This is a genomic window from Jiangella rhizosphaerae (genome assembly GCF_003579925.1).
Lineage (GTDB): Bacteria > Actinomycetota > Actinomycetes > Jiangellales > Jiangellaceae > Jiangella > Jiangella rhizosphaerae.
This window is the reverse complement of record NZ_QUAL01000050.1, coordinates 1-57,671: the sequence shown is the minus strand read 5'-3', so window position 1 is coordinate 57,671 and position 57,671 is coordinate 1. Positions and strand designations below refer to the sequence as shown.

Below are 57,671 nucleotides of genomic sequence, written 5' to 3'. Positions count from 1 at the left end.
CCGTGACGGCCGCGTCGGCGAGCGCCTCGACCAGCTGCCCGAAGCCGGTGCGCGGGTAGTAGTAGCCACCGCCGGTCGCCGACGTGCCGCGGGTGCGGCTGCGGCGCAGCGCCCGTGCCGCGACCCGCCAGGTGCCGAGCCGGTCGGTCTGCCGCCGCGCCTGGTCGGCGCTGATGCGGTCGCCCGGCATGCCCCACAGCTTCTCGGCCAGCGGCCCGTAGACGCTCTCGTAGAGCGCCGGCCCGACGCGGCTGCGCACCAGGCCGCCGTAGGTCTCGCTCTCCTCGCGACGGAACCGCGACACCGCGGAGTCGCGGGCGACCTTCGCGAGGAACGACGCCGGCAGCCGCCGCGCGACCTCGTCGGCCCGCAGCGGGAGCGCCAGCCACTGGTCGCCGACCCGGATGCGGCTGTTCCGCCGCCGCTGCTGGAGGTCGTCGCCGAGCAGGGCGCGCAGGTCGTGCAGGAGTGCCGGCGCGGTGTTGGGGTCGAGCCGATGTGACCCCTGATCGACGCGCACGCCGCCCACCTCGAACGACGCGGCCAGCCCGCCCACGTGGTCGGCCCGCTCGAGCAGCGCCACCTTCATGCCGCGCTGGGCAGCCCGCCACGCGGCGGCGAGCCCCGCGGGCCCCGCGCCGATCACGATGAGATCGTACGAGCCGGTCATGTGAAGGCTCAGCCTAACGACCCCGCCTCCGCGACACGCCGCCACCCGCGCGGAGGACCGTCACGGACGCGAACTGTGACGCCCTAGCGTTGCGGTCATGGTCACCGCCGACGCCGCCCTCGCCGACGCCGTCCGGACGGCGCTGCGCGAGGTCGCCGACCCCGCGGCCGCCGAGCCGATGCGCGCCTACATGAAGTCGGAGATGCCCTTCCTCGGCGTCCCCAAGCCGGTCCGCACCGCCGCGCTCAAACCGGTCTTCGCCGCGCACCGGCTCGACGACGGCGACAGCTGGCGGGCCGCGGTCCTGCGGCTCTGGGACGGCGCGCAGTTCCGCGAGGAGCGCTACGCCGCCGTCACGCTGGCGCAGCTCGAGCCGTACGCCGCCTTCGCCACCCGGCCCGGCACCCTCGACCTCTACGACCACCTCGTCGTCACCGGCGCGTGGTGGGACCACGTCGACGAGGTCGCCATCCGCTCCGTCGGCCCCGTCCTGCGGCTGCACCACGACACCGTCGCCCGCGCGATCAGGCGGTGGGCCCGCGACGCCGACCGCTGGCGCCGTCGGGCGGCGGTCATCTGCCAGATCGGCGCCAAGGCGCGGACCGACACCGCGCTGCTGGCCGAGGCCGTCGAGGCCAACGCCGCTGACAAGGACTTCTTCCTGCGCAAGGGCATCGGCTGGGCGCTGCGCGAGTACGCCAAGACCGACCCCGGCTGGGTGCGCGCGTTCGTCGCCGCGCACGAGGCCGAGCTGTCGCCGTTGTCACGCCGCGAGGCACTGCGTAACATCGACCCACCGAGTATTGTTACTCGTGGGTAGCTTCGATCCGAGGAGGGCCACGTGCCACGCTCCACCAGGCCTGTTCGCGACGTCCTGTTCGTCGACGGCGTCCGGACGCCGTTCGGCAAGGCCGGCCCCAAGGGCATGTACCACGAGACCCGCGCCGACGATCTCGTCATCAACTGCATCCGCGAGCTGCTGCGCCGCAACCCGAGCCTGCCGCCCGAGCGCGTCGACGACGTCGCCATCGCCGCGACGACGCAGCTCGGCGACCAGGGCTTGACCATCGGCCGGACGGCCGCGCTGCTGGCCGGGCTGCCCAAGTCGGTGCCCGGCTACGCCATCGACCGCATGTGCGCCGGCGCCATGACGGCCGTCACGACGACGGCCGGCGGCATCGCGTTCGGCGCCTACGACGTCGTCATCGCCGGCGGCGTCGAGCACATGGGCCGCCACCCCATGGGCGAGGGCGTCGACCCCAACCCGCGCATCCTCGCCGAGAAGCTGGTCGACCCGTCCGCGCTGGTCATGGGCAGCACGGCCGAGAACCTGCACGACCGCTTCCCGCACCTCACCAAGGAGCGGGCCGACGCGTTCGCCGCGGCCAGCCAGGCCAAGTACGCCAAGGCGGCCGCCGACGGCAAGATCCAGCCCGACCTCGTCCCCGTCGCCACCCGCAGCGTCGAGCAGGGCTGGGGCCTGGCGACGGCCGACGAGCCGCCGCGCCCCGGCACCACCGTCGACGACCTCGCGGGCCTCAAGACGCCGTTCCGCCCGCACGGCCGGGTCACCGCCGGCAACGCCGCGGGCCTCAACGACGGCGCCACGGCGGCCCTGCTGGTCAGCGACGACGCGGCCGCCGAGTTCGGGCTGACGCCGAAGATGCGGCTGGTCTCGTACTCCTTCGCCGGAGTCGAGCCCGAGGTCATGGGCGTCGGCCCGGTCCCGGCGACGGAGAAGGCGCTCGCCAAGGCCGGCCTCACCATCGACGACATCGGGTTGTTCGAGATCAACGAGGCGTTCGCCGTGCAGGTGCTGGCCTTCCTCGACCACTTCGGCATCGCCGACGACGACCCACGCGTCAACCCCTACGGCGGCGCCATCGCCGTCGGCCACCCGCTCGCCTCGTCCGGCGTCCGGCTGATGAACCAGCTGGCCCGCCAGTTCGAGGAGCACCCCGAGGTCCGCTACGGCGTCACCACCATGTGCATCGGCATCGGCATGGGCGGCACCGTCGTCTGGGAGAACCCCCACCACACCGACTACGCCCAGGAGGCCGCGGCCTGATGACCACCGACCTCGCCACCGTCTTCCCCGACGAAGTCGTCACCACCTCCCACGTCCGCTTCGTCGAGCTGCCGCTGGGCGCCGGCAAGGCCGCGCTGATCACGCTCGACAACGGCCACGACCACACCAAGCCGAACACGCTCGGCCCGGCCACGCTGCTGGGCCTGGAGAAGGCCATCGACACCGCCTACGCCGAGCCGGGCGTCGTCGCCGTCGCCGTCACCGGCAAGCCGTTCATCCTGGCCGCCGGCGCCGACCTCAAGGGCATGGCGCTGGTGACGGAGCGGTCGCAGGCGGTGGCGCTCGGGCAGCTCGGCCACCGGGTGTTCGGCAAGCTCGCCGACGGCCCGGTGCCGACGTTCGCCCTGATCAACGGCCTGGCGCTGGGTGGCGGGCTGGAGATCGCGCTGCACTGCACCTACCGGACGGTGTCCAAGGCGGCGCAGGGCATCGCGCTGCCCGAGGTCTTCCTGGGCCTCGTCCCGGGCTGGGGCGGCGCCTGGCTGCTGCCGAACCTCATCGGCGCCGACCGCGCGGTCACCGTCATCGTCGAGAACGCCCTCAACCAGAACCGCATGCTGCGCGGCCCGCAGGTGGCCGAACTCGGCATCGCCGACGTCACGCTCGACGGCGCCGACTTCCTCGAGCGGTCGCTGCACTGGGCGGCGCAGGTGCTGCGCGGCGACGTCGAGGTCTCGCGGCCGGACGTCGACCGGTCGGAGGCCGCGTGGGAGGCCGCCGTCGCGCGCGGCCGCGCCGCCGCCGACGGCCGGCTGCACGGGGCCACACCCGCGCCGTACCGCGCGCTCGAGCTCATCTCCGCCGCGCGGACGGCGACCCGCGAGGAGGGCTTCGCCGCCGAGGACGAGGCGCTCGGCGACCTCATCATGGGCGACGATCTCCGTGCCGGTGTCTACGCGTTCGACCTCACCCAGCGCCGCGCCAAGCGGCCGGCCGGCGCACCCGACAAGGCGCTGGCCCGTCCGGTCACGAAGGTCGGCATCGTCGGCGCCGGGCTCATGGCCAGCCAGCTGGCGCTGCTGTTCGTCCGCCGGCTCGAGGTGCCGGTCGTGCTGACCGACCTCGACTCCGAGCGGGTCGAGAAGGGCGTCGGCTGGGTGCACGCCGAGATCGACAAGCTGGCCGCGAAGGGCCGGCTGTCTCCCGACGCGCGCAACCGGCTGACCGCACTGGTCAGCGGCTCGACCGACAAGGCCGTCTTCGCCGACGCCGACTTCGTCATCGAGGCCGTCTTCGAGGAGATGAAGGTCAAGCAGCAGGTCTTCGCCGAGCTGGAGGCCGTCGTCTCCCCCGAGTGCGTGCTCGCGACCAACACGTCGTCCCTGTCGGTGACGGAGATGGCGTCCGGCCTGCAGCACCCGGAGCGCGTCGTCGGGTTCCACTTCTTCAACCCGGTGGCCGTGCTGCCGCTGGTCGAGGTGGTCCGCGCCGGGGCGACCGACGACGCGACGCTGGCGACGGCGCTGGCGGTCGGCAAGACGTTGAAGAAGTCGTGCGTGCTGGTCAAGGACGCGCCGGCGTTCGTCGTCAACCGCGTGCTGACCCGGTTCATCGGCGAGATCACCCGCGCGGCCGACGAGGGGACGCCGTTGGAGGTCGCCGACAACGCGCTGGCCCCGCTCGGCCTGCCGATGACGCCGTTCGTCCTGCTGCAGCTCGTCGGCCCGGCCGTCGCCCTCCACGTCGCCGAGACCCTGCACGACGCCTATCCCGACCGCTTCCCGGTGTCCGAGAACCTGCGCCGGCTGGTCGCGGCCGGCAAGCCCGGCATCTGGTCGTGGAACGAGCAGGGCAAGCCGTACCTCGACGACGCGACCGCCGCGCTGTTCGAGCAGGGCGACGTGGTGCTGACGGCCGACGAGGTGCGCGAGCGTGCGCTCGCCGCCGTCGCCCAGGAGATCCGCCTCATGCTCGACGAGGGCGTGGTCGCCGAGGCGCAGGACATCGACCTGTGCATGCTGCTCGGCGCCGGCTGGCCGTTCCACCTGGGCGGCATCACGCCGTACCTCGACCGCAGCGGCGTGGCCGAGCGCGCCACCGGCCGGCGCTTCCTCCCGCCCGGCGTCGCCAGCGTCGTCCGGAGCTGACGCCGGCACCCCCGGCGGGCCGGCGGCGGGACAGATCGGCGCTTAGCGCGACGGCGACTGCAGCGGCGACGGCGGGTCGGCCGAGGGCGGTGCGGTCGCCTCCGCGGGCGGCGGTTTCTCGCCCTCGCCGGGCGATACGACGCCCTCGGTCAGTTCACGCGCCCGGGTGACTCGTCGCCAGGCCAGGACCGCCGCCACGATGGCGCCCGTCACCGGGACGGCGAGGAACAGCCCGACCAGGCCGAACGCCGCGGCCGCCGCCGTGGTGAGGATCAGCGTCACGACGGGGTGGAAGTTGAGCGCCCGTGACATGAGCAGCGGCGACAGCACGTTGCCCTCGACCTGCTGCACGATGATGACGATGACCAGCGCCCACAGGGACGTCGTGAACCCGCCGGAGAACAGCGCCACCAGCACCGCGACGGCGCCGGCCAGCGTCGCGCCGACCAGCGGGATGTAGGCCATGATGAACGTCAGCGCGCCGATCGGCACGGCCAGCGGCACGTCGAGGATCAGCAGCCCGACGCCGATCAGCACGCCGTCGACCAGGCCGGTGAGGGTCGAGGCGTAGAACCAGTTGCCCGCGGTGCGCATCGACGCCCGGAAGGCGGCGTCAGCCGGATCGCGGTGGTCCGGCGCCAGCGCGCCCACGAACTGCTTCCACAGCTTGTCGCCGCTGGTCAGCGCGAAGATGGCGAAGAACGTGGCGATGAGGATGACGGTCGCGAAGTTGCCCACCAGCGACAGGCCGCCCACGGCCGCGCTCGTGACGTCGCCGAGCACGTCGCCGAGCCTGGACTGCAGTTCGCCGAGGAGATCCTGGACGCTCTGCGTGTCCATGCCAAACGGCCCGCCCTCGAGCCAGTCGTTGATCTCGTTGATCGAGCCGGTGACGGCGTCGACCATGCGCGGCCAGGAGTCGACCACCTCGGTGATGACGAACACCAGCAGCCCGGCGAAGAAGGCCAGGAACAGCAGCACGCACAGCAGCGCCGCGAACACGGCCGGCACGCGCTTGCTGCGCAGCCAGCGGGCCAGCGGCCACAGCAGCGCCACCTCGGCGAAGCCCAGCACGACCGCCGTCGCGATGAACTGCACCTGCAGCACCAGCCACATCGCGGCGGCGACGGCCACGCCGATGACGAGCAGGCGCCCGGCGATGACGGCCTCGGGCCGCAGCCAGTCAGGGTCGGGGCGGCGTCCAGCGGGAGTGGTGGCCACCGATCACACCGTCGTCGTGCGGTCGTGCGGCGTGCTGTCGAGCGCCGCGACCAGCCCGGACACCTCGCGCGCCAGGTTCTGCGCCGTCAGCCCGGCGGCGGCCAGGATCTCGTCGCGCTTGGCGTGGTCGAGGAACTGCTGAGGCAACCCGTAGTCGCGCAGCGGGACGGTGACGCCGGCGTCGCGCAGCACCTGGGCCAGCACCGAGCCGACCCCGCCGACGCGGCCGTTGTCCTCGACGGTCACCACCAGCCGGTGCCGCCGCGCGAGCTCGACGAGCGCGTCGTCGAGCGGCTTCACCCAGCGCGGGTCGACGACGGTGACGCCGACGCCCTGCGCCTGGAGCCGCTTCGCGGTGTCGACGCCGACCTTGCCCATGGCGCCGACGGCGACCAGCAGCACGTCGCGGGTCTCGCCGCGGGCCAGGACGTCGACCGCTCCGATGCGCTCCAGCGCCGGCACGTCGGGCCCGACCGCGCCCTTGGAGAACCGCACGACCGTGGGCGCGTCGTCGACGTCGAGGGCCTCGGCGAACTGCTCGGCCAGTTGGTCGCCGTCGCGCGGCGCGGCCAGCCGCAGCCCCGGCACGACCTGCAGGATCGACAGGTCCCACATGCCGTTGTGCGACGGGCCGTCGTTGCCGGTGACGCCGGCGCGGTCGAGGACGAACGTCACGCCGGCCTTGTGCAGGGCGCAGTCCATCAGCACCTGGTCGAACGCGCGGTTGAGGAACGTGGCGTAGACCGCGACCACCGGGTGCAGGCCCATGGCCGCCATGCCGGCCGCGGACGTGGCCGCGTGCTGCTCGGCGATGCCGACGTCGAAGCAGCGGTCCGGGAACGCGCGCGCGAACGGCTCCAGCCCGGTCGGGCCCAGCATGGCCGCCGTGATGGCGACGACGTCGGGCCGCTCGCGTCCGGCACGCACGAGCGCGTCGCTGAACACGTCGGTCCACTCGCGCACCGGCTTGCCGGCGGGGGCGCCGGTGACGGGATCGAACGGCCGCGGGCTGTGCATCTGGTCGGCCTCGTCGCGGACGGCGGGGTCGTAGCCGAACCCCTTCTGCGTCAGGCAGTGCACGAGCACGGGTCCGCCGAACCGCTTCGCCTGGGTGAGCGCCTGCTCGACCTGCGCGCGGTCGTGGCCGTCGATGGGCCCGATGTACTTCAGGCCGAGGTCCTCGAACATGCCCTGCGGCGCCAGCAGGTCCTTCAGGCCCTTCTTGACCCCGTGCAGCGCGTCGTAGAGCGGCTGGCCGACCAGTGCGGTGCGGCCCAGCGTCCGCTTGACGACGTCGAGCGCCTGCTCGTAGCGCGGGTCGGTGCGCAGCCCGGTGAGGTGCCGGGCCAGCCCGCCGACCGTCGGCGAGTACGACCGGCCGTTGTCGTTGACGATGATGACCAGCGGCCGGCGGTCGGGACCGGTCTGCGGCCCGCCGGCGATGTTGTTCAGCGCCTCCCAGGCCATGCCGCCGGTCAGGGCGCCGTCGCCGATGAACGCGACGACGGTGCGGTCGCGCTCGCCGCGCACGGCGAACGCCTTCGCCATGCCGTCGGCATAGGACAGCGCCGTGGAGGCGTGCGAGTTCTCGACCCAGTCGTGCTCGCTCTCGGCCCGGCTCGGGTACCCCGACAGGCCGCCGGACTGCTTGAGACGGCTGAAGTCGTGCCGCCCGGTGAGCATCTTGTGCACGTAGGCCTGGTGGCCGGTGTCGAAGACGATGGGGTCGCGCGGGGAGTCGAACACCCGGTGCGCCGCGATGGTCAGCTCGACGACGCCGAGGTTGGGTCCGAGGTGACCGCCGTTGGAGGCGCAGGTCGCCACCAGCCGGTCGCGGATCTCCGCGGCCAGCGACTCGAGCTCGTCATCGGACAGCGCCCGCAGATCGCGGGGGTCCTTGATGCGGTCGAGAAGTCCCACGCGTGCCGCCTCCAAGTCGCGCCGGTGCTGACTGCCGAGTCTAGATGGCGAACGGCTTTCGATCACGTTCAGGTGTCGTTGTTGAGCACGCGCCGTGCGGGCCACTACCCTGCCGCTGTGTCTCACGAGGAACGGGCGTGGGGGCCGGTCGGCCGACTGGGACGCCGGGCCACCGGCTCCATCATCGCCGGAGTCGGCAGCCTGCTGTGCGCGCTGAGCGCGTACATCGCGTGGTTCGACGGCCGCGCGCCGCACGACCTGCCCATCCGGCACCTGGCCGAGACCGGCGCGCCCGGCCTGGCGACCGGCTACTGGACGTCGGTCGCGGCGCCGCTGGCGGTCGTCGGCGCGCTGGGCGCGCTCGGGGCGCTGATCCGGTTCCGGTTCCTGCTCGGCCTGGCCTGGATGGTCGGGGTCGCGACGCTCGCGCTCTGGGGGCTGATGCGCGCCATCGGCACCGCGACGGACAACGCCCCGGCCGGCGTCGGTGCCGGCGCCGGCGTGTGGGTGTGCGCGGCCGGGCTGCTGGCCATCCTCGTGGGCATCGTCGTCATGGGACCACGCAAGGAAGAGGTCGACGCCCCGCTGTCGATGTTCGGAGACGACAGCTGATGCCCTGCGGCGCCGGGCGGGCCTGACCGAGCTGCGTCCGGCGGGAGCGGTTCGCGCCTGCTGGGCGGCCGGGCCGGTCGGAGCCGGGCCCGTGGGCGGCGGCTGGGCGGCCCGCCTGCGAGTTCGTCGTCACGGGGCGAGCGGCGGCACTTCGCCGCTCTGACGTGCGCGGCCTCGGCGGGCGTGGCACAGTGGAGTGGCGGACGGCGCCGCACGGCGCGAGGCCGCGGACGAGTCGTCTGGACCCTCGACGAGGAGGCGATCCACATGACCACACGTCAACGTGCCGCCGGCGCCGTCGTCGCCGTGCTCGGCGCCCTGGGTGTCACGGCCAGCGCGTATCTCGACTGGTACGGCGGTCGCGATGCCACCGAGATCCCGCTCGAGCGGCTCTTCCAGACCTCCGTCTCCGGTGCGCCGTCGTCGTACTGGAACTCGATGGCGCTGGCACTCGCGGTGGTGAGCGTGCTGGGCGTGGTCGGCGCGCTCCTGCTGTCGCGGTTCGTCCTGTTGCTGGGCTGGCTGATCGGCGCGGCGACGCTGGTGCTGTGGATCGTCATGTCCGCCAACGACGACTCGCTGTCGGTGTCGGCGGGCGACATCCAGACCGGCGCCTGGGTCTGCGCGGTGGCGCTGCTGGTCCTCCTCGCCGGCATCATCGGCATGGGCCGCGGCCGACGGGCCCGCGACGACACCGCCGAGCGCGTCGACCCCGTCCCGCCGCCCGCCCCCTGACGCCCCGGGCCCGGCGTCACGTCTTGGGTCTGGGTCACGTGTTGGGTCTGCGTGGCGCTCAACGGCCGGATTCGTCCGGAGGACGCCACTCAGACCCAGGACGATGCGGCGCCTGGCCGCGCCACCACGGCACCGGCCGAGGGCGCACCGGGCACCGCTCGATCACCCGGGCGAACCGCTGCGCCAGCAGCGCGCGGTCGTGCCGGGCGAGCTCCCACCCGTACCGCACGACGTCGAGGCCTGCGTCACGGAGTCGCCACTCGCGTTCCCTCTGGTCGGCGATGACCCGACCGGCGTCCAACCGGCCGTCGTACTTGAACGACCCGTCGCCTTCGAACGCCAGCCACCGGTCGGGGAGCAGGTGGTCGAGTCGATATCTCCGTCCGCCGGCCTCGACCCAGGCGTTGGACACCGGCACCGGCAGTCCGTGCTCGAGGAAGGTCAGCCGGCCCAGCGTCTCCAACGGGCTCTCCGCGAAGCCGTCGGCCTGAGCGACCACCAACGCCGCGGAGCGGATTCCACGCCAGCGTGTCTGGAACTCCACCACCGCTCGCAGGTCCGCCGCCGTCACGCCCGCGGACAACGCTGCGTCGGCCACCACCAGCGCCTCGGCGTGCGGTGACGTCCGGGCGATGTCGACGACGGTCCGTGGCAGGGACGTCACGCGGCATCCGTTGGCGTACGCGCGATGGTGCGGCGGGAACGCCACGGGCCGGAGCCGCCCGGCGACGTTGTCGCTCGGTGCTCGGGCGCCGGCCGGAACCACCGCCAGCGGCTGGGACGGCGGAGCGCCGACGGCCGGCAACCCGAGCACCGCCACCGCCGACCAGCCGGCGGCCGCGGCGGGCGGGCCGCAGGCCAGCGTGAACGCACGTGACCGCTGGGCGAACGCCGCCCACTCGACGGCGCCCATGTCATCGGCCGCGGCCGCGTACACGCCCTTCGCGAGGCGGACCAGGAGCCCGGAACGCGTCAGCCGCACCAGCCGCGACCTGCTGATACCTCGCGATTCGGCTTCGGCGACGCTGAAGACGCCGTGCCCCGCGCGGAGCAGGCGGCTGACGTCGTCGGGCAGCGTTCGCATGCCACCAAGATCAACAGATCCGAGCGGCGGTCGCCACCGCCGAACCCGGAAATGTGGACGACACGACGTCGCCGGCCGGCCTGTGGACGACAGACCGGCCGGCGACGGGTGACGATCAGAGCAGGCTGCGCAGCACGAACTGCATGATGCCGCCGTGGCGGTAGTAGTCCGCCTCCCCCGGCGTGTCGATGCGCACCACCGCGTCGAACTCGACGTCGCCGGCCCGCACGCGCACCGTCGAGGGCGTCTCGCCGTCGTTGAGCGCCGTCACACCGGTGATCTCGAACGTCTCCTCACCGGTCAGCCCCAGCGACTCGGCGTTCTGACCCTCCGGGAACTGCAGCGGCAGGACGCCCATGCCGATCAGGTTGGACCGGTGGATGCGCTCGTACGACTCCGCGATGACCGCGCGCACGCCGAGCAGCGCCGTCCCCTTCGCCGCCCAGTCGCGCGACGAGCCCGAGCCGTACTCCTTGCCGGCCAGGATGACCAGCGGCACGCCGGCCTCCGCGTAAGCCACCGACGCGTCGTAGATGGTCGTCACGGGCGCGTCCGGCTTGGTGAAGTCCCTGGTGAAGCCGCCCTCGGTCCCCGGCGCGATCTGGTTGCGCAGCCGGATGTTGGCGAACGTCCCGCGGATCATCACCTCGTGGTTGCCGCGCCGCGACCCGTACGAGTTGAAGTCGCGCCGCTGCACTCCGCGCTCGGACAGGTACGTCCCGGCCGGCGAGTCGGCCTTGATGGCGCCCGCCGGGCTGATGTGGTCGGTCGTCACCGAGTCGCCCAGCTTGGCCAGCACCCGCGCGCCGGAGATGTCCGTCACCGGCGACGGCGTCACGCCCATGCCCTCGAAGTACGGCGGCTTGCGCACGTACGTGGAGTCGGCGTCCCAGGCGAACGTGTCGCCCGACGGCGTCGGCAGCGACTGCCACTGCTGGTCGCCGGCGAACACGTCGGCGTAGTCGCGGGTGAACATCTCGCTGGCGATGGCCGACTCGACGACCTCCTCGATCTCCGCCGGCGACGGCCACAGGTCGCGCAGGTAGACGGGCTCGCCGTCGTTGCCGGTGCCCAGCGGCTCGGTGGTGATGTCGATGTCCATGCTGCCGGCCAGCGCGTACGCGACCACCAGCGGCGGCGACGCCAGGTAGTTCATCTTGACGTCGGGGTTGATGCGGCCCTCGAAGTTGCGGTTGCCCGACAGGACGGAGACGACGGCGAGGTCGTTCTGGTCGACGGCGGCCGACACCGCCTCGGGCAGCGGGCCGGAGTTGCCGATGCACGTCGTGCAGCCGTATCCGACGAGGTGGAAGCCCAGCTTCTCGAGGTACGGCGTCAGGCCGGCGCGCTCGTAGTAGTCCATGACGACCTTCGAGCCGGGCGCGAGCGTCGTCTTGACCCACGGCTTGCGGTTGAGGCCGCGCTCGACCGCCTTCTTGGCCAGCAGCGCCGCCCCGATCATGACCGACGGGTTCGACGTGTTCGTGCAGGACGTGATGGCCGCGATGACGACGGCGCCGTGGTCGATCTCGCACTCGGTGCCGTCGTCGAGCGTCACCGTGATGGGCGCCGACGCGCGGCCCTCGGCGTTGACGGCGGCGGACGCCAGCGCGGGCGCCGGCTCGTCCTCGCCGTTGGCGCCGACCGCGATGGGGTCGCTGGCGGGGAACGACTCCTCGACGGCCTCGTCGAGCTTGGTGTGCGGGCCGTCGTCGTGCGCCACGTAGTCGCGCAGCGAGGTGCGGAACGCCGTCTTCGCGTCGGTGAGCGAGACGCGGTCCTGCGGGCGCTTCGGGCCGGCGATGGACGGGACGACGGTGCCGAGGTCGAGCTCGAGGTACTCGGAGTACGTCGGCTCGTGCGCGGGGTCGTGCCAGAGGCCCTGCTCCTTCGCGTACGCCTCGACCAGCGCGACCTGCTCGTCCGACCGGCCGGTGAGGCGCAGGTAGCGGACGGTCTCGTCGTCGATCGGGAAGACGGCGATGGTGGAGCCGTACTCGGGGCTCATGTTGCCGATGGTGGCGCGGTTGGCCAGCGGGACCTCGGCGACGCCCGGGCCGTAGAACTCGACGAACTTGCCGACGACGCCGTGCTTGCGCAGCATCTCGGTGATGGTGAGGACGAGGTCGGTGGCGGTGGCGCCGTCGGGCAGGCTGCCGGACAGCTTGAAGCCGACCACGCGCGGGATGAGCATGCTGACCGGCTGGCCGAGCATGGCCGCCTCGGCCTCGATGCCGCCGACGCCCCAGCCGACCACACCCAGGCCGTTGACCATGGTCGTGTGGCTGTCGGTGCCCACGCAGGTGTCCGGATAAGCAACGGTCGTCGCGCCCTGTGTCCTCGTGTAGACGGTGCGGGCCAGGTGCTCGATGTTCACCTGGTGCACGATGCCGGTGCCCGGCGGGACGACCTTGAAGTCGTCGAACGCGCCCTGGCCCCAGCGCAGGAACTGGTAGCGCTCCTTGTTGCGGCCGTACTCGAGCTCGACGTTGCGGACGAACGCGTCTGGCGCGCCGAACACGTCGGCGATGACTGAGTGGTCGATGACCAGCTCGGCGGGCGCCAGCGGGTTGATCTTCGACGGGTCGCCGCCGAGGTCGCTCATGGCCTCGCGCATGGTGGCGAGGTCGACGACGCACGGCACGCCGGTGAAGTCCTGCATGACGACGCGGGCCGGCGTGAACTGGATCTCGGTGTTCGGCTGCGCGTCGGCGTCCCAGTCGACCAGTGCGCGGACGTGGTCGGCGGTGATGTTGGCGCCGTCCTCGGTGCGCAGCAGGTTCTCCAGCAGGATCTTCAGGCTGTACGGCAGCCGGCCCACGTCGCCCGCGGCGGCCAGCCGGTACACCTCGTACGAGGCGTCACCGACCTGCAGGGTTCCCTTCGCACCGAAGCTGTCCTTGCTGGTCACGTTCGATCCCCAACCTCTCGCGTCATGGTTCGCTGCGCTCAATCGTCGCGCACGGCGGGGACGCCGGCGCGCTGAGGCTCGCCTAACAGGAAGTCTCTTGACTTCAAGATATCACGTCGAGATTTCCTTCGCCCCCGCTGTCACATTCGGCCTTCCCGATTGACCCATAGGAGGTGTGAAGACATGGATGCTGCTGTGGATGGTCGTGCTGGCTGTGGCCGGGTGCGCGGGTGGCGTGCGCCCGGCCGCCGACGACGTGGGGCCGCTGGCCGGTGCCGCTCCGGCGGTCGCGAAGGTGGGTGCCGCGACGGGGTCAGGGTCGCCCTCGCGGCCGGTTCCGGTCGAGGTCACGCCGGGCGCGGCGGTGTTGCTGCCGGCCGATGACGTCGGCCGGATGGAGTCGTTGACGCCGCCGCTGCGGCTGGTCGCGCCGGCCGCCACGGTGACGGTGGAGGCGGCGGGCGAGTGGGACCTCAGCGCCCGCGACGACGGTCTCGTCGCGCGGGTGTGGCGGGTCAGGCTCGCCGCTCCCCCGCCGCTCGCGCCGTCGGCCGATCCGTTCCTCACCGGCACCGGTTCGGACCAGCCGCCGCGCGACGCCGCGACGACGCTCTGGCTCGACACCGGATCCGAACGACTGCCGGTCACCCGCCAGGGCGTCGACGAGCCGGTGGTGCTCCCCTGCGACGAGCTGCCCTGCGGCGACCGCCGGCCCGAGGTGCACCTGCTGGCCGCCGCGACCGCCGACGACGCCGCGCCCGCCCTGGTGGCCACCGTCGACGGGGTCGACCAGCGGCTCGACCTCCGCACGGGCGACGTGACGTCGTCGGTGTCCAGGGTCGCGTACGACCGGCCCACCAGCGTGCCGGTCTCGGTGCCGGTCTGGCCGCCGCGGACCATAGCCGTCCGCACCGAGGCGCAGCTGGAGGCCGAGTTCGGCACCGGCGCCGGCGACCTCACCCGCGGCGGGCTCGACGTCGGCTACGGCGGTCATGTCGCCGAGGCGTACCTGTCGCCGTTCGATCGCTACGAGGGCTGGGCGCCGCCGGGACACGCGTGGCTCGTCATCCGGGTCGACGACCACCTCCGCCAGCCCGCCAACACCTCCTGGCGGGCCGAGCTCGACGCCGCCGCCAGCTGGACCGTCGCCCACGACGCCGGCCTGGCGACGCCCGCCTACCCGCCCGCGCCCTCGAACGTTCTCGCCTTTCTGGTCCCCGACGACGTCCGTTCGGTGACCCTCGCCTACCGACCCACCGGCACTGTCGGACTTCCGCTCGACGCCCAATACGAGTTCCGGGCACCCGAACCGCTCACCGCGGAGGTGCCCCTCCCATGACGACCACGAGCTCTGTCCCGGCTCTGCCGCAGGGTGCGGCCGGGGCATCACGCCGCCCCTGTGGCCGGACGCACGACGTGCTCTCCCCCGCACGCCGAGCGTCTGCGGCCGGTGGCCCACGCCTGTGGCCCCGTCGCGCCAGGTCCCCGTGGAACGCCGCCGCGCTACGCCACCCGTGCGCACGTGATCGGCCGGGCGAACGGCCCGCCCGAGGGGGTCCGCGCAGGGCCGCGGTCAGCCATGATCATCAACGATCAGCGACACCGGAGCGTCGCCATCGGTCGACCATGGCGGCCGCCGCACCGTTCAGCCGCGCGCCACCTGTCGACACCGCCGCCCCGCTCGACACCGCCGCTCCGCTCGACACCACCGCGCGGGGCGCGTCCCGGGGGCGCGGTCCGCCGGCGGGCCTCACCGCGACCACCGTCGCCGAAACCGGCTGGCGATCGAGGGGCCGGCGGCCGCACCGACGATGAGGGCCGCCGACACCAGGTACGGCCAGACCGCCTCGGTGCGGGGCGTGCCGTAGCCCTGCCGCCAGGAGTTGAACGCGACCGCGCTGGTGGTCACGTCGGCCAGCGCCGAGCAGCCGGCGCCGCCGTCCACCTCGGCGCAGCGGGCCCGCAGGTCAGCGGCGAATCGGTCGTCGATCGCCCGGCGCGCCCAGGGCCCCAGCTCGCCGCCCTTCTCGGTCGCATAGCGGAGCAGGTCGTAGCCCAGATCGTGCGAACGGCACGCACGGCCGAACCCGTAGGTGGTGTCGCCGAGCCATGAGCAACTGCCGTGGGGATCGGTGAGGTGCACGGAGCCGTCCGCGTCGGTCACCGCGACGGGGCGATAGCCCATGACCGCGGCGAAATCGGCCGGGAGCGCCGCCGCGACCACGGCGTACCGCGTGTCGGCGCCCGCGTCCACGCCACGCAGCGCGTCGGCGCCTGCGACCACGCCGCCTGAGGCGGCGGCCACCGCGTCGCCGACAGCCCCGCCACCAGGGCCAGCGGCGCGCCAGACGCCGGCGTCCGCGCCCGCTCCACCTGAGGCGTCGGTCCCGGTCGGTGCGCCGGGCCCGGCGGATCCGGCAGTCAGGACGGCGACGGCGTGGGCGGCGGCCTCGTTCTCCGGCGCGGACGGCGTCGCCACCTGCCCGGCCCCGGTCAGGGCGAACGACGCCACCAGCGCGGCCGCGAGAAGCCCGATGCGATCTCTCATGCCGCCGGACGCTAAGAACGCGGCCGCAGGCGATCGTCACGCTGCGGAGCCAGGTTCGAGGTACCCCGCTGGTATCCCCTGGGGACACCTCCGTAGTACGACGCGCGCTCACGGCCGCCGCCCTAGTGTGAGTCGCGTGAACGGCGAACGGCGCGGCATCGCATCGTGGCTGCCGTGGCTCGGCGCCGCGGCGGCGTTCGTCGTGACCCTGCAGACGGCCGGCGACGTGCTGGACCTGCCGCTCAACGCGACGCCCCTGGTCGCGCTGGCCGCGGCGGCACCACTCGGCCTGATCACCACGCTGCCGGCGCTCGGCTGGCTGCTGTCGGCAGGGTCGGCGCTGCTGGTGTCGCGCGTCTACGAGGTCGTCGACGGCGACCCGTGGCCATGGCCGACGGTGCACGGTGTGGTGCTGCTGGCGCTGCTGGTCGCGACGGGGCTACGGCCACTGGCGGGGCCGAACTCCCACGGCGACGCAGACCGCCGAGGCGACCCGGGCCACGGGCGCCCGCGGCTGGCGACGATGCTCGGCGAGCTCGCCGTCCCGGTCGTGGCGACGGTCGCGACCGCCGTGCTGTTCGCCGTCTCGGTGCCCGACCATCTGCGGGCCGGGTGGGCGGTCGGCGCGACGGCGGCCGGCGTCGTTGGGATGGTGGCGCGGCACCTGCCGATCGTCCGCGACCTGCCGGCCGAGGCGCAGGCGCCGGTGACGGCCGCCGACCTGCCCGCTCTGCTGCGCGCCGGGCTCAGCCAGGTCGTGGCCGATTGGAGACCACCGGCCGAGCCGAGCGGCGTCGCACCCTGGGTGCGCCGCTACCTGCCCTGGCTGGCCGCGTTCGTCGCGTTCTGGACGGCCATCTCGACCATCGAGGCGTCGGTCGACATCCACCCGCTGCTGGTGCCGGTCGCCGGCCTGGCGATGGCGCTGCCGGCAGGGCTGGTCGACCGGTACCCGCTGGCCGGCTGGCGCCTCGCCACCGTCCTCGGCGTCGTCCTGGTCCTGCTGGGCCCGCCGGCCGAGGGCGAGTACGACGGCGCCTGGCCGGTGATCTTCCAGTGGGTCTGGCTCGCGACAGTGTTCTTCGTCGCCGTCCGGTACGACCGGTGGACGTCGATCTGCGCCTGGGCCATCACTGTCGCGGCGATGCTCACGGGCACGGGCGACAACGCCGGCACGGCCGTCACGATGATCGTCGCGGTGACGGCGGTCGCGGTCATCGGCGACCTCGTCCGCGCTCGCCGCACCACCAGCCGCGACCTCGAGCGGCAGACCGAGCTCAGCGAACTGGAGAAGGCCCGCCGCACGGTCCTCGAGGAGCGCAGCCGCATCGCCCGCGACCTGCACGACGTCGTCGCGCACCACATGTCGATGGTCGTCGTGCAGGCCGAGACCGCGCCGTACCGCATCGACGGGCTGTCCGACGAGGCGCGCGCCGAGTTCGCCTCCATCAGCGGGTCGGCGCGGCAGGCGCTGGACGAGATCCGCGGCCTGCTCGGCGTGCTCCGAGGGACCGACGAGACCGTCGCGCTCACGCCGCAGCCGGGGCTGGCCGAGCTCGACGACCTGGTCGACGGCGCGCGGCGGTCCGGCGTGGCGGTCGAGCTGACGACGGCCGGCGCGCCCGTGACGGAGGTCTCGGCCGCGGTCGGGCTGTCGGCGTACCGGATCGTGCAGGAGTCGCTGGCCAACGCGGTCCGCCACGCGCCCGGCTCCGCGGTCACCGTCGACGTCGCCTACACGGCGCAGGCGATCGAGCTGCGGGTGCGCAACACCACCCCGGCGACCCGGGCAAACGCCCAGACGGCCGCACCGACCAGCGCGAACGGACACGGGCTCCCCGGCATGCGCGAGCGCGCCGCCGTCGTGGGCGGGACGCTGGCCGCCGGACCCACCGCGTCCGGCGGGTTCGCCGTCACCGCCGTCCTCCCCTACCTGGCCGCGCCGCGGGCCGCCACGGACGACGACACCACCGAGGAGCCGACCGGATGACCACCCGTGTGCTGATCGTGGACGACCAGGCGATGGTCCGGGAGGGGTTCGGGGCGCTACTCGCCGCGCAGGACGACCTCGACGTGGTCGGCAGCGCGGCCAACGGGGCCGAGGCGGTCGACGCGGTGTGGCGCAAGCACCCGGACGTGGTGCTGATGGACGTGCGGATGCCGGTGCTGGACGGCCTGGAGGCGACTCGCCGCATCCTCAAGGCCCCCGGCGACCAGCACCCCAAGGTGATCATGCTCACCACGTTCGACCTCGACGACTACGTGTACGAGGCGCTGCGGGCCGGCGCCAGCGGCTTCCTGCTCAAGGACGCGCCGGCCGCCGACCTCGTGCACGCCGTCCGGGTGGTGGCGGCGGGCGACGCGCTGCTGGCGCCGTCGATCACGCGCACGCTGATCGCCGACTTCGCCCGCCGGCCCCAGCAGAACCGGCCCCGGCCCGATCAGCTGCGCGTCCTGACCCCGCGCGAGACCGAGGTGCTCAAGCTCGTCGCCGCCGGCCGCTCGAACGGCGAGATCGCCGAGACGCTCGTGCTGGCCGAGCAGACGGTCAAGACCCACGTCAGCCGCATCCTCATGAAGCTCGGCCTGCGCGACCGCGCCCAGGCCGTCGTCATCGCCTACGAGACCGGCCTCGTGCAGCCGGGCGGCTGAAGAAGGAGTTCCCTGCCCGATTCCGGGCAGATTCTTGGCGATCCCGCCTCCACGCGGGCATGGTGTGACCCGTGACCCACACCGCCGCGGATCTCGTCGAGCAGATCATCAGGACGACGGGGCTGCCGGCCGGCGAGGTGCGGCGGATCGTCGCCGACGTCGCGGCGTACTTCTCCGAGCCGGTCGAGGAGTACGTGCGACGGCGCCACCACGAGCTGCAGGTGCGCGGCGGGAAGAACGAGGAGATCTTCGAGCGGATCCGCGCCGAGCTGGCGCACCGGCCGGTCCGCGCGCCCGAGCTGTCGGCGCGTCAGCTGCGCCGCATCGTCTACGGCTGACGCCGTCCGCCTGACGCCGTCCCCTGGCCGCACCCCGGCCACCCGACTGGACACACCCCAACGAGAGGATCACGCGACCATGTGCGGAATCGTCGGATACGTCGGCGCGAAGCCGGCCGCCCCCATCCTGGTCGACGGCCTGGCGCGGCTGGAGTACCGCGGCTACGACTCCGCCGGCGTCGCCGTCCTCGGCCCGAGCGAGATCAGGCTGCACCGCGACGCCGTCCGGGTCCGCGAGCTCGAGGCGAGCCTGCCGAAGCGGTTCGCCGGCAAGGTCGGCATCGGCCACACGCGCTGGGCCACCCACGGCGTCCCATCGCAGCGTAACGCCCACCCGCAGCTCAGCGCGGACGGCCGGGTCGCCGTCGTCCACAACGGCATCATCGACAACGCCGCCCAGCTGCGCGCCGAGCTGACGGCCGACGGCGTCGAGCTGACGTCCGACACCGACACCGAGGTGCTGGCGCACCTCATCGCGCGCGCCCGGACCAGCGACGACACCCTCGAGCAGGCCGTCCTCGCCGCCCTCGCCCGCATCGAGGGCACCTACGGCCTCGCCGTCCTCGACCACGCGCACCCCGACCGCATCGTCGTCGCCCGCAACGGCAGCCCGATCATCCTCGGCATCGGCGACCGCGAGATGCACGTCGCCAGCGACACCGCCGCCCTCGTCCGCTACACCAAGCAGGTCGTCCACCTCGACGACGGCGAGCTGGCCACGCTCCGAGCCGACGGCTACCAGACGTTCACCCGCGACGCCCGCACCACCAAGACCGCGATCACCGTCGACTGGGACGCCTCCGACTACGGCACCGACGGCCATGAGCACTTCATGCACAAGGAGATCGCCGAGCAGCCCGACGCCGTCCGCCGCGCCCTCAAGGGCCGGCTGGACGAGCGGTTCCACACCGTCCGCCTCGGCGGCCTGGAGATGGACGCCCGCGAGCTGCGCGAGTTCCGCCGGGTGAAGATCCTCGGCTGCGGCTCGGCCTACTACGCCGGGCAGGCCGGGGCGCAGTTCATCGAGGAGGTCGCCCGCATCCCGGCCGACGCCGAGCCGGCCTCGGAGTTCCGCTACCGCAACCCCGTCATCGAGAAGGACACCCTCTACGTCGCCGTCAGCCAGTCCGGCGAGACGTACGACACGCTGGTCGCCGTCCAGGAGCTGAAGCGCAAGGGTGGCCGGGTGATCGGCCTGGTCAACGCGGTCGGGTCGAGCATCGCGCGCGAGTGCGACGGCGGCGTCTACCTGCACGCCGGCCCGGAGGTCGCGGTCGCGTCGACGAAGGCGCTGACGAACATGATGGTCGGCTTCGCGCTGCTCGGCCTGCACCTCGGCCGCATCCGCGACGTCTCGCCGGCCGACGGGCGCCGCCTCATCACGGCGCTGCAGGCGCTGCCGGAGCAGATCGAGAGCATCCTCGCCGACGAGGACCACCTGGCCGCCGTCGCGAAGGAACTCGCCCAGGCGCCGAGCCTGTTCTTCGTCGGCCGCACCCGCGGCTTCCCCGTCGCACGGGAGGGCGCCCAGAAGCTCAAGGAGATCTCCTACCGGCACGCCGAGGCCTACCAGACCTCCGAGCTCAAGCACGGCCCGCTGGCGCTGGTCGGCCCGGACCTGCCGACCGTCGCCATCGTCCCCGACGACGAGCTGCTCGACCGCAACCTCGGTGCGCTGCAGGAGATCACCGCGCGGTCCGGCCCGCTGGTCGTGGTGACGCACGACGGCGTCGACCTCGGCGTCGCGGCCGGCCAGGTGATCACCGTGCCGAAGAGCGAGCCGGAGCTGGACCCGCTGCTGCTGACGATCCCGCTCCAGCTGCTCGCCTACCACGCGGCGCTGACGCTCGGCCACGACGTGGACAAGCCGCGCAACCTCGCGAAGTCGGTCACCGTGGAGTAGGCGGAAACCCCACCCGGCGTTGATCGTGGAGTTGTTCGGCGAATACGGGGCGAAATGTCCGATAGATGGCCGAACAACTCCACGATCAACTTGGGGATGTGGTGTGGTCAGCCCTGGACGTGCTGGGCGACCTCGGCGGCGATCAGCTCGAGGTGGTCGAGGTCGCCGAGGTCGAGGATCTGCAGGTAGACGCGGCTGCCGCCGAGCTCGCGGATGGCGTTGATGCCGTCGACCACCTCCTGCGGCGTGCCGGCCAGACCGTTCTGGCGCACCTCGGACGGCTCGCGGCCGATCGCCGCGGCACGCCGGGCGAACTCGGCCTCATCGGCCCCGACGCAGGCCACCAGCGCCACCGAGTACACCAGCGAGTCGGGGTCGCGGCCGGCCTCCTCGCAGGCCTTGCGCACGGCCAGGAACCGGTCGCCGATCTCGGCCTTCGCCGGGAACGAGGTGTTGTACTCGGCGGCGTACTTCGCGGCCAGCGCGGGCGTGCGGCGCGGGCCGTTGCCGCCGACGATGAGCGGCACGGGCTGCTGCACGGGCTTCGGCAGCCCCGGCGAGTCGGACAGCGTGTAGTGCTCACCGGCGAAGTCGAACGTCGACCCGGGCGGGGTGTTCCACAGGCCGGTGATGACGGCGAACTGCTCTTCGAGCAGGCCGAACCGCTTCTCGGGGAACGGGATGCCGTACGCCGCGTGCTCCTGCGCGTACCAGCCGGCGCCCAGCCCCAGCTCGACCCGTCCGCCGGACATCTGGTCGACCTGCGCGACCTGGATGGCCAGCACACCGGGGTGCCGGAAGGTCGCCGACGACACCAGCGTGCCGAGCCGGATGCGCGACGTCTCGCGGGCCAGCCCGGCCAGCGTCGTCCACGCGTCGGTCGGGCCGGGCAACCCGCTGACGGAACCCATCTTCAGGTAGTGGTCGGAACGGAAGAAGGCGTCGAAGCCGAGCCGCTCGGTCGCCTGCGCGACCGCCAGCAGGTCGTCGTAGCTCGCGCCCTGCTGGGGCTCGGTGAAGATCCGTAGCTGCATGGGTTCAGCTTTTCACGGCCGCCGAACAGCCTTCAGAGCCAGTCCTTCTTCCGGAACACGACGAACAGCGTGGCGCAGACGATCGCCATGAGCAGCAGCGCGAACGGGTAGCCGAACGCCCAGTGGGTCTCGGGCATGTTGTCGAAGTTCATGCCGTAGATGGTCCCGACCAGCGTCGGCGCGAACAGGATGGCCGCCCACGAGGAGATCTTCTTGATCTCCTCGTTCTGCTCGAAGCTGGCCTCCGTCAGCGACTTCATCTCCTCGTTCTGCTGCTGCGTCACCAGCGTCGCGTTGACGGCCAGGATGTCGGAGAGCACCTGGCGGAAGCCGTCGACCCGCTCCGTCACCTCCGTGACGTGGTCGGCGACGTCGCGCAGGTAGCGCTGCAGTTCCTCGTCGGTGCCGTACTTCTCGAAGCCGGCCTCGAGCCCGGCCATCATGGTGGCCAGCGGCCGGGTGGCCCGCTGGAACTCCAGCACCTCGCGCGACAGCTCGTAGATGCGCCGCGACACCTTGGGGTCGCGGCCGAACACCTGCACCTCGATCTCGTCGACGTCGTTGCTGACGCCGTTGACGACCGGGACGTAGCCGTCGACGACGGAGTCGAGGACGGCGTACAGCACGGCCTCGGGACCCAGGCGCAGCAGCTCGGGGTCGTCCTCCATGCGCCGGCGGACGGCGGACAGGTTGGGCGCCGCGCCGTGCCGGACGGTGATGACGAAGCCGGGCCCGACGAACAGGTGCAGCTCGGCGAAGTCGACCTCCTCGGCGGCGTCGAGGTAACGCGCCGCGCGCAGCACCACGAAGAGGGTCTCGCCGTACCGCTCGAGCTTGGGCCGCTGGTGCGCCTCCATGGCGTCCTCGACGGCCAGCGGGTGCAGGTCGAACTCGTCGGCCAGCGACAGCAGCTCGGCGTCGCTCGGCTTGTACAGGCCGATCCAGGCCATCGCCTCGGCGTCGGCGCGCAGCTGGCGGTACGTCTCGGCCAGCGAGCTGGGCGTGCTGATGCGCTTGCCGTCGCGGTAGAGCGCGGCGTCGACGATGCTCGACCGGGGCTCGGTGGGCTCCGGCTCGTGGTGGGTACGGTCGGTCACGGTGTCGCCGCGGCCCTGACGGCGCAGGGCCGGGCGGATGACGCGCAAGGCGCGCTGACGGCGAGGAGGCATGGCGTCGCTCCCATGGCGGTGATGCGGACGGTGACGGGTGCCGAGGGACGCAGGAACACCCGGCCGCCGGACATCAGTTGTCCTCGGCCCCGGTGTCCTGCGACGCATGACTAGGAGGCTCACTGCGCATGGCAGCCTCACCTCCCGAAACGTCGCCGCTGGTTCGCCATCGTCCAGGATAGTCCACGGCGGCCGGGACGGGTGATCAGTTCGCGGGATGCAAGATCGCCACGCACTCGACGTGGTGGGTCATGGGGAACAGGTCGAACGCGCGCAGGCCGCTGAGCCGGTAGCCCAGACCGGCGAACGTGGCGAGGTCGCGGGCCAGCGCGGCAGGGTCGCAGGCGACGTAGGCGACCACCCGCGGCCGCCGGGCGGCGATCTGCCGGACGACGGCGGCCTTGGCGCCCTCACGCGGCGGGTCCAGGACGACGACGTCGACGGCGTCGGGCACGCCCGCCGGGCCGGTGCCGGACAGCACGCGGTCGACCCGGCCGGCCAGCAGCCGCACCCAGGGGACGTCGTGCAGGTTGCGGTTGGCGTCGGCGACCGCCTGCCGCGCCCCCTCGATCCCCACGACCGTCCCCGTCCGGCCGACCAGCGGCGCCAGCGCGCCGGCGAAGAGGCCGACGCCGCAGTAGAGGTCGAGCGCGGTCTCGCCGGGCCGGGCCTGGACGCCGTCGAGCACGGCGCCGGTCAGCGTGGCCGCCGCACCCGGGTGGACCTGCCAGAACCCGCCGCTGCTGACCCGCCAGCGCCGTCCGGCGGCCTCCTCGACGACGTACCCGCGGCCCTCCACGACCTCGCCGTCGACCAGGATCTGCCGCTCCCCCGTGTTCGCGGCGACCACCTCGACCGTCGCCGCGCCCGCCCACTCGCCTTCCTCGACGCGGGCCGCGCGGACCTCGGGGTGGGCGATGCGGCACCAGTCGATCGGCACGACCTCGTGCGAGCGGTGCTGACGCAGCCCGGCCCGCCCGGTCGCGGCGTCGACGGCGTACGTGACGCGGGTCCGCCAGCCGAGGCCGTCGTCGTCGCCGGGCACGGGCTCGACCGTCACCTCGCGCCGGATCCCGGCCAGCCGCTCCAGCTGTTCGGAGACCACCGCCGCCTTCAGCGACCGCTGTGCGGGCAGCAGCACGTGCTGCCAGTCGCAGCCGCCGCACTTCCCAGGACCGGCCCACGGGCACGGCGGCTCCACCCGGGCCGGCGACGGCGTCAGGACGGCGACGGCGTCGCCGCGCCAGAACCGGTCCTCCGTGCCGCCCTCGGTGACCCGGACCCGCACCCGCTCGCCGGGCAGCGCGTGCCGGACGAAGACCGCGCGGCCCTCGTGCCGGGCCACGCAGACGCCGCCGTGCGCGACGGGACCGACGTCGACCACGACCTCCGTGCCGGCGACGGACTCGCCCCGGACCGTTCGCGTCCGCCCGCTCAGCGGGGACCGCCTCGCCGCACGTCACCCGGCGCCCGGGGCGCCGGCTTGGCCTTCGCCCGGGCCTTGGCCGCCGCCGCGGAGCGCAGCTGCCACGGCACGCTCGTCACCATGACGCCCGGGGTGAACAGCAGCCGGCCCTTGAGCCAGAAGACGCTCTGGTTGTGCAGCAGCCGCTCCCACCAGTGCCCGACCACGTACTCGGGCACGTACACCGTCACGACGTCGCGCGGGCTGGCGCGGCGGATCGCCCGGACGTACTCGACCACCGGCCGCGTGATCTCGCGGTACGGAGAGTCGAGCACCCGCAGCGGCACCGGGATGTCGTGCCGGTCCCACTCGTCCAGCAGCGCGGCGGTCGCGTCGGCGTCGACGTCGACGGTGATGGCCTCGATGATGTCCGGCCGTGCCGCGCGCGCGTAGGCGATGGCCCGCACCGTCGGCTTGTGCAGCCGCGACACCAGCACGACCGCGTGGACCCGCGACGGCAGCAGCGACTCGGCCGGCCAGTCCTCGACCGCCAGCTCCTCCGAGGTGGTGTCGTAGTGCCGCCGGATGCCGCGCATCAGCAGGAACAGCAGCGGCATCATCGCCACGACGAGCCAGGCCCCATGGGTGAACTTGGTGATCAGCACGACCACGAGCACGACGCCGGTGAGGGTGGCGCCGGCCGCGTTGATGGCCCGCGAGCGCAGGATCTGCCGTCGTTCCGGCGCGGCCGGGCCGGCCGCCAGCAGCCGGTTCCAGTGCCGGACCATGCCGGTCTGGCCGAACGTGAACGCCGTGAAGACACCGACGATGTACAGCTGGATCAGCCGCGTCACCGAGGCGTCGAACGCCACGATCAGGAGTCCCGCCAGCAGGGCGAGCACGATGATGCCGTTGCTGAAGACCAGGCGGTCGCCACGGGTGTGCAGCTGACGGGGCGCGTAGCGGTACTGCGCGAGGATCGAGCCGAGCAGCGGGAAGCCGTTGAAGGCGGTGTTCGCGGCCAGGATCAGGATCAGCGCCGCGGCGCCCTGGATGTAGTAGAAGGGGATGGTGTCGGCGCCGAACACCGCCTCGGCCAGCTGCGAGATGACCGTCGGCTGCGGCTGCGTGCAGTCGAAGCCGACGAGGTCGCACGGGTTCTCGACGTAGCGGACGTCGGCGATCACGGCCAGAGCGGTGATGCCGCTGAACATCGTGATGGACAGCGTGCCCATGATGGCCAGCGTCGTCGCCGCGTTCTTCGCCTTGGGCTTGCGGAAGGCGGGCACGCCGTTGGCGATGGCCTCGACACCGGTCAGGGCCGTACAGCCGGACGCGAACGCGCGCAGCACCAGGAACATCAGCGCGAGGCCGCTGAGATCGGTCATCTCGGCATGGACGTCGTACTGGGCCGACTCCGCGACGGGGTCCGCGCCGAACACCGTCCTCCCGAGCCCCCAGACGATCATCCCGCCGATGCCGACGATGAACAGGTAGGTCGGGATCGCGAACGCGGTGCCGCTCTCGCGGATGCCGCGCAGGTTCATCGCCGAGAGCAGCACCACGAGCCCGATCGCGATGGGGACGCGGTACTCGTTCAGCTCGGGCACGGCCGAGATGAGGTTGTCCACGCCCGCGCTGACCGACACGGCCACCGTCAGGATGTAGTCGATGAGCAGCGCGCTCGCGACGATGATGCCCGCGGTCGGGCCGAGGTTGGTGCTGGCGACCTCGAAGTCGCCGCCGCCGGTGGGGTAGGCCCGCACCAGCTGCCGGTACGACGCGACGACGGTGACCAGCAGCAGGACGACCACCGCGGCGACCCACGGCGTGAACGTCAGGTAGGCCAGCCCGCCCAGCGTCAGGATGACCAGGATCTCCTGCGTGGCGTACGTGACCGACGACAGCGGGTCGCTGGCGAACACCGGCAGGGCCAGCCGCTTGGGTAGCAGCGTGTGCCCCATGCGGTCGCTGGGGAGTTTGCGACCGATGAGCAGCCGCTTGGACAGATCGCCGAGGCTCGGCACGATCGGCAATGGTATGCCTTCCGCGGCGGACGTGTAACGTCGGCTGAGAAGGGCGACCCCGGTGAGTTGCGAGAGGACCACAGTGCACGTCGTCATCATGGGCTGCGGCAGGGTCGGCTCGACCGTCGCGCACATCCTCGAGTCGCACGATCACACCGTCGCCATCGTCGACCAGAACCCCGAGGCGTTCCGCCGGCTGCAGCCCGGGTTCGAGGGCTCGACGGTGGCCGGGGTCGGCTTCGACCGCGACGTGCTCATCGAGGCCGGCATCGAGCGTGCCGACGCGTTCGTCGCGGTCAGCAGCGGCGACAACTCCAACATTCTCGCCGCCCGGGTGGCCCGCGAGACGTTCGGCGTCGACAACGTGGTGGCCCGCATCTACGACCCCGGCCGGGCCGAGGTCTACCAGCGGCTGGGCATCCCGACGGTGGCGACGGTGCGGTGGACGGCCGACCAGATCCTGCGCCGGCTGTTCCCGGAGGGCGCCGAGACGGAGTGGGTCGACCCCACCGGCACCGTCCAGCTGGCGGAGTTCCACGTCAGCAACGGCTGGATCGGCCAGACCGTCGACAAGCTGGAGGACGCGTCCGGCGCCCGCATCGCGTTCCTCACCCGCTACGGCGAGGGCGTCCTGCCGACGTCCAGCACCGTCGTCCAGGACGGCGACCTCGTCCACGTCCTCGTCAACACCGACCGCATCCCGTACGTCGCCCAGGTGCTCGCGAAGGACCCGGAGGTGGAGATCTGATGCGCGTCGCCATCGCCGGGGCCGGCAACGTCGGCCGCTCGATCGCGTCGGAGCTGCTGGCCAACGGCCACGACGTGCTCCTGATCGACAAGGACACCAAGGCGATCAAGGCCGCCAGCGTGCCGGAGGCCGAGTGGCTGCTGGCCGACGCCTGCGAGCTGTCCATGCTCGAGGAGGCGGCGCTCGACCGCTGCAACGTCGTCATCGCCGCCACCGGCGACGACAAGGTCAACCTCGTCGTGTCGCTGCTGGCCAAGACGGAGTTCGGCGTGCCCCGCGTGGTCGCCCGGGTGAACCACCCCCGCAACGAGTGGATGTTCAACGAGTCCTGGGGCGTCGACGTCTCGGTGTCCACGCCGCGCATCATGAGCGCGCTGGTCGAGGAGGCGGTGAGCGTCGGCGACCTCGTCCGCCTGTTCAGCTTCCGGCAGGGTGAGGCCAACCTCGTGGAGCTGACGCTGCCGGTCGACTCCCCCATCGTCGGCACGGCGGTCGCCGACGTCGCGTGGCCGGTCGACACCTCGCTGGTGTCGATCATCCGCGGCAAGCACGTCCACAGCCCGCTGCCCGACCTCCCCCTGGAGGCCGGCGACGAGCTGCTCTTCGTCGCCGCGCCGGAGCGGGAGAAGCAGCTCGAGGACCTGCTCTCTCCCCACGTTGCCTGAGCCCGTCGCCGGGGGTTGCCGCGTTGGCCTGGGTGTTCGCGTTGGACCGTCCCCCTGCTGCCCGATTGTCTTGGCCGCGCAACCGCGCCTCAAGCGGACCATTGGGCGCTTCGCGCGGCGATGACCGCTTGACCCGCGCGCACGCGGCTAAGAACGGGCAGCTATCAGGGGGACGGGGGAAGAGCGGCGACGGTCGTCTGGGCGTTGGCCCCGTTACGGTGTGAGTTTGCTGTCGTTCGGCGTCCACCTGATGAGATTTCGCCGTGATTCGGGGGCCATCACGAGGATTGCCCCAGCGTCAACACCCCTACAGTCATGGTGATGCTCGGGTAATCCTCGTGATGTCGGCGATCGTTGATGATCATCGCCATCCACAATCCGACAAAGCACGCGAAACGGGCACGCCAACGGCGAGGCGTGCCCACATCCTCCCCGTCCCCCTGATAGCTGCCCGTTCTTGGCCGCGGAACCGCGGGTCAAGCGGTCCCGTCGGCGCGAAGCGCCCCTTAGGTCCGCTTGAGGCGCGGTTCCGCGGCAAGAGAATGGGGCAGCAGGGGGACGGGGAGCCCCCGCCGGGTCAGCCGTCGACCGCGTCGGGCTTGGTGGGCGGGGCGGCAGCCGCCTCGCGCTCCTGGTGGGCGCGGTACGCCGGCCGGATGATCAGCCACGACAGGTAGGCGACCAGCAGGAACAGCGGCCAGCTCATGACGAGGCGGGCGCCGGCCAGCCAGCCGATCTGGTCCTCGCCGGACAGGTACAGCGGCACCTGGACCGCCAGGCGCAGCGCGAACATACCGACCCACAGCAGGCTGGCCTGCGTGTACGCGCGCAGCAGGGCGGGATCGCGACGCCAGCCCATGCCCTGGCCGGTGACCAGCCCGACGAACACGCCGAGCAGCGGCCAGCGGGCGATGATCGACACGAGGTAGGCCAGCCCGTAGCCGACGTTGATGAGCAGGCCGGGCAGGAACACGTCCTCGGCCCGGCCGGTGCGGTTGGCCATGAAGGCGGCGATGCCGACGCCCAGGAAGCCGGCGATGACGTTCTGCAGCGGCTCCTTGCGCAGCAGCCGCACCACGGCGAGCACGACGCCGGAGGCCAGCGCCACCCACAGCGACAGCGTGAGGTCGCGGCCGGCGGCGGTGTAGACGACGGTGAAGATGGCCAGCGGCAACCCGGCGTCGAGGAGGGCGGCCGGGCCGAGCACGTCCTTGGGGCGGAACCGCTCGTCGGCGGCGATGGCCTGGACCCAGCTCGGCCGGCCGGCGCGCTCAGGGGCGCCGGGATCGCTTTGACTCATCTCACTCCATGCCTGCGGGCAGCAGCTCGTATCGCGGGTTGTACATGACCCTGCGGCCGTCGAGGGTGGCCACCCGTCCGGTCGCGACCAGCCGGCGTCCGCAGCTGACGCCGGCGATGCGCCGCCGTCCGAGCCAGACCAGTGTCACCGCACCCGAGCCGTCGTACAAGTCGGCCTCGAGGGCGGGGGTGCCCATGCGGGGCTGCAGCGTCACCGACTGCAGCACGCCGCGGACCCGCACGGTGGTGCGGTCCTGCACGTCGGCCAGCGGCTGACAGCCGGCCTCGCGCGCGTCGTCGCGCAGTTCCTCGGCTTCGACCTCTTCGTCAGAGGCCACCCACCGGGTGATGGCGCCCCAGATGCCGCGGCGCCCGGTGTTCTCTTCCACGCTCATAGGATATTCCGGGCGGCAAATGCGCTGCTCAGGCCGGCAGCGGCTGAGACGGGTCGGTGGCCGGGCGGTTGCCGGCCGGCGGCTTCAGCACGATGACGTCGCCCGGCGCCATCGGCGACTGGCCGCGGATCACCACCGTCTCCTTGACCAGCTCGACGAACCGCTGGAACGTGGCGGCGTCGTTGGTGGCCTTGCCGAGGAACGTGGCGCGGAGCATCCAGCGCGGGCCGTCGATGGCCGACACTCGCGACGGCTGCAGCAGCTGCTTGCCGTCGGGTGCCTGCACCGGGATCACCAGCCGGACCTCGGTGCCGAACGGGCCGGACGCCTCCTCGGCGCGGCCGCCGCGGCGCTGGGCGTCCTGGGCGATCTGCAGGCGGGTCTGGCCCCACAGCCCCGAGCTGCGCGGCGCGGCGACGGCGATCAGCTGCACCGCGGCGTCCTCGACGGCGAGGACGGCGCTGGTGGCGTTGCCGGTGCGCTGGTCGACCTGCAGTTGCAGCTTCATGCCGGGCGCGGCCTTGACCAGCAGTCCGCCGAGGTCGACGCGGCCCTTGCGCGCCTCGTCGAGGTCGACCTCGGACTCGTCGAACGGGCCGCCCGTGCGGTCGCTCTTGGGCGAGTCGCCCTCGTCGCCGGCCTCGCCGGACCCCGAGCCCGACGGCGTCGACGACGCCTGCGTGGTCTCCTCGACCTCGGGCTCGTCCTCATCGCCGTCGCGGCGCCGCCGTCCCCACACCTGACCGTTCCCTTCGTCTCAACGACCGCCGGCGCTGCCGCCGGCCTGGCTTGCCGTGCCCGTCGACCCGTACCCGCCGTCACCTCGCGCCGAACCCGGCAGCCGCTCGACCTCGTGGAACCGGGCCCGCTCGACCCGCTGGAGGACCAGCTGAGCGATCCGGTCTCCGCGCGCGAACACCGCCGGCTCCCGTAGGTCGTGGTTGACCAGCACCACCTTGATCTCGCCCCGGTAGCCCGCGTCGACCGTGCCCGGCGTGTTGACGATGCTGACCCCGAGCCGGTGCGCGAGACCCGAACGCGGGTGGACGAATGCAGCGTATCCCGCGGGCAGGGCGATCGCGATGCCCGTCCCCACCATCGCCCGCTCCCCCGGCGGGATGCTGACGTCGCTGGTCGTGACCAGGTCGGCGCCGGCGTCGCCCGGATGCGCGTAGCCCGGCAGCGGCACCTCGGGATCCAGCCGGGTGATGAGGACGTCGACGGGACGATCGGTCACGGGTTCACCTCCGCGACCCTCGCGGCCGCCGGGGACAGCTCCGACGCGGCCACTGGGCGGCCGTGCTCGGCGAAATGGGTGGGCGGGACGACGATGAAGACGGCCGACGCGGTGACGCTCACCGGGCCGTCGGGCGCGTTCTCGCGGCCGGTGGCGGACATGAAGATCTTCCGCCCTTCGGCGCGGTCGACCGCGGCGTCGATGTGCAGCGTCGTGCCGACCGGGACCGGACGGCGGTAGCTGGTCTCGAGGTGCCCGGTGACGGCCGGCTTGCCGATCAGCCAGATCAGGGAGCCGAGCACCTCGTCGAAGGCCAGCGACAGCATGCCGCCGTGTGCCAGGCCGGGCGCGCCCTGGTGGTCGTCGGTGACGGTGAACGTGCCGGCCACCGTCAGGCCCTCACCGGCCACGACGGTGACGTGCAGCCCCGTCGGGTGGTCCGGGCCGCAGCCGACGCACATGCGGTAGTGCGAGGCGATGGTGCTACCCGGCGCCGGCGCGTCGCGATGCCGCTCGATCGCGCCGTCGAGAGGCGGCGCCCCGTGCTGCCGTTCGGTCACGATCGACGACCCTACCCGCTCGGCTCCGGCGATCCGTGGCACCCTGAACACTGACCCCTGCGGGATCCACCTTCACGGTGCGTGGCAGGCTGCAACAATGACCCACTACCGCGAACGCCTGGTGGTGCCGGCCCGATGGTGGATGCTGCTCGTGGGGCTGGCCGCGTCGGTCTGGCTGGTCTACGAGCTGCCGTTCGGCCCGAGCGTGTCGCTGCCGTCGGCCGGCGCGGTGCTCGTGCTCGGCGCCGCCGCGCTGCTCGCCTACGGCCGGCTCGCGATCGTCGTGGACGACGACGGCGTCAGCGTCGGGCGGGCGCGGCTCCCGCTGACGGCGGTCGGCCCGGCCGAGGCACTGACCGGCGAGGACGCCCGGGCGGCGCGTGGCCCCGGCCTCGACCGCCGCGCCTACGTGGCGATCCGCGGGTACGTGCCGGGGGTGGTGCGTATCGGGGTCGACGACACCGCCGACCCCACTCCGTACTGGCTGGTGTCGACGCGCCGCCCCGAGCGGCTCGTGGCCGAGCTCGAGGCGGCGCGTCAGACGACTACCGGCCGGTGAGGGGTTCGGAGTCGCTCAGGCCGCGCAGTCGCGGCAGATGAGCATTCCGTCCTTCTCCTTCGCCAGCTGGCTGCGGTGGTGAACCAGGAAGCACTGCGAGCAGGTGAACTCGTCAGCCTGCCGAGGCAGCACTCGGACCGCCAGCTCCTCGTTCGACAGATCCGCACCTGGGAGCTCCATGGACTCGTTCAGGTCGGACTCGTCCACGTCGACGATGCCCGACGACTTGTCCATGCGCCGGTTCTTGAGTTCCTCCAGCGAGTCCTCGGACAGATCGTCGTCGGTCTTGCGTGGCGCGTCGTAATCGGTTGCCATTGATCTATTCCCCCTCACTGGGCGCGTCGTTCGATGTCGGTGGCCGGGCCTGTTGGACTCCGTGCCCCTCCGTAACGCACGACGGCCCGCGGTTGTGCCCGCTCCGAGCGGCAGATTCTGCCTGATGCGGTACCCCGTTGGCACGGCACCCCACACGGTGGGAATTCGTGTCGTCCTCTGGACCGACGGATCAGACCGTTCTCGGGGACGAGGGATGCCACGATTCCAGGCGAGAGGCTGTCACCGGACCGTACTGAACCGAGAGGAACCGCATGCTCGAGCTCGACCGGCTGTCCCGCCGCTACGGCGACGTCGTGGCCCTCGACGATCTCTCATTCACGGTCCGACCAGGGCAGATGTACGGTTTCGTCGGCACCAACGGCGCCGGCAAGACCACCGCCATGCGCATCGTCCTGGGCGTCCTCGAGCCCGACAGCGGCGAGGTCCGGTGGAACGGCACCCCCCTCGACCAGGCCATCCGGCGTGAGTTCGGTTACATGCCCGAGGAGCGCGGCTTGTACCCGAAGATGCAGGTCCACGAGCATCTGGTGTACCTCGCGCGGCTACACGGTGTGTCAGGCATCACAGCCGCGAAGGCCGCATCCGAGCTGCTGGAGGCGCTCGCTCTCAGCGAACGCGCCTCCGATCGCATCGAGTCGCTCTCGCTCGGCAACCAGCAGCGGGTGCAGCTGGCCGCCGCGCTGGTGCACGATCCCACCGTCATGGTCCTCGACGAGCCGTTCAGCGGCCTGGACCCGATGGGCGTCGACTCGATGGCCGCGGTGCTGCGCGCCCGAGTCGACGCCGGCGCCGCCGTGGTGTTCTCCAGCCACCAGCTCGAGCTGGTCGAGCGGCTGTGCGACGCGGTCGGCATCATCCGCGCCGGGCGCCTGGTCGCCGACGGCACCGTCGACGAGCTCCGCGGCACGGCCGCGCACCGGTACCGGCTGGAGGTCGGCGCACCGCCCGGCTGGACGGCGTCCCTGGCGGCCGCGGTGCCCGGCCTGAGCCTCGTCGAGGACGGCGACCACACCGCGCTGGTCGAGCTGCCGCCGTCGGCCGACGACCAGACCCTGCTCGACGCCGCCCGCGCGCTGGGCCCCGTCCGCCAGTTCACGCCGGTGCGCCCGACCCTCGCCGAGCTGTTCCGGTCCGTCGTCGCCGAGCCGGCCGCATCGCCGGACGGCTCGGAGAAGGCGGAGGCCGCCTGATGTCCCGCGCGGTGTCCTTCCGCGAGGCCGCCACGCTCGTCGCCAAGCGCGAGTTCGGGCAGCGCATCCGCGAGCGGTCGTTCTTCATCTCGCTGCTCATCACGCTCGGCATCATCGCGGTGGTCGTGCTACTCCCCCGGTTCAGCGACTTCGGCTCCGACAGCTACGACGTCGCGCTGGTCGGCGATTCGTCGTCGCTGGAAGAGGCCGTGTCGCGGCAGGCCTCCATCGCCGACGACGAGGTGAGCGTCCGGCTGGTGCCCGACGTCGCCGAGGCCGAGCAGGCCGTCCGCGACGGTGACATCGACGCCTACGTCGACGGCGACACCGTCGTCGTCGACCAGTCGCTCGACGAGTCCCTGCGCGCCGTCTTGGAGAACGCGTACAGCCAGGTCGAGGGCGCTCGGGCCCTGGAGTCGGCGGGCATCGACCCCGCCGAGGTGACCGCCGCGTTGACCTCGGCGACCCTGCAGACGGTGACACTCGACCCCGACGCCGACGAGCGCGAGGCCCGTGGCGCCATCGCGTTCTTCGGGACGATCGTGCTGTTCGGCCAGCTCATCACCTACTCGATGTGGGTGGCCATGGGCGTCGTCGAAGAGAAGTCCAGCCGGGTCGTCGAGGTCATCCTCGCCACCATCCCGGCGCGGGCGCTGCTGGCCGGCAAGATCATCGGCATCGGGCTGCTGGGCCTCGTGCAGCTCGCGCTGATCGGCGGGCTCGGCCTCGTGCTGGCGTCGGCGCTCGGTGCCGTGGAGCTCAGCGGGCCGATGATCATGCCGGTCGTCACGGCCCTCGCCTGGTTCGTGCTCGGCTTCGCCGCCTACGCGTCGCTGTCCGCCGCGGCCGCCGCCCGCATCTCGCGGCAGGAGGACCTGCAGAACGTCACCACGCCGGTGAACACGCTGATGATGGTGTCGTACTTCGGCGCGTTCTACGTGTTCATCAACCAGGACAGCCCGGTCGCCGGCGTGCTCAGCATCGTCCCGCCGTTCAGTGCGCTGATCATGCCGCTGCGCATGGCCCGCGGCGACGCCGCCGGCTGGGAGGTCGGGCTCGCGGTGGGCCTGATGCTCGCGTTGATCGCGGTGCTGGTGGTGCTCGGGGCGCGGGTCTACGAGGGCGCGGTGCTCCGGATGGGCGCCAAGGTGTCCCTGAAGGACGCCTGGGCGGCTCGGAGGAGGGTGAGTTCGTAGGGACGTTCGGCAGGTGTGCGGCGTTGGCCGTCCCCCTGCTGCCCATTCTCTCAGCCGCGCAACCGCGCCTCAAGCGGACCAATTTGGGCGCTTCGCGCCGACGAGGATCCGCTTGACCCGCGGCTGCGCGGCCAAGAACGGGCAGCTATCAGGGGGACGGGGAGGATGTGGGCACGCCTCGGCGTTGCCGTGCCCGTTTCACGTGCTTTGTCGGGTCGTGGACAGCGATGATCATCGGCGATCGCCCACATCACGAGGATTACCTGAGCATCACCATGGCTGTAGGGGTGTTGACGCTGGGGCAATCCTCGTGATGGCCCGCCAATCACGGTGAAATCTCGCGATGTGGACGCTCAACGACACCAAACTCACACGCAAACGAGCCCCAACGCCGCATACACCCGGCGTCGTCGCCGCTCTTCCCCCGTCCCCCTGATAGCTGCCCGTTCTTTGCCGCGGGCGCGCGGGTCAAGCGGTCATCGCCGGCGCGAAGCGCCTCCACAGTCCGCTTGAGGCGCGCGCCCGCGGCCAAGACAATCGGGCAGCAGGGGGACGGGCCCACGCCGAAACGACCGGCCAACGCGGCAACCCAGACCGACCTCAGTCCCGATCCGCGCCCAGCCGTTCCAGCAACGCCGTCAACTCACCGGCGACACCCGGAGTCGCGGCCAACGCGAGGTCGTTCCCGGCCGGCGCTCCGCGCAGCCCGCTGACCACGGCGCCGGCCTCGGCGGCGATCAGGCCGCCCGCGGCCAGGTCCCAGGGGTTGAGGCCGCGCTCGTAATACGCATCCAGCCGGCCGGACGCCACCGCGCAGAGGTCGAGCGCGGCCGCGCCCGCCCGGCGAATGTCACGGACCGCCGGGACGACCTCGAGCAGCACCGCGGCCTGCCGCGCCCGCCGTCCGGCGTCGTAGCCGAAACCGGTCCCGACCAGCGCTAACGACAGCGACGAGCACGCCGACACCCGCACCGGCCGCCCGTCGAGCCAGGCGCCGCCGCCCAGGACGGCCGTCCACGTCTCGCCGCTGGCGGGGTTGTGCACCACGCCCGCCCGCACGACGCCGTCCACCTGCGCCGCGATCGACACCGCGTACTGCGGGAGGCCGTACAGGTAGTTCACCGTGCCGTCGATCGGGTCGACCACCCAGTCGACCCCCGTCGTGCCGGCGACCGAGCCGTCCTCCTCGCCGAGGAAGCCGTCGTCGGGGCGGGCGGCGAAGAGGCGGGTGCGGATCAGCGCCTCGGCGGCGGTGTCGGACTCGGTGACGACGTCGGTGGGCGTGGACTTGGTGCCCGCGACGGCCATCCGCTCCACCGCCTCGCGCCGATCCCGGACCAGGTCACCGGCCTCGCGGGCGGTCTTCTCGGCCAGGGCGAGCAACTCGGCGGCGTCGGCCGTCACAGGGTCCTCCACGAAGGGTGAGCGTCACGGGTACGGGGGCGAGTCGACGCCGCACAGGGCGGGCAGGTCCTCGCGCAGATTGGGGCAGCAGCCGGCGGGCGCGACGTCGGGCGCCGGGCCGGGGGCGCCGATGCTCGCGCGCACGACCGGCTCCCCGCGCTCGACGGCGGCGCGCTCGAGCAGCAGATCGATGACGGTGTCGACGAAGTCGGGGTGCGTCCCCGCGGTGGCCGCCCGGGCCGCCGCGATGCCCAGCTCCTTCGCCGTCGCCAGCGCCTCGGTGTCGAGGTCGTAAGCGACCTCCATGTGGTCGGACAGGAACCCGATGGGCGCCAGCACGACCGCCTCGACGCCCTGCTCGGCCAAGGCGGCCAGGTGGTCGTTGACGTCGGGCTCCAGCCACGGCATCGACGGCGGGCCGCTGCGCGAGCAGTACACGAGGTCGTGCTCACGCTCCACACCCGTCCGCGACGCCACCTGGGCGGTGACGGCGGAGGCGACGGCCAGGTGCTGGGCGACGTACGCGCCGCCGGTCGGCCCCGAGGTCTCGGCCATCGTCACCGGGATGGAGTGCGTCACGTAGACGATCCGCGCCGAGTCCGCCAGCGACGGCGGCAGGTCGCCCAGCGCGCCCACGACGCCGTCGGCGTTGGCCGTGATGAAGCCCGGGTGGTCGAACGAGTGCCGCAGGCGGTCGATGCGCGGCGCGCCCGGCCCGACCTTCTCGACGGCGCGCCACAGGTCCTCGCGGTACTGCCGGCAGCCGGAGTAGGAGTCGTACGCGCTGGTCACGAACGCGGCCACCCGCCGGACGCCGTCGTCGCGCATGCGGGCGAGCTCGTCGGCGAGGTAGGGGTCCCAGTTGCGGTTGCCCCAGTAGACCGGCAGCGAGATCTTCCGCTCGGCCAGCTCGTGCTCGAGGTTGGCGATCAGCGCGCGGTTCTGGTCGTTGATGGGGCTGCGCCCGCCGAACAGGCGGTAGTGCTCGCCGACCTCTTCCAGCCGCTCACGCGGGATGCCCTTGCCGCGGGTGACGTTCTCGAGGAACGGGATGACGTCGTCCTGGCCCTCGGGACCGCCGAAGGAGACGACCAGCAGAGCGTCGTATGGGTCCGTGATGCTCACCATGAGAGCCTATCCCGCATGCTTTGGCAGAACTGGGCGCGGACCGTCCAGGCGCGTCCGGTGCGCGTCGAGCGCCCGGCGAGTGCCGACGAGGCCGCCGCCGTGCTCACCGCCGCCGCCTGCGACGGCCTGCGGGTCAAGCCGGTCGGCGCCGGGCACAGCTTCACCCCCATCGCGGCCACCGACGGCGTCCAGGTGCGGCTCGACGGGCTGAGCGGCCTGCTGTCGCTGGACACCGACGCGCGCACGGCCACCGTCGGAGCCGGCACCCGGTTGCACGAGCTCAACGCCCTGCTCACCGAACGCGGCTACGGGCTGACGAACATGGGCGACATCGCCGTCCAGACGGTGTCCGGCGCCATCGCGACCGGCACGCACGGCAGCGGCCGGGCCAGCGCCTCGCTCTCCGAGCAGGTGGTGGCGCTGGAGATCGTGCTGCCGGACGGCTCCGTGCGGCGGGTGTCGGCGGCCGATACCGGGGACGACGGCGACCTCTTCCAGGCCGCGCGGCTCGGCCTCGGCGCACTGGGCATCGTGACCAGTGTCACGTTCCGGATCGAGCCGGCGTTCACGCTGCGCTCGACCGTCGAGCGGACGACGCTGGACGCCGTCGTCGAGCGGCTTCCCGACCTCGAGGCCGAGGACCACTGCGACCTGTACTGGCTGCCGTTCACCGACGCCGTCCAGCTCACCGTCAACCGGCGCACCGGCGAGCCGGCCGCGCCACCGCACCCCGTCGCGTCCTGGTGGTCCGGCGACGTCATCGAGAACGCCGGCGTCGCGCTGGTCCAGCGCGTCACCCGCGCGGCGCCCAAGCTGACCCCGTCCGTCAACGCCGTCGCCGCCCGGCTGATCGGCGACCGCACGTTCGTCGACCTCGCACCGAAGGTGTTCACCAGTACGCGACGCGTCCGGTTCCACGAGATGGAGTACGCGCTGCCCCGCTCCGCGGCGGCCGGCGCCCTGCGGGCGCTCCGGGACCTGACCGCACGCGGGCCGTGGCGGGTCGCGTTCCCGGTCGAGATCAGGCTCGCCCCGGCCGACGACGTCTGGCTCTCCCCCGCGTACGGCCGCGACACCGTCTACGTCGCCACCCACGCCTACCCGCGGACGGACTACACCGGCTGGTTCTCGGCCGTCGAGAAACTGTGGACGGAGTACGGCGGGCGGCCCCACTGGGGAAAGCTCCATACCCGCGATTCAGGGTATCTTCGCGATCAATATCGGCAGATGGGGTCGTTCCGGGCGGTCCGCGACCGGGTCGACCCCGGCCGGATCATGGCCAACGCCTACCTCGACCGCATCCTGGACGGATAAGAAAGTGCTCGTCAGACCGGCCGATGGCGGCGTGGCGGCTTGGTCGGACGCGGTGCCGCGGGTGACGATGGACGACAGTCGTGATCGGAGGTGAGGATGATGCGTGAACTACGGCTGATCGCGGTCAGCGAGGACGGCGCTCATCTCATCCTCTCCGGGCACGACGGTGAACAGCTGGCGTTGCGGGTGGACGACCGCCTGCTCGCCGCGATCCGAGGCGACCGAGCGAGGTTGGGACAGTTGGATATCCGGCTCGAAAGCCAGCTACGTCCACGCGACATCCAGGCGCGCATCCGGGCCGGTGAGTCCGTCGACTCCGTGGCCGCGGTCGCGGGCATGCCCCGCGAGAAGGTCGAGCGCTTCGCCGGCCCCGTCCTCGCCGAACGCGAGCACATCGCCGGCCGCGCCCGGCAGGCCACGGTGCGCCGGCTGGGTGGCGACGGCCCGCCGCAGACCCTGGAGGCCGCAGCGGGGGCGACCGCCAAGACGCACGGCGCCGACCCCGACCTCGTCGAATGGGACGCATGGCGGCGCGAGGACGGCCGCTGGCTGGTCCGGTTCGCCTGGGCCGGCGAGGAGGAGGACTCCGCCCTCTTCTCGTTCGACCCGTCCGGCCGCACCGTCGTGCCCGAGGACGACAACGCCCGCTCCATCGCCGGGGTGCTGCCCGCCGAGGCGCCGGCCGAGCCGCAGCCCGAGGTCCCGTCCGGTCCGGCCCGGCTGTCGGTGGTGGGCGGCGGGACGTCCGCGCCGTCCGGGCCGGCCGATGACGACGAAGGCCCCGACCTGCCCGCGTTCCTCAAGCCGGCCGGCGTCGGACCCGTGCGCGGCCTGGTCCGCGACCTCGACCACGACGACGCCGACCAGGACGACGACGAGTTCGAGAACACCACGCCGATCCCGGCCACCACGGCCCGCCGCGGCAACCGCCGTACCAGCCGGACCGGGCGCGAGCGTCGTCGCCGCGAGCCCGACCTCTTCCACGACCACACGCCCGAGCCGGCTGAGCCCGCCGGACCCGCCGGACCCGCCGGACCTGCCGACGCCCGGGACGACGAGGCGACCAGCGAGCGGCTGCGGCTCAGCGACATCGCCCAGCACGTCGAGACCGAGGAGCCGGCCGCCGACCTCGCGCCCACGGCCGACGAGCCGGCCCCACCGGCCCGCAAGAGCAGCTCGTCCCGGTCCCGCCGGCCCAGCGTGCCGAGCTGGGACGAGATCATGTTCGGCCGCCGCAAGAACGACTGACCGCCCGTTCCTTCCTGCCGGCGCCGGCATCGGCGGTGTGCGCGTCGCCGCTCGCCGAAGGCGCGACGCGCTGACCGTAGGCGCGACGCGCCGGCGCTCGTGCGCGGCCGGCCGTAGTTGTCGGTACCCGCCCGTAGGGTGGGACCCCACCCAGCCGGGCGGGGACCGACTCCCAACCCGGGCGGACCTCACACCGCGGCCCGGCCGGGAACCCGCACCACAGCCGAGCGAAGATCGCCCCTACAGCCGAGCGGACCGACGCCGCATCCGCCCTGGGGCGACTCTACGGCCGGGCGGACCTGACGCAGCAACCGCACCAGAACTACTCCCAGCCGGGCGGGGAACGCGGGCCCACTTCGTCCACGCGACGACGTGGGCCGTCCTCGCGCTCCACCGTGCGCACCCCCACGCCCTCCAGCCGAAGTTGATCTTGGAGTAGTTCGGCCATCTATCGGACATTCCGGACGGGAATTGCCGAACTTCTCCAAGATCAACTTGGGGTGGGTGGGGAGTCGGCGGTGGCGGGCCGCCCTTGGGCGGGCGGGGTTCATCCAAAGTTCCACGCGCCGCAAATGGGGCGACTAGGACAAGGTGCATCGAACCACTTCAATGAGATTGGCCTATACCTCTCTCACAAGGACTCGATGCCAATGTCGAGCACCACAGCACGACGTCGATGGCTGACGTCGTTGTCCGCGCTGACGGCGTCCGCCGTCGCGTTCGGACTTCTCAGCACCGTCCCGCCGGCCGCCGCCGTCGAGAGCGACGGCCCGTCGCTGACCGACGACGCCATCGAGCTGGTCGACCGGACCGAGCAGATCGGCCCCGGCATCACGCTGCGCGAGCTGACCTCCGTCACCCCGACCGGCTGGTACGACCAGCGCATCCTCACCGCCGATCTCGCGAACCCGGCCGTCACCAGCGACCTGCTCGCGGGTGAGCACGTCACCGACCGGGCCCCGACCTCGGAGATGGTCAACGATGCCGGAGCGGTCGCCGGCGTCAACGGCGACTTCTTCGACATCAACAACTCCGGCGCGCCGCTCGGCGCCGAGGTACGCGACGGCGAACTGCTCAAGTCGTCGGACTACGGCACCTGGGCGCACATCGGGGTCGGCATGGACGGCGTCGGCCGCGCGGTCGACATGACGCTGGACGCGACCGCGACGTTCGGCGGCACGGCGCACCCCGTCGTGTCGCTCAACGCGTCGAACACGATGTCCGGCTCCCCCGCGAACGCGATCGTCGCCTACACGTCGGCCTGGGGCTCGTACCGCCGCAGCATCGGCGTCAGCGGCGCCACCGACGTCGCGTCCGTGCTCGTCCAGGACGACCGCGTCGTCACCGTCGACCCCGGCAGCGCCGGTGAGGGCGCGATCCCGGACGGCGCGTTCGTCCTGGTCGGCCGGGAGGCCGGCGCGGCGGCGATCCGCACGCTCCGGCCCGGCGACCCGGTCACGCTGAGCTACGAGCTCAGCGACGAGATCGCCCGGCAGATGCGGTTCGTCATCGGCTCCAACCGCGAGCTGGTCCGTGACGGCGTCGCGCGCCCGGACTCCGAGCTCGACAACGCCGTCCACCCGCGTACGGTCATCGGCTTCAAGGACGACGGCCGGACGATGCTGCTGGTCACCAACGACGGCCGGCAGCCACCGGTCGCCGGCATGACGATGCGGGAGCTGGCCCGGTTCATGGTCCGGCTGGGCGCGGAGACCGCCTGGAACCTCGACGGCGGTGGCTCGACCTCGATGGTGGCCCGCCCGCTCGGCGAGGAGGAGGCGACGGTCCGCAACAGCCCGTCCGACGGCGCCGAGCGGCCGGACCCGAACGGCGTCGGTCTGTTCGTGGCGCCCGGCACCGGCCGGCCGAAGCAGTTGGTGATCACGCCGGGCGAGGAGGAGGCCCGGGCCTTCCCCGGCCTGCACCGCACGCTCACCGCCAAGGCGGTCGACGACCACCTCACCCCGGTCGCGCTCGACCCGTCCGGCGTCCGGTGGCGCAGCAGCGGCGGTACGTTCGAGGGATCCGTCCTCGCGGTGCCGGAGGGCCGGCGCGGGCGCGTCGTCGTCCACGCCACCGCCGGCGCGGCACAGGGCGTCCGCAGCGTCCAGATCCTCGGCGAGCTCCACTCGCTGGAGCTGTCCACGAACCGGATCTCCATCGGCGAGGCCAGCCCGCGCAACGCCGTCCGGGTCGACGTCACCGGCCGCGACGCGCAGGGCTTCGCCGCGCCCGTCGAGTTCGTCGACCTCGACCTCACCTACGACGAGTCCGTCGTCGACATCACGCCGTCCGGCACCGGCCTGCTGATCACCCCGCTGGCCGCCGGCGGCACCGTCGTCGAGATCACCGCGGCCGGCCACACGGTGAACTTGCCGGTCACCGTCGGCGTCCAGACCGTCCAGGTCTACGACTTCCAGGACGACTACGCCGCCAACGGCCGCTGGACCCGCAACGGCACCGCGGGAGTGCCGATGACGATCTCCGACGACCCGGAGGGCATCCGGCTGGACTTCGGCGCCGCCCGCAACAAGGGCATCACCGCCGCCGGCAACCCGAACCGCTGGGTCGAGATCCCCGGCCAGCCGCTGCGCGTCCGGCTCAAGATCAAGTCCGATGTGTTCATCCCGAGCGGCCTCACCTACGCCGGCTTCTGGGACGCCGAGGGCAACTCCATCGGCGTCTACGGCACGGGGCTGCAGCCGTCGGACCAGTGGCAGTACGCGACGTTCACCATCCCGTCGTCGGCGGTGTTCCCGATCCGGTTCAACTCGTTCCAGGGCATCAACACCGCGGTCGACCAGCAGGTGCCGGGCCGGTTCGTCATCGGCGGCCTGGAGGCGGACGTGCCGTCGCAGATCGAGCTGCCGCCGGTCGAGCCGCTGCGCGCCGACCCGCTCGTCTCCGCCGACGGCCGGGCCCAGCCGGGGGCGGACTGGACGTTCGCCACACTCTCGGACGTGCAGTTCACGGCGTCGGCGCCGGACCTCACCCAGGTCGCCGTCGCCGCGCTGAACCGCATCCGCGCCGAGGAGCCGGACCTCGTCGTGCTCAACGGCGACATCGTCGACCGCGGCCTGCCCGAGGACATCGCCCTGGCCCGCGAGACGCTCGAGGCGGGCGGCTGCGACCTCGTCGCCGTCGGCGAGGAGCCGCCGGCCGAGAGCACGCCCGACCACGACTCCGGCACCGTCCCCTGCTACTACGTGCCGGGCAACCACGAGTCGTACGGCGTCAACAACACACAGGGCACGCTGCAGGCCTGGGAGGCCGAGTTCGGTCGCCCGTTCCGGACCTTCGACCACAAGGGCACCCGGTTCATCCTGCTCAACAGCGCGCTGGGCAGCCTGCGCGGCTCGGACTGGGACCAGCTGCCGATGCTCCAGGAGGCGCTGGCGACCGCCGCCGAGGACGAATCGGTCAGCAACGTCGTGGTCTTCGCCCACCACCCCGTCGACGACCCGGCGGAGACGAAGTCCAGCCAGCTCGGCGACCGCATGGAGGTCCGGCTGATCGAGCGGCTGCTGGCGGACTTCCGGTCCGAGAGCAGCAAGGGTGCGGCGATGGTCGGCTCGCACGCCCAGATCGTCGACGTCCAGCGCCGGGAGGGCGTCCAGTACGTCGTCCACCCGTCGTCGGGCAAGGCGCCCTACGGCACGCCCGACCGCGGCGGCTTCACCGGCTGGGTCGAATGGAGCGTCGACCGCGACACGTCCGGCGCCAACCGCTGGCTCAGCGCCGACGTCCGGGCGTTCGCCCAGGAGGTCGTCGTCGAGGCGCCGGAGACGGTCGAGGTCGGCCGCGCGGTCACCGTCGGCGGGCACGTCGTCCAGCCGTCCGGCGTGCTGCCGGGCAGCCGGGTGGTGCCGCTGGCCTACCCGATGTCGGTGCACTGGTCCGGCGACTCCGGCCTGGCGATCGGGTCGGGCGAGGCGGCGGTCCGGCGGGCGCGGGCGCAGGGCAAGGTGGCGATCCTGGACCCGGTGACGCGGCAGCTGACGGGGCTGCGCACCGGCGAGGTGACGCTCGAGGTGACGAACGACTCGATGCGGCCCTACACCGGTGAGGAGTCGCTGGCGCCGGTCACCGCCCGGACGACGGTCCGGGTCGTGGCCGCCGCCGGAGCGGCTGCGCGGGTCGATGCCGTGGCCCCGGTGTTCACCGCCGCGGCCGCCGACACCGCCGTCCACCCGGTGACGCTGACGAACACCGGCGACCGGCCGCTCGTGGTCTCGGAGCTGACGCTGACGACGGACGAGTTCGCGCTCGTCGACCCGGCGCAGTGCACGCGGGCGCCGATCGCTCCGGGCGCGTCGTGCGAGGTGCCGGTCCGGTTCACCCCGCAGGCTCCGGGCGCGACGGCGACGTCCGGCCTGGTCGTCGAGACGAACGCGCCCGGCGGCCCCGTCGAGGTCGCCCTCACCGGCGCCGCCACCGACCCGGCGGCGTCCTCGCCGGACGCGCCCGGCGAGGACGGACCGGTGCCGGTCGGCGAGTCGGCGGCCGTCGCGCCAGGTGGTGAGTCGGGCGCGACGCTGGCCGGTCCGCTGCCGCGGGAGGGCTGACGGCGTTCGAGTGGAGTTCGAGTTGAACGGACGGGGAGCGGGCGAACGTCGCCCGCTCCCCGTCCCGTATCGGATCGCCGGCACCGCGTTGGCGTACGTGGGCCCGTCCCCCTGCTGCCCGATTGTCTTGGCCGCGCACGCGCGCCTCAAGCGGATTGTGGAGGCGCTTCGCGCCGGCGATGACCGCTTGACCCGCGCGCTCGCGGCTCAGAACGGCCAGCTATCAGGGGGACGGGGGGAGTGTGGCGACGTCTCCCGCGGCGTCGGCCCGTTAAGGTGTGAGTTTGGTGTCGTCGGGCGTCCACTTGGTGAGATTTCACCGTGATCCGAGGCCATCACGAGGATTACCCGAGCGTCAACACGCCTACAGTCATGGTGATGCTCGCGGAATCCTCGTGATGTAGGCGATCGCCGATGATCATCGCTATCCACACCCCGACAAAGCGCGCGAAACGGGCTTGCCAACGCCGAGGCGTGCCCACATCCTCCCCGTCCCCCTGATAGCTGCCCGTTCTTCGCCGCGGACGGGTGAGTCAAGCGGTCATCGCCGCGCGAAGCGCCCCAATAGTCCGCTTGACGCACCCGTCCGCGGCAAGAGAATGGGCAGCAGGGGGACGGGGAGCCCACCCGGGCGAACGTCAGGCCGCTGACCAGCAAAAACGGAGAAATCTGAAAAAACTCTCATCCCGACGTATCTGGGCGCCCCGACCGTGCTCTGTATCTGTGAACGCCGAGCTTGGCCACCAGGCGGCGTTCCGCGGACCAGGGACCTCCGGCCGTGTCGTGCACACCGAGGGGAGGCGGCCATGACAGCGGCACGACGTCCGGCCGTCCCCGTCCAGCCCGTGCGCGACGGCTTCGCTCCCCTGGAACCGTGGCGGGCTCTTTCGAGAAACCGCGTCGTCGAGATCCTCGCAGCCAGGCGACGCAGGCGTCCACGACGTCTGCTCGTACAACGTCTGTGAAGCCGGGGGGCTGCTGCGATGGTCGGCACAACGGGGGGTGACGGGTACGTGGGCAGGGCGTGGTTCGCCACGCTCGGGGGCGCGTGCCCGTCACTGACGGCGATCTACCTGCATCTATACTCGGGTCGGTGGCCGATCTGTCCGTCAGTGAGTTGGTCGAGGCGGCGTCCAGGGGCGACCAGCTCGCCTGGGACCGTCTGGTCGACGACCACGCCTCGCTGGTGTGGGCGGTCGTCCGGAGTCACCGGCTGTACGGCGGCGACGCCGAGGACGCGTTCCAGAGCACGTGGCTGCGGCTGGTCGAGAACCTCGGCCGGCTGGCCCGGCCCGAGCGGCTCGCGGCCTGGCTGGTCACCACGGCGCGCCGCGAGTGCCTGCGGCTGCTGCGCCGGGTCGGCACCGAACTGCCCGACGTCCACGTCGCAGATCGCGCCGATGACGCCGCTGCCCCAGATCCCGGACCGGTCGAGGCGCTGCTCGCCCGCGAGGAGCAGGTCGCGGTGCTGCGCGCGTTCCAGCGGCTGCGGCCCCGCTGCCAAGATCTTCTCCGGCTCACGGTGGCCGCGTCCGACCCGCGCTACGCCGACGTCGCCGCGGAGCTCGACATGCCGGTGGGCAGCGTCGGCCCCACCCGGCAGCGGTGCCTCGAGCACCTGCGCCGGCTCCTCGACGACGACACCGGCGGCGCCGGGGCGGCCCACGACTCGAAGAACCACAGCGGCCCGGCCGGTGCGCATCCGCGCACGGGCCGACGCTGAAGGGGGCAGCCATGGCTGACGACGACCGCCTGGTCGATCAGCTCCGCGAGGTCATCGAGGCCACCGACCCGCCGCCGCGCCGGCTGGTCGACGCGGCCAAGGCGAGCCTGGTGTGGCGGACGGTCGACGCCGAGCTGGCCGAGCTGGTCGCCGACTCCAGCACCGAGCCGGCCGCCGCCGTCCGGTCGGCCACCGAGGCGCCCCGGCTGCTGACGTTCACCGCCGGCGACACCGTCGTGGTCCTCGAGGTCACCCGCGAGGCCGGCGCGCACCGCGTCATGGGCCAGATCGTCGCCCCCGCGCCGGCCACGGTCGAGGTCCGGCACGCCGAGGGCGTCGTCACCGTCGCCACCGACGCCGACGGACGGTTCCGCGCCGCCCCGGTCGCACCCGGCCCCATCTCGGTCAGCTGCCGGTTCGACGACGACGCCCGGCCGCCCCTCGTCACCAGCTGGGTGAGCATCTGACGATGCCCGACCCCGAGCAGGTCACTACGGGCCGGTCCGGCGCCACCGTCGTCCGGCAGGCGGGCGCCTACCGCAAGGAGTCCGCCACCGACGACCTGCTCGGCGAGGCCGGCCGGCTCATGTGGCTGCGCGCGCACGGCATCCCGGCGGCCGAGGTGCTCGAGTGCGGGCCCGGCCTGCTGGTCACCGCCGAGGTGCCGGGCCGCCCGGCCGACGACGAATGGCCGCCGGCGGCGCGCGACCGCGTCGTCGACGCGCTCGCCGAGCTGACCCGCGCGCTGCACGCCCTCCCCGTCGCCGACTGCCCGTTCGACCGCCGCCTGGACGTGACGGTGCCGGCGGCGCTCGCGGCCGACGTCGACCTGGACGACCTCGACGACGAACGCGCCGGCTGGAGCCGGGACCGGCTGGTCGCCGAGCTGCTGGCCACCCGGCCGGCCGACGAGGACCTCGTCGTCTGCCACGGCGACCTCACCACGCAGAACGTGCTGATCGACCCCGCGACGCTGACGGTGAGTGGCGTCATCGACGCCGGCCGGCTGGGCGTCTCCGACCGCTGGCAAGACCTCGCCGTCATGACCCGTGAGCTGGCCGACGACCTCGGCGAGGACGCCGCCGCCCGCTACCTGCGCGGCTGCGGCGTCGAGCCCGACCCGGCGAAACAGGCCTTCTACCGGCTGCTCGACGAGTTCTTCTGAGTCAGGACGCCGAGAACGGGAGCGGCTCGGCGCCGGGCTCGGCGACGCGGGCGCTGGCGGCCGTCATGCGGCGGCGATGGTGGTGGCGGCACAGCACCTCGTAACCCACGACGCCCTCGCCGTCGGTGTCGCCGACCACCACCTGCGCACCCTCGGTCACCATGATGCCGCCGACGGTGCGAGCGTTGTGCGTCGCCCGCCGTCCGCACCAGCACAACGCCTCGACCTGCAGCGTCTCGACCCGGTCGGCGAGCTCGACCAGCCGCGCGGAACCGGGGAACAGCCGGGTGCGGAAGTCGGTGAGGATGCCGAACGCGTACACCGGGACGTCCAGCTCGTCGGCCATGCGGCCGAGGTCGTCGACCTGCTCGGACGTGTAGAACTGCGCTTCGTCGGCGATGACGTAGTCGATGCGGGCGCCGGCCGTCAGCCGGGCCGCGACCAGCGCCCACAGCTGCGTCGACGGCGTCACCTCGACGGCGTCGGCGGACAGGCCGAGCCGGCTGGACACCGTCGCCTCGCCGGCGCGGTCGTGCGAGGTCAGCATGAGCCCGGACAGGCCGCGGCGGCGGTGGTTGTAGTCGGTCTGCAGCGCCAGCGTCGACTTGCCGCAGTCCATGGTCCCGGTGAAGAACGTCAGCTCCGCCACGCCGCCCTCAGGCCTCCCCGGCCAGCAGCGGCACCAGCAGCTCGTCGTCGCTCAACGCCCCGTGCAGTCCGCGCAGCCGCGACTCGACGGGGAACACGCTGCGCCGCTCGACCGCGCAGTCGCCGTGCACGCTGACGACGACGTCGCCGATGCGCTCGGCCACCCGCGACTCCACGGCGCCGAACCAGCCGGCCCCGACGGCCTCGGCGCGGGTCAGCACCTCGGCGCGCGTGCCCAGCACCGACCGCCACGCGTCGGCGATGTCGCCCGCCCCCGCGCCCGGCACGCCGTACACGTGCCGGAACCGGGCCTCGCCGGCCACCAGCGCCACGCCCTCGCGCAGGGCGGGCACGTCGTCGACGTCGACGCGGCGGTCAGGCTCGACGTCGACCATGCCGTGGTCGGCGGTGACGACGAGGACGGTGCCGGCCGGCAGCTCGTCGTAGAGCTGCTCGGCGAACCGGTCGACCATGGCCAGCTGGTACCGCCAGGCCGCGGACCGCCAGCCGTGCTGGTGGCCGGTGTAGTCGAGGTCGCCGTCGTAGACGTAGACCAGCGACGGCTGCGCGCCGGAGGACCCCTCGACGGCCGCCGCGACGCGCTGCCCGTAGGTGTTGGCGGCGCGGAACGGGCCGCCCATCGCGGCGCGGGTCAGGCCGGTGTCGCGGAAGCTGCTCTGCCCGATGACGGTGGTGGCGACGCCGGCGCGCTGGGCGCGGTCGAACAGCGACGGGTACGGCTGGTAGGTGAGCGGGTCCAGCGGCGGGTCCCACTTGAGCGCGTTGAAGATGCCGTCGCCGCCCGGCACCCGCGACGTGTAGCCGACGATGCCGTGCTTGCCCGGCGGCAGGCCGGTGCCGAGGCTGGCCAGGCTGGTGGCCGTCGTCGTGGGCGTGCCGGCGGTGATGGCCCGGCCGGCCAATGACGTCAGGAACGGCGCCTGCGCCGGGTGAGCGCGCAGCAGGTTCCAGCCGAGCGCGTCGACCAGCAGCACGCAGTAGCGGCGGGCCGCCGGCAGCCCCAGCACGTCGACCTCGTCGGCGACGCCGAGGGCGGCCAGGACGGACGGCAGCAGGTCAGCGAGGGCGCCCTCGCCGTAGCGCGGCAGCGGCACCGGTCACCGCACGCTGACGGTGGCGGCGGACAGCGCGCGGGCGAACGTCAGCAGGTCGCGGACCCGGCCGGCGCCGTCGCCGGCCTCGCTGACCCGCAGCGTGAAGTCGTCGGACGTCAGTGCGCCGGTGTAGCCGTGGTCGGCCTCGCAGTCGGGATCGCCGCAGGTGGCCGGCTCGAGGTCGATGCGGCTCATGGCGCCCCAGCCGACCGTCAGGACGACGTCGAGCGCGGGCGTGCCGGTGCGGTACGCGGCCGGTGTGGTGACGGTGCGGCTGACCACCACCGACGTCACGCGGTCCAGCGGCACCGCCTCGGTGGACGTGGTGGCGTACGGCACGTCGTGGGTGTCGTCGGAGGGGTACTCGTCGGTGTGCCCGACGATCAGCCTCGTCGGGGTGAGCACCAGCACGCTGACGTGCCGCCGCAGCTCGTCGCGGTCGAAGTGCGGCTCGTGGTGCACGACGTACGACTCCACCGCCTCGCCGGCCAGCGAGGTCTCGAGCATGTCCGCGACGAGGTCGGGGTAGTAGCCGGCCTCCTGGATGGCCAGGCGAAGACCCTCACGCGTCCCTGTATCCGCCATCCCACCATCCTCGCACGATTGACGTCGCAGCCGTCACGGCAGCCGCCGCGTGTACCAGTCCTGTCGTCCCGCCGGCGCCGCCACCCGGGCCGAGCCGTTGACGACCGCCAGCCCGGACTCGCCGGCCAGCACCGGGTCCAGCTCGATCAAGCCGACCTCGGGCACGTCGTCGACCAGCCGCGACATGCGGTGCACGAGGTCCTCGACCGCACTCAGGTCGGCCATGATGCCGCCGTGGTAGCCCATGAGCAAGGCGGCCGCCTTCACCTCGCGCACCATCTCCGCGGCGTCGCGGTCGGTGAGCGGCGGGATGCGGTACGAGCGGTCGCCCAGCAGCTCCGACGCGACGCCGGACACGCCGAACGACACCACCGGGCCGAACATCGGGTCCTCCCAGGCCCGGATCGTCACCGGCACGCCGCCCGGCGCCATCGGCTGCACGACGAACCCGGCCTCGGCAGGGTCGGGCAGCGTCCGGGCCATCGTCGCCCACGCGTCGCGCATCTCGTCCACGGTGTCGATGTTGCGCCAGACGGCCGCGAGGTCGGGCCGGTGCCGCAGCCGCGGCGACGTCGCCTTCAGTACGACCTCACCGCCCAGCTCCCCCAGCGCCGCCAGCGCGGCGTCCAGCGTCGGCGCCGCGACCATCGGCAGCAGGTCGACGCCGTAGGTGGCCAGCAGCTCGCGCAGCTGCGCGGGGTCGAGGTCGACGCCGGCCTGAGGGTCGGCGTCCGGCGCGCTCAGCGCGGCGCGAGCCAGCTTCCGGGCGGCCGCGGCGTCGCAGCCCTCCAGCCGCGGGACCTTGCCGTGGCTGCGCCGCCGCCACTCGGCGTACGCGGTGGCGTGGCCGAGCGCCCGCGCCGCCTCCTCCGGTGACGGGTACGACGGCACCCCGGCCGGTCCCCGGACGCCGCGCTGGCCCTGGAACGTCGTCACGACCGGCTTCCCGGCGCCCGCCGCCACCTCGGCCAGCGCCGTGGCGACGTCGTCGCCGCCGGGCCCGTCGACGGCCGGCGCGTACACGACGAGGACGGAGCTGACGGCGGGCTCGTCGACGAAGGCGCGCAGCGCCTTGCGGTAGTCGTCGGCCGTCGCTCCGGCCCCGAAGCCGACCGGGTCGCCGTAGACGTCCAGCCCGGCGCTGACCGCGGCGTCGGCGGCCAGCAGGCACAGCGCGCCGGAGTTGCCCATGACGGCGACAGTGCGGCCGGTGGGCAGCGGCTGGAAGGCCAGCACCTGCGCGACGTCGAACATCTCCGGGATGGTGTCGACGAGGATGACCCCGGACTGCCGGAACATCGCGTCCAGCGCGTCGGCCGGCGCCTCGATGGGCCGGACGGTGTGCCCGAGCGGCACGCCCTGGGTGGACCGGCCGCTCTTCACCGCCACCACCGGCTTGACCTCGGCGACCGCCCGCGACAGCCGCGAGAACTTGCGCGGGTTGCCCAGCGACTCCAGGTACAGCAGCACGACCTCCGTGGCGGGGTCGTCGCGCCAGTACTGCAGCAGGTCGTTGCCGGACACGTCGGCGCGGTTGCCGGCCGACACGAACGTCGACACGCCCAGGCCGCGCGCCGCGCCGTCGCCGAGGATCGCGCTGCCCAGCGCGCCGGACTGGGCGAAGAACCCTACCTTCCCCGCCGGCGGCAACGTCGTGGCCAGCGAGGCGTTCAGCGAGTAGTCGGGGTCGGTGTTGACGATGCCCAGGCAGTTCGGCCCGACGATGCGCATGCCGTGCGCCCGGGCCAGCCTGACCAGCTCGGCCTGCCGGGACCGGCCGACCGGCTCGCCGGTCTCGGCGAACCCGGACGACACGACGACCAGCCCGCGCACCCCCTTGGCGGCGCAGTCGAGGACCACGTCGGCGACGGCGTCGGCGGGGACGGCGACCAGCGCGAGGTCGATCTCGCCGGGGACGTCGCGGACGCTCTTGTAGGCCGGCAGGCCGGTGATGGCCGTCGCCTCGCGGTTGACCGCGTAGACGGGCCCGGTGAACCCGCCGAGCACGAGGTTGCGGACCAGCGTCTGGCCGATCTTCTCGCGCCATCGACTGGCGCCGATGACCGCGACCGACCGCGGAGTCAACAGCCGTTCGATGGAGCGTGCCTCGGCCCGGTGCTCGCGGGCGGCCATCACCTCCAGCGAGCTGCCGGTCGGCGCGATCTCGAACTCGACGTGGACGACACCGTCCTCGTAGCTGTTGTCGACGGTGTAGCCGGCGTCGGCGAAGACGGTGATCATCTTGCGGTTGGCGGGCAGAATGTCGGCGACGAACCGGCGCACGCCGCGCTCGCGGGCCACCTGGGCCAGGTGCTCGAGCAGGACGCTGCCCACGCCGCGGCCCTGGTGCCCGTCCTCGACCAGGAACGACACCTCCGCGTCGGTGCGGTCGAGCCGCTCGTAGCGCCCGACGGCGATCATGTCGTCGCCGATCAGCAGGATCAGCGCCACGCGGTCGCGGTGGTCGACGCGGGTGAACCGCTCGATGTCGCGGTTGGTCAGCGTCGGGTAGGGGGCGAAGAAGCGGTAGTACTTCGACTGGTCGCTCACGCGCGCGTAGAACTCGACCAGGCGCTGCGCGTCGGCCGGCGCGATGGGCCGCAGGTGCGCCGTCGCACCGTCGGACAGCACGACGTCGGCCTCCCAGTGCGCGGGATAGTCGGCCGCTTCGTCCACGCCTCCAGGCTAGCGGCCGCCCGTGATCATGCTTCCTCGCGGCCGCTGACACGTCGCGAGGGGATCATCAGGCTCTTCGGCCCGATCGTGGGCCGGTTCGTGGCGTTCGCCGGAGTCGTGGCGTTAGCCGTGCCCGTTTCGCCCCGCATTGCCGGACTCTGGACGTCGATGATCATCCAGGATCGCTCACATCACGAGGATGTCTCCCGCGTCACCATGCCTGCAGGCGTCGTGAAGTGGGGGAACACCTCGTGATGGCTCCGGAATCAGGGTGAATTCTCACGATGTGGACGCTCTACGACACCAAACTCACCCACCAACGAGGCCGAACGCCGCCGGCGTCGTCGCCACACTCCGCCGTCCCCTGATAGTCGCCCGCGGCCAAGACGATCGGGTAGCAGGGGGACGACCCCACACGACATTGTGACTAGGGTCGAGTCCCATGCGCTTCGGACTGGTCGGTACTGGACACTGGGCCCGGGTGGCCCACGCACCCGCTCTCGCCGCGACGAAGGACGTCACGTTCACCGGCGTCTGGGGCCGCGACCCGGCGCGGACGGCGGCACTCGCGGACGAGTTCGGCGTACGGGCGTACGGCTCGTTCGACGAGCTGCTGGCCGACGCCGACGCCGTCGAGTTCTCCGTACCGCCGGACGTCCAGGCCGAGTACGCGACCGCGGCGGCCGCCGCCGGGAAGCACCTGCTGCTGGAGAAGCCGATCGCGGCCGACGCCGCCGCCGGCCGCGCGCTCGTCGCGGCCGCCGAGGCCTCCGGGGTGGCCAGCGCGGTGTTCTTCACCCAGCTGTACCGTCCCGAGGTGCGCGAGTGGCTGGCGTCCTGCCGGGCCGCGGCCGCCGAGCACCCGTGGGAGGGCGGGACGGCGCTGGCGCTGGGCTCCGTGCAGCGCGAGCACGGCGTCTTCTCCACCCCGTGGCGGCTCGAACGCGACGGCGGCCTCTGGGACCTCGCGCCCCACCCGCTCTCCATCCTGCTCAACGTCCTGGAGCCGGTCGAGAGCGTCGCCGCCCACGAGGACCCGCTGGGCACCGTCCACCTCGTCCTCGGCCACCGCGGCGGCGCGTCGAGCACCGTCACCGTCTCGCAGAACGTCCCGGCGGCGGCCGGCCTCTCCTACGCGCGCGTCTGGGGCGGCGCCGGGCACGCCGTCGTCCCCGACCAGCCGACCCCCGTCGTCGACGCGCTGAGCACCGCCATCGCGGAGCTGACCGCCGCCGCGCGGCCCGGCGCGCCCACGCATCCCCACGGCCTGGCCTTCGGGGCCCAGGTCCTCGACATCCTCGTCAGGGCTCAGGACGCCCTCGACCGCGCGCGACACAACGGACAAATGTCGTCGCGATGAACGCCGCCGGCGCGACCCGCTCGAATCGTGTCGTCCAAGCGAACTCGTATCGACAAGTGGCCCCGAAATGCGGGCCAAACCTTGACATGATCGTCATTTCCCGGAAAGAGTGCACGTCGTACGAAGTCTCCGATTGGAGCAAGGGGGGTTTGTGACGCTTCGACTCGGTCTTGACAACTGAATCTTGCGCACAGAGCCTCCACCCCTCCTCGCGCGATCCGTCCGCTGCAGGTCCGTGACCCGGCCGGCACCGTGGCGAGTCGCACGGGGAACGCGTCATTCACGCACCATCCGCAGGATCCGCAGAGAGGAGCGCACATGCGCTACCGCAAGATCGCCCTGACGGCTGCTGCCGCCGGTCTCATGGCCGTCGGTTTCGCCGCGCCGTCCCAGGCCGCACTGACGACGTTCTGTGACGGTGTCGCAGCCGACGTCACCGTCCCCGGCGACCTCGTCGTCGCCGCCGGCAAGTCGTGCGAGCTGACCAACGTCGTCGTCAACGGCAACGTGACCGTTCGCGCCGACGCGAACCTGCTGCTCGACGGCGCGACCGTCAACGGCAACGTCCGCGTCCTGTCGAACGGCTTCGCTGACGTCGTCGGCACGTCGGTCACCGGCACCACCACCCTGTCGGCGGCGTACGGCACGTACGCCGAGGACAGCACGCTCGGCAACAACGTCACCGCCACCGACTCCGGGTTCTTCTACTCGGTCGGCACGGACCACGCCCGCAGCGTCACCTCCACGAACGGTGAGACCTTCATCGAGAGTGGCTGGGTCACCCGGAACCTCGCGACCACCGGCGACACCCTGACCGACGTGTACGACACCGTCATCGAGGGCACCTACTCGGTGACCGGTGCCGAGCAGGGCGGCGTCCTGTGCCTGTCGGAGATCGACGGCGACGCCTCGTTCAGCGGCAACGGCGAGATCCTCCAGATCGGTGCGTCGGCCCCGCTGACCGGCTGCGGCTACAACGCGTTCGGCGGCAACCTCAGCATCACCGACAACAGCGCTGACGTGTACGTGTCCGACAACGTCATCCGCGGCGACTTCAACGTCTCGGGCAACACGGGCACCGTCGTCGCCGAGAACAACCGCGTCCGCGGCGAGGACAACTCCGGCGCGGCGGCGTCCGCGGCGGCCCGGTCCCGCTCGGCCGTCCCGTCCGACGTGGCGGCGGACCGCAAGGCCGAGGCCAAGGCCGACGCCGAGGCTCGCTCCGAGGTCGCGTCCGACGCGGCCGAGGCTGCCGGCCCGGCGTTCAGCTGACCCCGGCTCAGCAGTAGTCAGCGACGGCGGCGGACGGCCCCCTTCCCGGGGGTCGTCCGCCGCCGTTCTTGCTAGCACCGTCCACACCAAGCTGATCGCCCGCATCAGCACGGTGCCGGCTCGCCGAGTCGCCCCGGCAACACTCGACGTGCCGCTGGAGGTCCGCGGTCTGATCGGACAGCAGAGCTCCAGCACGATGGAAGGTCCCCGGCAGGTCAGTGCTGCGGGCCGTGCAGCGGCGGGTCGGCGACCCCCACAGCAGCACGGTGCCGGCTCGCTGAGCCGCCCCGGCAACACTCGACGTGCTCCTGGAGGTCCGCGGTCTGATCGGACAGCTGACCTCCAGCACGCCCGCACGTCCCCGCGGATCCCAGTCGCCGCCGGCGTGCACGGCACTCCACGGGTCCACTCTCAGGCGATTCTCACCTCGGCCGGGCAGACTGAGGGCATGCGAGTACTAGTCGTCGACGACGATCCCGGCGTGCGCGAGTCGCTGCGCCGGTCGCTGGCGTTCAACGGCTACCAGGTCGAGCTGGCCGCCGACGGCGAGGAGGCGCTGCGCACCATCAGCGCCGACGCGCCCGACGCCGTCGTCCTCGACATCATGATGCCGCGCCTCGACGGCCTCGCGACCTGTCGGGCGCTGCGCGCCGCCGGCAACGACCTGCCGATCCTCATGCTCACCGCCCGCGACGAGGTGTCCGACCGCGTGTCCGGGCTCGACGCCGGCGCCGACGACTACCTGCCCAAGCCGTTCGCCCTCGAGGAGCTGCTCGCCCGCCTGCGCGCACTGCTGCGCCGCGCCGCGCCCGCCGCCGACCCCGTGGAGGGCCGGCAGCTGCGCATGGGCGACCTCGTCCTCGACCCGGTCACCCGCGACGTGACCCGTGGCGGCCGCGCGATCCGGCTCACCCGCACGGAGTTCTCGCTGCTCGAGCTGCTGCTGCGGCATCCGCGCCAGGTGCTGACGCGCGACCGCATCCTCGAGGAGGTGTGGGGCTACGACTTCCCGACCACGGCGAACTCGCTGGAGGTCTACGTCGGGTACCTGCGCCGCAAGACCGAGGAGCAGGGCGAGCCGCGGCTCATCCACACCGTCCGCGGCGTCGGCTACGTCGCGCGCGAGGATCCGCCGTGACCAGCGACGCCGCCCGTCAGGTCTGGTCGCCGTCGAGCGTCCCGCCTCCCCCACCCGACGACACCCGCCGCACTCCCCCGCCGCCCGACGAGCCGTCCGGCGGCCAGCCGGGCGACCCGGGCGGCCGGTCCATGCCCGGGTTCGCATCGCGGCTGTCGCTGCGCACCCGGGTCGGCGCGCTGGCCGCGCTCGGCGTCGGCCTCGCCGTCACCCTGACCGCCCTCGCGGCTTACCTGACGGTCTCCTCGCAGCTGCGGTCCTCGGTCGACGCCAACCTGCTCGACCGTGCCCAGCAGGCCGTCTCGACGCCGTTCGGCGACCCCGTGCAGCTGGTGAACCAACCGGCCGAGGCGATCCTCGCGGCCGACCTGCGCATCGCGCTGCTGCGCGAGGACGGCCAGCCGTTCACGGCCGACGAACGCAGCACGCCGCCGATGGGCCGCGACGAGCTCGCCGTCGCGCGAGGATCGGAGCCCGAGAGCGTCCGCACGCTGCACCTGGACGGCGAGCCTTACCGCGTCGTCGCCGTTCCGGCCGGCAACGATCTGCGCGGCCTCGAGTACGCACTGGTCCTCGCGCAGCCGACGGAGCAGACCGATGAGGTGCTGGACCGGCTGCGGCTGGTGTCGTTCATCGCCGGCGGCGTCGGCATCGTCCTCGCGACGTGGGCGGGGCTGTCCATCGCGCGGGCCGGGCTGCGCCCCGTCCGGCAGCTCACCCAGGCCGCCGAGCACGTCGCCGCCACCGGGCAGCTGGAGCCGATCGAGGTCACCGGCAGCGACGAGATCGCCCGCCTGGCGCATGCGTTCAACGCCATGCTCGCGGCGCTGAGCGAGGCGCGGCTGCGGCAATCGCGTCTGGTCGCCGACGCCGGTCACGAGCTGCGCACGCCGCTGACCAGCATGCGCACCAACCTCGACCTGCTGGCGCAGAGCGAGGCCAGCGGCGGACTGGCCGCCGCCGACCGTGCCCAGCTGATCGCCGACACCCGCGCCCAGGCCGTCGAGCTGTCCACGCTGGTCGGCGACCTCGTCGAGCTGTCCCGTGAGGATCCGCCGGCCGCGTCGCGCGAACAGCTCGACCTCGCCGACGTGGTCCGCGACGCGCTCAGCCGGGTACGCCGGCGGGCGCCGGGCATCGCCTTCGCCGCCGACCTGCACAGCTGGATCGTCCAGGGCGACGCCACGCAGCTGGGCCGGGCGGCCACGAACCTGCTCGACAACGCCGCCAAGTTCAGCCCGCCGCATGGCACCGTCACCGTCACCCTGCGCGACGGCGTCCTCGACGTCTGCGACGAGGGCCCCGGCATCGCCGAGGTCGACCGTCCCCGCGTCTTCGACCGCTTCTACCGGTCGTCGGAGGCGCGCGGCCTGCCCGGCTCCGGGCTGGGGCTGGCCATCGTCAAGGCGGCGGCGGAGCGGCACGGCGGCAGCGTCGAGGCCGGGCGGGCCCCGTCGGGCGGCGCGCGCCTGACCATGCGGCTGCCGGGCGCTTCTTCGGCTGCTCTTGACTGACTCTCAGCATGCTCTCAGAGACGCGGGGCACCGTGGAGACATGGACGACGTGACCCGCACCTCCTCCGGCGAGCCCGAGGGCTCGGCCCGCACCACGACGCTACCGACCGCACCCGTGCCCCCGCCGCCCGCGGGGACCCAGGCCGGCGCCGCGCCCACTCCGGCACCCACCACGGAGCTCCCCCGCAGCGGCTGGTCCACGCCGCTGCCCGGCCCCGGCGCCCCC

Annotated in this window: 47 protein-coding genes and 1 pseudogene (1 of these 48 running past the window's edge); 26 read left to right on the top strand and 22 right to left on the bottom strand. The window is 72.8% G+C overall.

The annotated features are described in order from the left end of the window. A protein-coding gene (locus DY240_RS06050; RefSeq protein WP_119659051.1) for a protoporphyrinogen/coproporphyrinogen oxidase crosses the window boundary here: on the bottom strand, positions 1–670 show its 5' portion. The gene continues 746 nt to the left of window position 1, outside the view; only the first 670 of its 1,416 coding nucleotides appear in the window; the start codon lies at positions 668–670; the stop codon falls past the left edge of the window. A gap of 97 nt (positions 671–767) precedes the next feature. Here DY240_RS06050 and DY240_RS06045 point away from each other — a divergent pair, with 97 nt between their 5' ends. Genes DY240_RS06045 through DY240_RS06035 form a run of 3 tightly spaced genes read left to right on the top strand, consistent with a single transcriptional unit; the run spans position 768 to position 4,846 of the window. Then, complete coding sequence (locus tag DY240_RS06045) at positions 768–1,490, top strand: DNA alkylation repair protein (protein ID WP_119659050.1); 723 nt, start codon at positions 768–770, stop codon at positions 1,488–1,490. 21 nt (positions 1,491–1,511) lie between these two features. Further along, positions 1,512–2,738 (top strand): thiolase family protein, encoded by a 1,227-nt coding sequence (locus tag DY240_RS06040; protein ID WP_119659049.1) that lies wholly within the window; start codon positions 1,512–1,514, stop codon positions 2,736–2,738. Beyond that, on the top strand, positions 2,738–4,846 hold the full coding sequence (locus DY240_RS06035) for a 3-hydroxyacyl-CoA dehydrogenase NAD-binding domain-containing protein (RefSeq protein WP_119659048.1): 2,109 nt from the start codon (positions 2,738–2,740) through the stop codon (positions 4,844–4,846). The genes DY240_RS06040 and DY240_RS06035 overlap by 1 nt, the downstream gene beginning before the upstream one ends. Positions 4,847–4,888: 42 nt before the next feature. Here DY240_RS06035 and DY240_RS06030 read toward each other — a convergent pair whose 3' ends face one another. Both DY240_RS06030 and dxs read right to left on the bottom strand, forming a co-directional pair. Continuing rightward, positions 4,889–6,067 (bottom strand): AI-2E family transporter, encoded by a 1,179-nt coding sequence (locus DY240_RS06030; RefSeq protein WP_119659047.1) that lies wholly within the window; start codon positions 6,065–6,067, stop codon positions 4,889–4,891. Positions 6,068–6,070: 3 nt separating this feature from the next. Further along, on the bottom strand, positions 6,071–7,987 hold the full coding sequence (dxs, locus tag DY240_RS06025; protein ID WP_119659046.1) for a 1-deoxy-D-xylulose-5-phosphate synthase: 1,917 nt from the start codon (positions 7,985–7,987) through the stop codon (positions 6,071–6,073). 117 nt (positions 7,988–8,104) lie between these two features. Between dxs and DY240_RS06020 the strand changes: the two genes are divergently transcribed. Both DY240_RS06020 and DY240_RS06015 read left to right on the top strand, forming a co-directional pair. Continuing rightward, positions 8,105–8,599: a hypothetical protein gene (locus tag DY240_RS06020; RefSeq protein ID WP_119659045.1), complete on the top strand. Its 495-nt coding sequence runs from the start codon at positions 8,105–8,107 to the stop codon at positions 8,597–8,599. A 267-nt stretch (positions 8,600–8,866) separates the two neighbouring features. Next, positions 8,867–9,334, top strand: a complete 468-nt coding sequence (locus tag DY240_RS06015) for a hypothetical protein (protein WP_119659044.1) — start codon at positions 8,867–8,869, stop codon at positions 9,332–9,334. Positions 9,335–9,392: 58 nt separating this feature from the next. On the opposite strand, the gene DY240_RS06010 is transcribed toward DY240_RS06015, so the two are convergent. Together DY240_RS06010 and DY240_RS06005 are read right to left on the bottom strand one after the other, a co-directional pair. Continuing rightward, positions 9,393–10,418, bottom strand: coding sequence for a type IV toxin-antitoxin system AbiEi family antitoxin domain-containing protein (locus DY240_RS06010; RefSeq protein WP_119659043.1), 1,026 nt, complete (start codon positions 10,416–10,418; stop codon positions 9,393–9,395). A gap of 115 nt (positions 10,419–10,533) precedes the next feature. Continuing rightward, positions 10,534–13,329: an aconitate hydratase gene (locus DY240_RS06005; protein ID WP_119659042.1), complete on the bottom strand. Its 2,796-nt coding sequence runs from the start codon at positions 13,327–13,329 to the stop codon at positions 10,534–10,536. 175 nt (positions 13,330–13,504) lie between these two features. Between DY240_RS06005 and DY240_RS06000 the strand changes: the two genes are divergently transcribed. After that, a complete protein-coding gene (locus tag DY240_RS06000; protein WP_147375206.1) occupies positions 13,505–14,668 on the top strand; it encodes a hypothetical protein in 1,164 nt (387 codons plus the stop codon). Positions 14,669–15,079: 411 nt separating this feature from the next. On the opposite strand, the gene DY240_RS32735 is transcribed toward DY240_RS06000, so the two are convergent. Further along, complete coding sequence (locus tag DY240_RS32735) at positions 15,080–15,877, bottom strand: phospholipase A2 (protein ID WP_199700906.1); 798 nt, start codon at positions 15,875–15,877, stop codon at positions 15,080–15,082. A 136-nt stretch (positions 15,878–16,013) separates the two neighbouring features. Between DY240_RS32735 and DY240_RS32730 the strand changes: the two genes are divergently transcribed. From DY240_RS32730 to glmS, 4 genes are all read left to right on the top strand, one after another. Then, positions 16,014–17,867: a sensor histidine kinase gene (locus DY240_RS32730; protein WP_199700904.1), complete on the top strand. Its 1,854-nt coding sequence runs from the start codon at positions 16,014–16,016 to the stop codon at positions 17,865–17,867. Continuing rightward, a complete protein-coding gene (locus tag DY240_RS05985) occupies positions 17,864–18,529 on the top strand; it encodes a response regulator (RefSeq protein ID WP_119659040.1) in 666 nt (221 codons plus the stop codon). Before DY240_RS32730 ends, DY240_RS05985 begins: the two co-directional genes overlap by 4 nt. Positions 18,530–18,600: 71 nt before the next feature. Beyond that, complete coding sequence (locus tag DY240_RS05980; protein ID WP_119659039.1) at positions 18,601–18,867, top strand: hypothetical protein; 267 nt, start codon at positions 18,601–18,603, stop codon at positions 18,865–18,867. Between the two features lie 79 nt (positions 18,868–18,946). Continuing rightward, positions 18,947–20,770, top strand: a complete 1,824-nt coding sequence (gene glmS / locus DY240_RS05975) for a glutamine--fructose-6-phosphate transaminase (isomerizing) (RefSeq protein WP_119659038.1) — start codon at positions 18,947–18,949, stop codon at positions 20,768–20,770. A 107-nt stretch (positions 20,771–20,877) separates the two neighbouring features. Here the strand turns inward: glmS and DY240_RS05970 are convergent, their stop codons facing one another. The 4 genes from DY240_RS05970 to DY240_RS05955 all read right to left on the bottom strand — a co-directional run bounded on the left by DY240_RS05970 (position 20,878) and on the right by DY240_RS05955 (position 26,342). After that, complete coding sequence (locus DY240_RS05970; RefSeq protein ID WP_119659037.1) at positions 20,878–21,804, bottom strand: LLM class F420-dependent oxidoreductase; 927 nt, start codon at positions 21,802–21,804, stop codon at positions 20,878–20,880. A gap of 32 nt (positions 21,805–21,836) precedes the next feature. Continuing rightward, positions 21,837–22,973 (bottom strand): magnesium and cobalt transport protein CorA, encoded by a 1,137-nt coding sequence (locus DY240_RS05965; RefSeq protein WP_119659036.1) that lies wholly within the window; start codon positions 22,971–22,973, stop codon positions 21,837–21,839. A 205-nt stretch (positions 22,974–23,178) separates the two neighbouring features. Continuing rightward, positions 23,179–24,357 (bottom strand): class I SAM-dependent RNA methyltransferase, encoded by a 1,179-nt coding sequence (locus DY240_RS05960; RefSeq protein WP_233552624.1) that lies wholly within the window; start codon positions 24,355–24,357, stop codon positions 23,179–23,181. 50 nt (positions 24,358–24,407) lie between these two features. Then, entirely contained in the window at positions 24,408–26,342 is a 1,935-nt protein-coding gene (locus DY240_RS05955) for an APC family permease (RefSeq protein ID WP_407659283.1), read from the bottom strand. Between the two features lie 145 nt (positions 26,343–26,487). On the opposite strand from DY240_RS05955, the gene DY240_RS05950 reads away from it, so the two are divergent. Beyond that, positions 26,488–27,153: a potassium channel family protein gene (locus DY240_RS05950; protein WP_119659034.1), complete on the top strand. Its 666-nt coding sequence runs from the start codon at positions 26,488–26,490 to the stop codon at positions 27,151–27,153. Next, positions 27,153–27,818, top strand: a complete 666-nt coding sequence (locus tag DY240_RS05945) for a potassium channel family protein (protein WP_119659033.1) — start codon at positions 27,153–27,155, stop codon at positions 27,816–27,818. Before DY240_RS05950 ends, DY240_RS05945 begins: the two co-directional genes overlap by 1 nt. Before the next feature lie 577 nt (positions 27,819–28,395). Here DY240_RS05945 and DY240_RS05940 read toward each other — a convergent pair. From DY240_RS05940 to DY240_RS05920, 5 genes are read right to left on the bottom strand one after another with little or no spacing between them, the layout of a single operon-like run. After that, positions 28,396–29,118 (bottom strand): DUF3159 domain-containing protein, encoded by a 723-nt coding sequence (locus tag DY240_RS05940; RefSeq protein WP_119659032.1) that lies wholly within the window; start codon positions 29,116–29,118, stop codon positions 28,396–28,398. A gap of 1 nt (position 29,119) precedes the next feature. Next, entirely contained in the window at positions 29,120–29,512 is a 393-nt protein-coding gene (locus tag DY240_RS05935) for an OB-fold nucleic acid binding domain-containing protein (protein ID WP_119659031.1), read from the bottom strand. Positions 29,513–29,540: 28 nt separating this feature from the next. Beyond that, the gene (locus DY240_RS05930; protein ID WP_119659030.1) at positions 29,541–30,251 is read right to left on the bottom strand and encodes a DUF3710 domain-containing protein; all 711 of its coding nucleotides are present in this window, start codon (positions 30,249–30,251) and stop codon (positions 29,541–29,543) included. An 18-nt stretch (positions 30,252–30,269) separates the two neighbouring features. Next, positions 30,270–30,749, bottom strand: a complete 480-nt coding sequence (gene dut, locus DY240_RS05925) for a dUTP diphosphatase (protein ID WP_119659029.1) — start codon at positions 30,747–30,749, stop codon at positions 30,270–30,272. Continuing rightward, complete coding sequence (locus DY240_RS05920) at positions 30,746–31,309, bottom strand: PaaI family thioesterase (protein ID WP_233552623.1); 564 nt, start codon at positions 31,307–31,309, stop codon at positions 30,746–30,748. The genes dut and DY240_RS05920 overlap by 4 nt, the downstream gene beginning before the upstream one ends. A 97-nt stretch (positions 31,310–31,406) precedes the next feature. On the opposite strand from DY240_RS05920, the gene DY240_RS05915 reads away from it, so the two are divergent. Further along, positions 31,407–31,868 carry a DUF3093 domain-containing protein gene (locus DY240_RS05915; RefSeq protein ID WP_158602753.1) on the top strand — a complete coding sequence of 154 codons (462 nt, stop codon included), beginning with the start codon at positions 31,407–31,409 and terminating at the stop codon, positions 31,866–31,868. Positions 31,869–31,883: 15 nt separating this feature from the next. Here the strand turns inward: DY240_RS05915 and DY240_RS05910 are convergent, their stop codons facing one another. Continuing rightward, the gene (locus tag DY240_RS05910) at positions 31,884–32,183 is read right to left on the bottom strand and encodes a DUF4193 domain-containing protein (RefSeq protein ID WP_046770085.1); all 300 of its coding nucleotides are present in this window, start codon (positions 32,181–32,183) and stop codon (positions 31,884–31,886) included. A gap of 272 nt (positions 32,184–32,455) precedes the next feature. Here DY240_RS05910 and DY240_RS05905 point away from each other — a divergent pair, with 272 nt between their 5' ends. Both DY240_RS05905 and DY240_RS05900 read left to right on the top strand, forming a co-directional pair. Continuing rightward, entirely contained in the window at positions 32,456–33,394 is a 939-nt protein-coding gene (locus tag DY240_RS05905) for an ABC transporter ATP-binding protein (protein ID WP_119659026.1), read from the top strand. Beyond that, positions 33,394–34,590: an ABC transporter permease gene (locus DY240_RS05900; protein WP_119659025.1), complete on the top strand. Its 1,197-nt coding sequence runs from the start codon at positions 33,394–33,396 to the stop codon at positions 34,588–34,590. The genes DY240_RS05905 and DY240_RS05900 overlap by 1 nt, the downstream gene beginning before the upstream one ends. Before the next feature lie 600 nt (positions 34,591–35,190). Here DY240_RS05900 and DY240_RS05895 read toward each other — a convergent pair. After that, positions 35,191–35,994 (bottom strand): inositol monophosphatase family protein, encoded by an 804-nt coding sequence (locus DY240_RS05895; protein ID WP_119659024.1) that lies wholly within the window; start codon positions 35,992–35,994, stop codon positions 35,191–35,193. Between the two features lie 24 nt (positions 35,995–36,018). Then, positions 36,019–37,122, bottom strand: coding sequence for a ferrochelatase (locus DY240_RS05890; RefSeq protein WP_119659023.1), 1,104 nt, complete (start codon positions 37,120–37,122; stop codon positions 36,019–36,021). Positions 37,123–37,137: 15 nt separating this feature from the next. On the opposite strand from DY240_RS05890, the gene DY240_RS05885 reads away from it, so the two are divergent. The 6 genes from DY240_RS05885 (at position 37,138) to DY240_RS05860 (ending at position 47,137) form a co-directional block, all read left to right on the top strand. Beyond that, positions 37,138–38,436, top strand: a complete 1,299-nt coding sequence (locus DY240_RS05885; RefSeq protein WP_119659022.1) for a D-arabinono-1,4-lactone oxidase — start codon at positions 37,138–37,140, stop codon at positions 38,434–38,436. Between the two features lie 99 nt (positions 38,437–38,535). Next, positions 38,536–39,684: a septation protein SepH gene (gene sepH, locus DY240_RS05880; RefSeq protein ID WP_158602752.1), complete on the top strand. Its 1,149-nt coding sequence runs from the start codon at positions 38,536–38,538 to the stop codon at positions 39,682–39,684. A gap of 650 nt (positions 39,685–40,334) precedes the next feature. After that, positions 40,335–44,249 carry a phosphodiester glycosidase family protein gene (locus DY240_RS05875; RefSeq protein WP_158602751.1) on the top strand — a complete coding sequence of 1,305 codons (3,915 nt, stop codon included), beginning with the start codon at positions 40,335–40,337 and terminating at the stop codon, positions 44,247–44,249. A 1,093-nt stretch (positions 44,250–45,342) separates the two neighbouring features. After that, complete coding sequence (locus tag DY240_RS05870) at positions 45,343–45,972, top strand: RNA polymerase sigma factor (RefSeq protein ID WP_199700898.1); 630 nt, start codon at positions 45,343–45,345, stop codon at positions 45,970–45,972. Between the two features lie 11 nt (positions 45,973–45,983). Next, the gene (locus DY240_RS05865; RefSeq protein ID WP_119659019.1) at positions 45,984–46,439 is read left to right on the top strand and encodes a carboxypeptidase regulatory-like domain-containing protein; all 456 of its coding nucleotides are present in this window, start codon (positions 45,984–45,986) and stop codon (positions 46,437–46,439) included. A 2-nt stretch (positions 46,440–46,441) separates the two neighbouring features. Further along, complete coding sequence (locus DY240_RS05860) at positions 46,442–47,137, top strand: APH(3') family aminoglycoside O-phosphotransferase (protein WP_119659018.1); 696 nt, start codon at positions 46,442–46,444, stop codon at positions 47,135–47,137. Between the two features lies 1 nt (position 47,138). Here the strand turns inward: DY240_RS05860 and DY240_RS05855 are convergent, their stop codons facing one another. The 4 genes from DY240_RS05855 to DY240_RS05840 are packed head-to-tail and all read right to left on the bottom strand — an operon-like array spanning position 47,139 to position 52,161. Further along, entirely contained in the window at positions 47,139–47,786 is a 648-nt protein-coding gene (locus tag DY240_RS05855; protein WP_119659017.1) for a thymidine kinase, read from the bottom strand. A 7-nt stretch (positions 47,787–47,793) separates the two neighbouring features. Beyond that, the gene (locus tag DY240_RS05850) at positions 47,794–48,900 is read right to left on the bottom strand and encodes an alkaline phosphatase family protein (RefSeq protein ID WP_119659016.1); all 1,107 of its coding nucleotides are present in this window, start codon (positions 48,898–48,900) and stop codon (positions 47,794–47,796) included. Between the two features lie 3 nt (positions 48,901–48,903). Next, on the bottom strand, positions 48,904–49,485 hold the full coding sequence (locus DY240_RS05845; protein ID WP_119659015.1) for a DUF5998 family protein: 582 nt from the start codon (positions 49,483–49,485) through the stop codon (positions 48,904–48,906). 33 nt (positions 49,486–49,518) lie between these two features. Next, complete coding sequence (locus DY240_RS05840) at positions 49,519–52,161, bottom strand: bifunctional acetate--CoA ligase family protein/GNAT family N-acetyltransferase (protein WP_119659014.1); 2,643 nt, start codon at positions 52,159–52,161, stop codon at positions 49,519–49,521. 442 nt (positions 52,162–52,603) lie between these two features. Between DY240_RS05840 and DY240_RS05830 the strand changes: the two genes are divergently transcribed. The 5 genes and pseudogenes from DY240_RS05830 to DY240_RS05810 all read left to right on the top strand — a co-directional run. Beyond that, positions 52,604–53,521, top strand: a complete 918-nt coding sequence (locus tag DY240_RS05830; RefSeq protein ID WP_119659012.1) for a Gfo/Idh/MocA family protein — start codon at positions 52,604–52,606, stop codon at positions 53,519–53,521. Positions 53,522–53,839: 318 nt separating this feature from the next. After that, entirely contained in the window at positions 53,840–54,793 is a 954-nt protein-coding gene (locus tag DY240_RS05825; protein WP_119659011.1) for a hypothetical protein, read from the top strand. Positions 54,794–55,241: 448 nt separating this feature from the next. Then, positions 55,242–55,931 (top strand): response regulator transcription factor, encoded by a 690-nt coding sequence (locus DY240_RS05820; RefSeq protein WP_119659010.1) that lies wholly within the window; start codon positions 55,242–55,244, stop codon positions 55,929–55,931. Beyond that, positions 55,928–57,445 carry a HAMP domain-containing sensor histidine kinase gene (locus DY240_RS05815; protein WP_199700897.1) on the top strand — a complete coding sequence of 506 codons (1,518 nt, stop codon included), beginning with the start codon at positions 55,928–55,930 and terminating at the stop codon, positions 57,443–57,445. The genes DY240_RS05820 and DY240_RS05815 overlap by 4 nt, the downstream gene beginning before the upstream one ends. A 40-nt stretch (positions 57,446–57,485) precedes the next feature. After that, positions 57,486–57,671, top strand: a pseudogene (locus DY240_RS05810) (RNA polymerase subunit sigma-70); the annotation flags it as partial.

Coding starts and splice junctions, on each gene's coding strand:
- DY240_RS06045 (WP_119659050.1), top strand. CDS start 768: ATGGTCACCGCCGACGCCGCCCTCGCCGACGCCGTCCGGACGGCGCTG.
- DY240_RS32735 (WP_199700906.1), bottom strand. CDS start 15,877: ATGAGAGATCGCATCGGGCTTCTCGCGGCCGCGCTGGTGGCGTCGTTC.
- sepH (WP_158602752.1), top strand. CDS start 38,536: ATGCGTGAACTACGGCTGATCGCGGTCAGCGAGGACGGCGCTCATCTC.
- DY240_RS05970 (WP_119659037.1), bottom strand. CDS start 21,804: ATGCAGCTACGGATCTTCACCGAGCCCCAGCAGGGCGCGAGCTACGAC.
- DY240_RS05900 (WP_119659025.1), top strand. CDS start 33,394: ATGTCCCGCGCGGTGTCCTTCCGCGAGGCCGCCACGCTCGTCGCCAAG.
- DY240_RS05885 (WP_119659022.1), top strand. CDS start 37,138: ATGCTTTGGCAGAACTGGGCGCGGACCGTCCAGGCGCGTCCGGTGCGC.
- DY240_RS05845 (WP_119659015.1), bottom strand. CDS start 49,485: ATGGCGGATACAGGGACGCGTGAGGGTCTTCGCCTGGCCATCCAGGAG.
- DY240_RS06015 (WP_119659044.1), top strand. CDS start 8,867: ATGACCACACGTCAACGTGCCGCCGGCGCCGTCGTCGCCGTGCTCGGC.
- DY240_RS05935 (WP_119659031.1), bottom strand. CDS start 29,512: ATGAGCGTGGAAGAGAACACCGGGCGCCGCGGCATCTGGGGCGCCATC.
- DY240_RS05965 (WP_119659036.1), bottom strand. CDS start 22,973: ATGCCTCCTCGCCGTCAGCGCGCCTTGCGCGTCATCCGCCCGGCCCTG.
- DY240_RS05985 (WP_119659040.1), top strand. CDS start 17,864: ATGACCACCCGTGTGCTGATCGTGGACGACCAGGCGATGGTCCGGGAG.
- DY240_RS05915 (WP_158602753.1), top strand. CDS start 31,407: ATGACCCACTACCGCGAACGCCTGGTGGTGCCGGCCCGATGGTGGATG.
- DY240_RS06010 (WP_119659043.1), bottom strand. CDS start 10,418: ATGCGAACGCTGCCCGACGACGTCAGCCGCCTGCTCCGCGCGGGGCAC.
- DY240_RS05825 (WP_119659011.1), top strand. CDS start 53,840: ATGCGCTACCGCAAGATCGCCCTGACGGCTGCTGCCGCCGGTCTCATG.
- DY240_RS05955 (WP_407659283.1), bottom strand. CDS start 26,342: ATGGGGCACACGCTGCTACCCAAGCGGCTGGCCCTGCCGGTGTTCGCC.
- DY240_RS05905 (WP_119659026.1), top strand. CDS start 32,456: ATGCTCGAGCTCGACCGGCTGTCCCGCCGCTACGGCGACGTCGTGGCC.
- DY240_RS05875 (WP_158602751.1), top strand. CDS start 40,335: ATGTCGAGCACCACAGCACGACGTCGATGGCTGACGTCGTTGTCCGCG.
- DY240_RS05860 (WP_119659018.1), top strand. CDS start 46,442: ATGCCCGACCCCGAGCAGGTCACTACGGGCCGGTCCGGCGCCACCGTC.
- DY240_RS06035 (WP_119659048.1), top strand. CDS start 2,738: ATGACCACCGACCTCGCCACCGTCTTCCCCGACGAAGTCGTCACCACC.
- DY240_RS05820 (WP_119659010.1), top strand. CDS start 55,242: ATGCGAGTACTAGTCGTCGACGACGATCCCGGCGTGCGCGAGTCGCTG.
- glmS (WP_119659038.1), top strand. CDS start 18,947: ATGTGCGGAATCGTCGGATACGTCGGCGCGAAGCCGGCCGCCCCCATC.
- DY240_RS05865 (WP_119659019.1), top strand. CDS start 45,984: ATGGCTGACGACGACCGCCTGGTCGATCAGCTCCGCGAGGTCATCGAG.
- DY240_RS05940 (WP_119659032.1), bottom strand. CDS start 29,118: ATGAGTCAAAGCGATCCCGGCGCCCCTGAGCGCGCCGGCCGGCCGAGC.
- DY240_RS05890 (WP_119659023.1), bottom strand. CDS start 37,122: ATGGTGAGCATCACGGACCCATACGACGCTCTGCTGGTCGTCTCCTTC.
- DY240_RS05830 (WP_119659012.1), top strand. CDS start 52,604: ATGCGCTTCGGACTGGTCGGTACTGGACACTGGGCCCGGGTGGCCCAC.
- DY240_RS05910 (WP_046770085.1), bottom strand. CDS start 32,183: ATGGCAACCGATTACGACGCGCCACGCAAGACCGACGACGATCTGTCC.
- DY240_RS05945 (WP_119659033.1), top strand. CDS start 27,153: ATGCGCGTCGCCATCGCCGGGGCCGGCAACGTCGGCCGCTCGATCGCG.